The sequence below is a fragment of the Pontibacter rugosus genome (assembly GCF_042678745.1).
Taxonomy (GTDB): domain Bacteria; phylum Bacteroidota; class Bacteroidia; order Cytophagales; family Hymenobacteraceae; genus Pontibacter; species Pontibacter rugosus.
The window spans coordinates 1-48,142 of the sequence record NZ_JBHTLD010000007.1; the positions used below are offsets into that span (position 1 = coordinate 1).

Below are 48,142 nucleotides of genomic sequence, written 5' to 3' on the forward strand. Positions count from 1 at the left end.
GTTTGGCATTTTAATTTCTTGTACCTCCTCAACAAGTATAAAATATTTTTGAGCAAGACAGAAAAACAAATCTATACCACGACTACACAACCTTGAAACTATGTTAAAGAACTACCTCAAAATGGCCTACCGTAACCTGATGCGGCACAAAGTATTCTCACTGATAAATGTGCTTGGCCTGGCACTCGGCATGACGTGCAGCATTTTGATTTTGCTGTGGGTGCAGGATGAAGTGAGCTATGATAGATTTCATGAAAATATAGATCAAATTTATCAGGTAATGGAGACGCAAAGTTACCCAGGGGCAGATAAGTTTGAGACAGAAGCCACCCCCGGTAAACTTGCTGCGGCGATGGAACGGGAGTTACCAGAAGTAGAGAAGGCTGTGCGGTATGGATTGCCACGGCCCATGCTACTATCACACGGAGAGAAGGGGTTAAAAGGTAAAGCTACCTACGCAGATCCAGCCTTTCTTGAAGTGTTTTCTTTTAAACTTTTAGAAGGAGATAAGACACAGGTCCTGAAACAGCCAAACAGTGTGGTGCTTTCGGATAGTATGGCTTATAAGCTGTTGGGCAGCACAGATGTAGTGGGACAACTCATTAAGTTGAATAACTCTGAAAGCTATAAGATAACAGGTGTCATGGCCAGCGTTCCTGAGAACTCCACGATGCAATTCGATATTGTGCTCCCATTCATTAATTATGAGCGGCAACCGGGAAGCGAATGGATGGAGCACTGGGGGAATAATGGTGTAATGACGTACCTGCTGCTGAAGCCGGGGACGGATGCAGAAGCTTTAAGCGAAAAGATTAGTCCTTTTGTCAAACAGCGGTACGAGGAGTCGAATGTAGACTTGTTTCTGCATCCATATGCTGATTACCATCTCCACAATTTCCGCAAATTAGACGCTAACCCGGGCCAGATACTGTATGTGCGCCTGTTCATGGTAGTTGCACTTTTCCTGCTGCTTATAGCATGTATTAACTTCATGAATCTAGCCACGGCCCGTTCTGCAAAACGTGCGAAGGAAGTTGGAGTACGCAAAGCAGTTGGAGCAGACAAGAAAGCGCTGGTGTCGCAGTTCATGGTGGAATCTGTGCTAGTTGCTCTTATAGCGATGTTCTTAGCTATGAACTTTGCGGGCATACTGCTTCCTCACTTCAACGAATTAACAGGTAAAGCCATAGCGTTGAATCTACTGTCTCCTGTTGTGCTGTTAGGCTTGCTGGGAGTAGCGCTCTTTACAGGAATAGTGGCAGGAAGCTACCCTGCATTTTTTCTTTCTTCTTTTGAGCCTGTGCTTGTACTTAAAGGTACGGTAAGGCTAAATAGAGGTGTGGCGACTTTTCGTAAAGGGTTGGTTATCTTTCAGTTTGTACTGTCGGCTTTGCTGATTGTGTGTACGCTGGTGGTATACCTGCAAATGCGTTATATTCAGAACCGGAATATTGGAATTAACCGTGATAATTTGGTAATGCTGCCATTAGAGGGTAAGCTGCTGGAGAGGTATAGCATGGTTAAAGCAGAAATTCTGGAAATACCAGGTGTAGTAGGTGTGTCTGCCTCCAGCCAGAACCCTATCTCTACAGATTCAAATACAGGTGACGTAGATTGGAAGGGAAAGGAAGCCGATAAAAGTATACTCGTTGATGTAATGGATACTGATTACGACTTCATATCGCTAATGGGAATAAGCTTAAAGGAGGGACGTGATTTTTCTAAAGATTTTGGGACAGATACAGCAGCCTTTATTGTCAATGAAGAAGCAGTTCGGCAAATGAACATGAAAAACCCGGTAGGGCAATGGCTACACCTGTGGGAGGAGGGGCATATTGTTGGTGTTGTAAAAGACTTTCATACTACCTCCATGCATTTTAAGACCAAGCCTCTGGCAATGCGCTTACGTCCCGCCGAAACAAGCACTATGATTGTGCGTGTAGCCGCAGGCAAAACACAGGATGTAATGAAAAACCTGGAGCGCATAACCCGCAAACACAATCCAATTTATTCATTCAGTTATCGGTTTTTAGATGATATGTACAACCGTATGTACCGTAGCGAAGCCGTTATGACAAAACTAACCAGTGCATTTGCCGGTATTGCCATTTTTATTTCCTGCCTCGGCCTGTTTGGCTTGGCACTCTTTACAGCGGAGCAGCGCACCAAAGAGATAGGCGTGCGCAAAGTACTGGGAGCCTCTGTAGCAAGTATCGTGTTTATGCTAAGCAAAGACTTTCTGAAGCTGGTGCTGCTGGCTAATATAATAGCGTTGCCGCTGAGCTGGTACCTGATGAGCAACTGGTTGCAAGGTTACGCTTATCGCACAGAAGTTAGCTGGTGGATTTTTGCTGTGGCGCTGCTTGCAACGGTTGTGATAGCCATGTTCACGCTTAGTTTCCACGCCATTAAAACCGCTATCGCTAACCCAGTCAATTCACTCCGATCCGAATAAAGCAAAAGAAAATCTACTACTACAAAATAAAACTATAAACACATGATTCCTCAACTTAAAGCCTTGCCAATTGCCGCTATTATGCTGGTGGGTGGCGCAGCAATGGTACAGGCACAGCAGTTGCCAACCATCAAGTCTAACGTAGAGAGCATTAGCTATGTGCTCAACGTTACCGACAGGCACACTGGTTGGAAAATCTCACCGAACCTGAAACCAGACAGGCTGGAGGTGGAGTGCAAGCAGAAGAAGACCAAAGTCTCTTTTGTGACGGATGTTGACTCTATTGAATTTAACATCAAAGTAGGGGATACAGTGCAGTTTTATGTGCAGCAGGCAGGCCAGGAAAAAGCGCTGACAGAGATCGTCGGCATACCCAGAAATGTGAACTTCTCGAAGAAGTATATCCGTGAGAATGAAGGGAAGTTTGCTGTAGAGGTGCCGGAGGTGCATGAACTGGCCAACATACTGGTCGCTATTTCTACGGTAGGGCAGCAAGATTCTAACATGGTGGACATGACCACGCCCTACTACAAAGAGGTGATGGCACATTTCGCACCGTATAAAAACCACCCTGTAATGGAAGTGGTGAACAAGCACATCACCAAGCCCTTTGATAACAACAGCTACTGGTACTACTACGCCATGAAGATGAACGCCTGCGCGTACTCGTTCGACAAAAAGGGCAAGATCAAAAACGATGGTGTTATCCGAAAGATGGGGTTTGGCAACCAGGCTGATCCTATTGTAGTCAACCTCGCCTTGATCGAGGACTTTGCCAGGAAATCTAATTTTAGAGGGTTTTATCAGCAGCACCAGCCATACTATAAAGAACTTATGCAGACCTATCGCACACAAAACCCAATAGACCAGATGCAGGCCTGGCTGGAGAGCAAGTTTAAATTTAAGTATGGGAACTACCGGGTTACGTTCTCCCCGTTGATAGGTGGCGCGCACTCTACGAATCGCTTCGAAGACAACGGTTTTAGCCAGACGGTTATGTTTGTGCGCAGAGCAGATCTTGAGCCTACGTATAACGAGAAGGTAAACGAGATGCGCAACTCGCGGGTGGTGTTTACAGAGATCGACCACAACTTTGTAAACCCGGTTTCGGAAAAGTATTTAGCACAGATAGACGAGGTGTTTGCCGATAGGGCAAAGTGGGTGAACGAAGTACAGGGCACCAGCGCCTACAGCTCCCCTTACAGCGTGTTCAATGAGTACATGACCTGGGCTGTTTTCTCGCTCTACTGCCTGGATAAATTCTCTGTTGAGGACAATGCTACCTACATGCCTACCATGGAGCGCCAGATGGAAAAAAGCAGAGGATTTAAGCGGTTCGGGGACTTTAACCAGCAGCTCATCTCTCTTTACAAGGCAAACCCAAACATCAGCATGGATGAGCTGTACACCCAGATGCTGGACTGGAGCAGAAACCTGCAGGCAAAGCTATAGCTGATCAAAAGCAGATGCTCTTAACGTATCAAAGACTTAGGAGCATCTGCACCATCATACTTTACCAGGCAGCAAAAGAGCACATTTACTGCATCCCTGCTGCTCTTCAACAAATCGCAAATCTTGCAACCAATCAACAACCTGAAATGAAACTTATCCGAATTCCTTTCATTCTTCTGCTTCTCCTGTCCGCTAACTTCGCCTATGCCCAAACCTGCGACTGTGAGTCTAACTTTGAGTGGGTGAAAAAGACGTTTGAAGAGAATGATGCCGGGTTTCGTTATGCCCTGGAGCAGAAAGGAACACAAGCCTACGAAGACCATAACAAGCGGACGTTAGCCAAAGTAAAGGCTGCCAAATCCCTCTCCGACTGTACACCTGTTTTATACGAGTGGCTGAAGTTTTTTAGGTCAGGCCATATCTCCATCCGATTGAAAGAAAACAGCAGTAGCAACACTACTGCCTCACAAGCCAACTTTGATAACTGGGAAACCTTGAAGGTAGATGTGCCCAAGTTTGTAAAGTACCTGGAGAAAAAGAAGCAGCACGACTACGAAGGAATATGGGTATCAGAACCGTACAAAATTGGAATTAAAAAAGTGAAGGACGACTATGTTGGTTTTATCATAGAGTCAGGTGCCGATACATGGAAGAAAGACCAGGTAAAACTGAAAATCTCTACCAAAGATGGCAAAACAAAATCGACCTTCTACATGCGAGACCACAGTGCGGTGGAGTCAGACAAAGTTGAAATGCTTGGTAAAAATGTGTTGCAACTCGGAAACTCAACGCTGAAAAGGGTGCTTCCGAAACTGGAGGATGAGAAAGAAATAGCAGACTATTTAAAACTGGTAGCAGCAAAAAAGCCTTACCTGGAAAGCCTGAACAGCCAAACGCTGTACATCAGAATTCCTTCTTTCAGGATGGAAAATAAGAAAGCCATAGACAGCCTGCTGCTGGCAAGTAAGGACAAGATACTGCAAACCGAAAACCTTATTCTCGACATCAGAAGCGGAACCGGTGGCAGTGATGCCAGCTTTGCCGAAATCCTCCCATTTATTTATACTAACCCAATCAGAACAGTTGGCGTTGAGTTTCTATCCACGAAGCTAAATAACCAGCGCATGCTCGACTTTGCCAATGACCCTAAGTATGGCTTAAGCGAAGATACTATGAAGTGGGCAAAAGCGTCTTATGGAAAGCTGGCGGAACATCCTGGTGAGTTTGTTAATCTGAACGAGAACGTAGTTAGTGTAGAGAAGCTGGATACGGTGTATGAATACCCTAAAAATGTAGGGATCATCATTAACAACGGCAACGGCAGCACAGATGAACAGTTTTTGCTAGCCGCTAAACAAAGCCGTAAGGTAAAGCTCTTTGGCACCACTACTATCGGTGTGCTGGATATCTCAAACATGTATTTTATTGCGTCGTCTTGCAAGGAGTTTGAACTGGGCTACAGCCTTTCCAGAAGCAGGCGCATACCTGATTTTACAATTGACGGAAAAGGCATACAGCCGGATTATTATTTAGATAATTCGATCCCGAAGTATAAATGGGTGGAATTTGTAAGCAATGTGTTAAATGAAAAGTAGGAGTGTTGTTAGGCCGCTCTTATGAGCAGACGGTGAGGGATGTAGAGGAAAGCGGTAGTAAGTGAGGCAACCAAACGAAGGGAGAGAAGCTTTAGACTTCCAGTGAATTTATGATACACATGAAACCCACAGCGGCTGAAATCTGTTAAACTGATACCATACAGAAGGAAGTATGCTATAAAATTTGTATCTTTGTGGCATACTTCTTGAAGTATAAAAACAAGAACAACGCTCTTTTACTTATTGGGGATGACCGGAATTGACAGCTTGCGCAGATTGCGTGTAAGCATGCCGGGTGATGAACGTACCACCTGTTAAAAATTCGTTCGAACAATAACTGGCGAATCTAATTACGCCATGGCTGCTTAATCTAGGTATTAAGCAATTGCCATAGTCTCGTGCAGGTTTCGTGAAACTGCTTGCACATCAGAGGCTTCGACTCGTTTGACTAGCTTATGTAAGGGTGTGGTGCATAAGCGAAATAAAGCATCTAAGGAGTGCGCATAGGCTTGACCTAGGCCCGCAAACTCCCGACAATCCAACTAGTGTCTAAGCATGTAGAAAGCCCGATAATTTCCTTGTCTGGACCAGGGTTCGAATCCCTGCATCTCCACAACTACTCCTTAAAAGGGGCTTTTACATAGCGTAAAAGCCCCTTTTTATTTTTTCTGTGTAAACGCTACGTAAACACATGCGCTAAAACCCCTCAAAAGTCGTGTCAAGCAAAGCATCCTGCTCGGATCCTGACAGGTCGCGCAGGTAGTTCTCCGTCATGCGCACAGAGGTGTGCCCCAATGCTTGGCTCACTGCCTTGATGTCGCGGGAATTTGCCCAGGCCAGCGAGGCAAAGGAGTGGCGGGCGATGTGCGTGGTGATCTTCTTCTCGATCTCGGCCTTGGTCGCCACTTCGCGCAGCATACGGTTGATAAGCGCTGTCATGCTTTCGATGCGGTTCTGGTGCTTCTCCGGATTAAGGTCCTCTTTCAGGAACGGCAGTATGTAGCCTTTGTCCTTTCGCATCGGTTCGATGAGTGCCAGTGCTGCAGGCACCAGCTTCACAGACAAGAGGGTGCCGGTCTTCTGTGAGCGGTATTCCAGGCGGTCATCGTGCAGCATCTCCCAGCGCAGCTGCAGCAGGTCCCCAATGCGCATACCGGCCAGGAAGAACTGCAGCAGAAAAGCCACACGGGCGTGGTGGATGCGCTGGTCGGTTGGCAGCTCCAGATCCATGATGCGCTGTAGCTCGTCTTTTGTGAGCTTGGCTTTCTGCGGCTTCTCACCTTTCAGCTTGTAGTTCAGAAACGGGTTATCGGCATAGGGTATCAGGCCCTCGGCCACAGCCCGACGCACGATCGTCTTCACGAAGGACAGGTGCTTGGAGGCTGTGTTGCGCTTGTTGGTCTTGAGCACATGCTGCTCATACTGCTTCACCCATTCAACTGTGAGGCTGGCAAAGGGGAGCACTGGCGCATAATCCTTCAGGCGTGTATAGATGTAGTCGTATTTGGCATAGGTGCGTGGGTTGGCATCGGCCTTGATGCGCTCTAGCTCGCGTGCGTAGAATCCGATAAAGTCCAGGTCTTCCGTTTGCTCGCCCTCCAGCTTTGCCTTCAACTCCTTGGCTGAGGCCTGCGGATGCTCCAGCCCGAGCGCCTGCGCCTCCAGCAGCTTGTTCGCCAGCACCGTGTTGAAGGTGTTCTTCAGGGGGTGCTTCTTCACCCAATCGCGGTTATCGAGCGTGCCTTTTGGGTTCCAGTGGTTTTTATCTATGTATACGTCAGTGCCGACATAGGCTATCTTCCTGTGCTGCGTGATGCGCAGGTACACCAGGTAAAGGTCGTCGGTCTGGCGCTTATCGCGCAGCAGCAGGCGGTAGGTAGGCATCGTTCAGTAATTTTTGCAGGATTTATAGTGATAGTTTTTGGTGATGTAACCTTGCATCTTTTTAGTGCGCTTTTTCGGTTGCCGCCTAGATTGTGCGTTTTTATGGCGATGTAACCTTACAATTATTCTGTTAGCAGCTTATGTGCCTCCTCCAACTCCTGCCGGGCCAGCTCTATCTTAGCAAGCGCCTCATGTGGTACCACCGGCTTCTCGCGCTGTCCGTCCAGAATGTAGCCATAGGTCACGCCGTAGGTGCGGTAGCCCTGCACGAAGTTGGTCAGCGCCAGCAGCGTTACCTCGGAGCGGCCCCTGCGGATATCCGAGATGTTGTAAGGCTGCAGACTACAGCCTTCGGCTATCTTAGAGTAGCTCTTGGCCACGCCTTCCTTGATCAGGCGCTCCACCTCCTCCAGAAAGCGCTCCCGTACCTGCTCTTTTTCGTACATGCTAATGACAATAGTTTGTGATGCTAATTTTATTATCTTTGATCTGTAAATAAGACAGATATGCGTAGAATCAGATTGTTCTTTAGAAACCTCCGCCTCCTGGCCTCCACTGATTTGTCTGCTCAGCAATTCACCTCCAACAGCGAGGTGGGTTATTGGCTTGATAAAGAGAAAACCCTTGTCCGTGAGATAGAAGAAATACAGCATGCCAGGAAGGCCAGGGCTTATATGCCTGAACTGGAAGCCAGAAGAGAGAAGCTGCTAAACAAGTTCTTGTTAGAAGGAGGAGAGTAGGTTGTATACGCGCTGTGCCTCCTCAAATTCCAGTTCCAGCTTATCTCCGCTGTCAAAAGCAATGGTTAGTTTGGGCTCGTCTTCGTCAGAGTTAAACTTTGCATAGGCCACTGAATCAAGGTTGATACAGATAGGCTCGTTGAATTTTGACTTTGTTTGGATGAATTTTGCCATAAGATTTATATAGTTTGTTTTTGAATAATGTAAAGCCCCTGCTCCAACAGGGGCTTTTGTTGTTATTGGTAAGGCTGGTAACCGCCTTCTACCACTGGAATTTCAGAGGCTTGAAGAGCTTTAGAGATGGCTAATAAGGCTCTTTCATAATCTTGGTAGTTGGCGTACATAAATCGTTGATTGGTGTAGCCATTTATGGAGAAACGTGTTTGAATGACAATGGAATAGGCATTTTCTTTCTGAATGGTGGTGATACAGGAGATGTCCTGTATGTTGATAAAGAATGGAAGCCCTTTTTTGTTGTTACTTACCGCAGTCGCACACAGCTGTAGTGTAGACCACCGTTACTTGCGTTTGATGTAGGTCTTATTGCCGTTTTTATTAATGTAATATTTCCCTCCACGTGGACCAGTATGAATCGTGCGTGAAGGCGTGGTTGAATAGCCAGAGGTGTTAGAAGGAGAGCTTATTTCTGGTTTAGCAATAGCAGACTTATAAGTACGAGTCTGCTGTGTGTTGTTTATGTATATATCGCTAACATAACCCATATGAGCGCCATGTGAGGCTAACCAATATCCTTCATTGTACTCAATAAGTGTAAGAGAGTCTCCTTGGGCAAATTCTCCTACTACGGTAGAAATAGGATCTTTTTCTTTTCTAAGTTTTCCATTGATATAAGCTGTAACAGGTATTGCTACTTTGCCATCTACGTTTTTAAAGCTAGCCAGCAGTTGCCTGTTTTCAACCCCCCTTATTTGGGACTTTAACACTGTTAAGGAATCTGACTTTGACTTAATCTCCTGCTCAAGTCTTGTCTCAGCGACCTTCGCCTTAGCTAAGTCGAAGGCCTGATCAGTCGTTTGGCACAGGGCAGGAGAAATGGTAAAAAGTAAAGCGACTAAATACGCGTAAATCTGTTTCATATAAGAGTTTGTTTTATAGTTGGATAGAAAATTATTCTACTGTTGACTTGACTACTTCAATGACACGCCACATGCTTCTGATCTGGTCGGCTGGCACCACGAACTTTCCGCCGTTAGGATTGTCTGAGTGTAGGGTAAGGGTGCCATTTATCAGCATATCATTATCCTTGATGCGTTTCGTTACGAACTGGTTGGCGAAGGCTATAGCGTACACCTTTCCTGCCTGATAAACCCAATCTCCCTTTGGCACTTCCACAGCCAGCACCTTTGAGCCATGCTTGAGCTGCGGCTCCATGCTATCACCATTGATTTCCAATATGACCGCACGTTTGCCTTCAATCTCCTGAGGCGGGTAGTGTACCCGAAACACACCTAGGCTGCCGTAGCTCTTCTCATCTCCGGCCATTTCTATAAAGGTGGCTCTGGCAGGAATTGGAACGAAAGGCAAATCCACAAACTGCACCAAGCTGCCGTCGCTGGAAATGCTCGTGTTAGTCTCCAGCTCAGTAAAGTTTTTTGGCTGCTCCTTTACGACCTGTAAAGGAGCATTATCAAACATTGGCTCCTTACCTGTGTGCAGATAGGTGAGAGAAACACTAAATGATGTAATCAATTTGTTAATAGCTTGATTGCTTATTTTTCTAGTCCCGCTTCTGAATCCCCCGAAGTATTGATTAGGGAAACCTAATATTTCAGCCAGTTCCTTTTGGGAACTAATCTTTCCGCGTTTTTTTAACTCTTCATAAACTACTAAAAAGCGTTGAGTAGCAGGGTCTTGCATTTTATATAAACAAATTGTTTTTGTATTTGTAAACATTGTAAACAAAATATTTGCTTTGATATAAACAAATTGTTTACATTTGCTGTATACAATAAATATCAAAAGCAATATAACAATAAATAAGCAATGGCAAATATGGCAACAACAAAACCAACCCGCCTGCCGCACGGCTGGAACGCTGAGTTGCAGAAGCGCACAGGATACTCGCAGCCCCTTGTCACCAGCGTCATCCACAACGGTGAGGTGGACCACGAAGTGTGGAAGGCTTATGAGCAGCTGCTGGCGGAGAAACTGCAGGCAAAGAAATCATCCGAAAGTCAAAAGCAGCAGCGCCTGGCTAAGGCAGAGCAGATGAGAAGGGAGCTGGCAGCATGAAACAACCGATGGTTATCAACTTCCATAATTTAGACACGGCAGCCGATGTTAGCTGGGACCGCATCCACGTGATCCTGCTAACCTTTCCCGAGCTTGGCAACGAGGACGACTACGTTCGCGTGTCGCGCCTGCAACGGCAGCCCACCAACCCGCTGCACCTGATGCAAGCGTGGATGTATGACTGCATTGTGCTGACCAATAAGCGTCACCAGATCATAGACCTGCTAGTGCCGAAAACAGAGGTGTACTTCCTGTATGACGTGCCAGCGCCAATGTGTGAGACAGGCAGAGAAGAAGATCTGATATACCCCATGGCATTCAGGAGAGGGCAAGCGGACATAGTGAAAGCGTTTGGTTGAGGCACATATACGGCCACTATATAGATAGGTTAAAATATTATTGATAAAGTACCATGCAGCAAGTAGTCATAATACCAGAGCAGGAGTGGACGAGTTTCAAGCAGCAGCAGCAACAGCTAGTGCAGGAGTTGCAGTTGCTACGGTTCTGCCAGCAGCAGTGTGGCTGGGTGTCGCACATGGAGGCGCAGCGCATACTGGAGGTTGCCTCTGTCAGGACGCTGCATTCGATGGCGGAGCGAAAAGAGATAGAGGTGCGCCAGATAAGCCCGAAGAAGTTTGAGGTGAGCCTGCTCTCTATTGCGTGCTACCTGCAGAAGAAAGGCTTTACAAGCGAGCACATCAAAATGCGTGTCGCATAAGATACCAGCAAGCATAAAAAAAAGGGCGGTTACAGCCGCCCAATTCTTAAATAAATCAATTCACTAAGACAAAGTACGCAAATGGAAAGATTAAACCCAAGTCCGATTGCCAGATTCTACGACGCAAGGGGAATCCTGGTTTGGGAGTGTAAAAAGGATGCCAAGTATGAGCTGGCCAACGGCTCGAAGGCCATCAATAAAGGAGCCGCCAGCGGTGTGCTGCTCGTGGCAGGCCAGCAAATCGATTCTCTAACCTATAACACTTCTAAATAATGGAAACTCAGATTGAACTACAAGGCGCAGGTTGCCTGGTGCAGAAAGACAGCAACGCACACTACCACGCGCAGAAGCACTTCATCGGCTCGTCAGGGCTGAAGCTTATCAATAAAAAGTCAGTGTACCACTTCTTCAATCAGCCGGAGCAGAAAACCACGCCGACGCTTGTTTTCGGATCTGCCTACCACACCCTGGTGCTAGAGCCGGAACAGTTTGAGCAGGAGTACTACTGCCTGAACGATGCGGAGAAAGTGGCCGAGATCGGGGGAGTCAACCCAAGAGCCACCAAGCTATACAAGGAGTGGAAGGCGGAGCAGGAGGCGATGAACAGCGGCAAAACATGCCTTTCTACAGACGATTATCAGAAGCTGATGGATATGCGTGATGCGCTGCTGTCCAACAGCAACATCCGCCAGCTCTTCAGCAAAGGCACGGCAGAGGTGTCGCACTACGTGGACTTTGGGCGTGTGCACGTGAAGGTGCGCCCGGATTACCTGAAGCCGCACGCGATCATAGACCTTAAGACGTGCGAAGACGCAAGCCCCGAGGGGTTCAGCCGAGCCGCTGCCAATTACGGCTACCACCTACAGGCGGCGCTATACTGCGATGTGCTGGAGTATATAAGCGAAAAGGAGCGCCTGTTTGTGTTTGTGGCGCAGGAAAAGGAATACCCCTACGCGGCAGCCATCTATAAACCCACAGAAGGCTTTATGGCGCAAGGCAGGTATGAGTATCAGCTGGCACTGGATAAGTACACAGATGCCATGCAGACAGGCCAGCATAAAGGGTACGAAATGTTCGCACCGGCAGAGGCCAACGGTGTGATTGAATTAGAACTTCCAGCTTACGCATACAAGGAGAAACAATAGCCATGAGCAACTTAGCAAAACAACCCCGCGACATCGTGGCCTCTGCCAAAGCAAGATTTGAGGCTGTTGAAAACAATAAACTGGACTTCCAGCGCGAGGCAGGCTTCGCCTTGCAGATACTTCAGAAGAACCCCTTCCTGGCTAAGACCAACCCGGAGAGCATCAAAAACGCGATCATCAACTGCGCCTTGACCGGGCTGACGCTCAACCCAGTCTTGAAGATGGCCTACCTGGTGCCGCGCAAAGGCGAGTGTGTACTGGATCCATCTTATATGGGCTTAATTAAAGTGCTTACAGACGCTGGCAGCGTGAAGAACATCTATGCCGAGGTGGTGTATGAGGCGGATCAGTTCTATATCGAGCAGGGTACAAGCCCGAAGCTGGAGCACAAGCCGGAAATCATGGGAGACAGAGGCAACAAAATAGGAACGTACGCGGTGGCCTTCCTCCACAACGGGGGCTATCAGTTTGAGTTCATGCGCGCCGATCAGGTGTCTGCAATTAAGTCTCGGTCGGAGATGGGCAAAGATGGGAAAGGCAGCTGGAAAACAGACGAGGACGAGATGTGGAAAAAAACCGTGGTGAAGCGCCTTTATAAGTACCTGCCAAAAACGGAGGTGAGCGAAAGCGTTGCCAAGGCGCTGCAGCTGGATTACCAGAACAATGGCATAGACTTCGAGGCAGAGCGTGCAGCTAAGGCAAAATCCAATGCAGAGATGCTGTTCGATGAGCACGAGGATGTGACGGAGCAGGCAGCGAGCAAACTGGCTCCAGGTGTTCAGGCTGAGCCGGAGCTGGTGGAAGAGATAAAGAGCTTGCTTACAGCTGACGTCTTCAGCGAAAGCGACATGGGAGCCTATGAGCGAAGAATCTCTACCCTTACCAAGCTGCAGGCGCGTGAGCTGCTCGATGAGGTAAAGCAGGAAATAGCCAAACGCGGAAAGGGGGTGGCAGCATGAGCCTGTACTACCAGCCTGAAGTGCGCCATAGCCTGACACAGGATGAGGAGGACCACCTGGAAGCCTTTGCCCGGCTGCTCACCGGCCACATGCGCGAAGTGATGCTGCGCCGCATGAACCCATTCACCTCGCTTGATGAACTGTACCTGATCGCAAAGAAAGAGGAGATGGACGTGCACCTGGCGCGACTAGATACCAGCAAGCCCTTCGCAGTACTGAGAGAGCAGATCGACCATGTGGCAAAGCTGGGGCTGGGAGTGATCGACCTCTCGCAGGGCGTATTCGACTACTCCACGCAGGCCATCATCAAACAGGAGGTGTACGCATGAAGAGAATGATGCACCAACTGCTGCTGGCCCTCGCCACGGCAGGGAAAAAGGCAAACCCTTAAAATCCAATACCTACCATGAGTAAGACAAAACAAGCGCCTGAAAAGCAGGCGAACGGCCACTCCCTTGCCTTTTCGGAGCGGATCAAAGCAAAAAAAGAACCTATCGCCCTCTGCCTGATTGTAAGCGGTGTGATTTCGGTCATCTGCTGCATGCTGGTTCTGCTGTCCTGCGGGGCGGTGGATCAGGGCTACAGGTGGGGCGGTCCGCTGCTCCGCTTCCTGGGTGCCGGCTGCCCTCCGGGTGACATGGCGGCGCTATACGTGCTATTCGGATTGTTCGGCATCGTCTACGGTACGCAGCTGCTGGTGGACCTGGAGCTGGATCAGATCCGGCAGAGCATTGATAAGGAGGTTGAGCCATGGTAACAGGTAAAGTACCGCGCGGCAGCTGCTACTGCAAACTAAGCCAGCTAGTGATACACCTGGCAAATGTAAAACCGATTCATAAACCAATAAACAATTCAAGCCATGCTACAAAAGCAACTTTATGAAGGCGACCCGGCAGATCTGATCAGAGAGAACCTGCGCGCCAACTCTTACAAGATCCTGGCAGAGGAGAAATACATGAAGCCGCTCACGCCGGACGAAGTGGACGCACACCGGGCTAACGTCACGGAGAGCTACATCAAGATTCAGTCAATCACAGAGCAGATAAAGGAATACACTGATCTGAAAAAGGCAGAGCGCAAACCCTACGAAGAAGAGCTGAAGCAGTCAGCCTATGCGGTGAAGACAGGTCAGGTGGAAGTGCGGGGCGACCTGTACATGATCGATGACCAGGAGAATCGCATGATGGGCATGTATGATGCGACCGGCAGACTGGTCAACTCAAGGCCGCTGCTTCCGGAAGAGCGCCAGACCAACTTCATGAGCGTCACCCGCATGAACAGGGCTGCCAACGACACTGACTATTAATCACCAATTATTTAATCAGAAATGAAAAATCAAGAAGTAAACATCAACGTGTCAGGAGACACAAAAGAACTGGTAATCAGACACGGAGACGCAGAGGTATTGCGATACCCAAAAACAGTAGATATCGCAGGCGCCATCACGGCACCGAGAGAGTACCTGCAGGGGAAGAAGGACAGCTACTTGGAGTTTGGCAATTTGGTCTACATCTCCTCCGACTCCTCTCTGTATGTGGATCGCGAGAATAAGGAGCTCGTGCTTTTGCTCAACGAAAGATCAGAGTTTCGTGATAGGGTAATAGGACAGCTAACTGTGAGCGAGGAGCTGGAATTGCTGCAGGTAAACTCTGACAAGCGCTGGAGTGTGCAGGACCTGAAAAGAATGCTTAAGCAGGTACGCTTCATGTTTGCAGACCGCGATGAGAGCCTGGCTATCATCGCTGCACTGGAGAAGTTCAACGCCACTGTGACTACCAGCCTGACACAGCACTCCAGCAATAGAGGCGACAGCCATAACGCCATTGAGCGCACGGTGTCGGGCATTGAGTGGCGCAACTTCTTCACCCTGAACATTCCAATCTTCAAAGGTGGCGAGAAGAAGAAGTTTATGGTGGAGATCGCGGTGGATGCCACTGATGCCAACGTGCGCTTCTTCCTGGACTCTCCTGATCTGTATGACTTGCAGGCGCAGGTGCTGGATCAGGTGTTCGATGAGGAGGTGAAGTACTTCCGGGAGTGGGGCTGCTCTGTGGTAACTATCAGCTAAATCAAAACGGGGCCGCTCCTGCAGCGGCCCCTCACTTAACACGATTCAAAATTATGCAAACGCAAGAAGTAACTACCCCAGGCCGTCGCGGCTACCCTAATAGAATTAAGCCTGCCAAGAGCGAGTTGGCAGCAACTATAGATCATATCGAGTGCCGCTACTCAGAGCAGGATATCAGGAAGATGTACGGCTGTTTTCTGGCTGGCAAAGGCAGGAGCGCCAACTACTCGGACATGCCCACCAAGTGCAGAAACAAAGCCAATTCGGAAGACTTGGATAAGATCGTATCCAGCCTCGCAGGGGTGTGGTCAGTTTTTAAGAACAAGTAAAGTTAAAATGGATAAGAAAAGAGCAATAGAGCGCATCCGCTTCTTTGATGCGATGCCAACGCTAAAGCATGAATGGAAAGCAGAGCTTGAAGCGATACTTAAGCAGTATCCAGACCTCAAATATTTAAAGTAATGGATTTATGGTACTAGGTTTTAAAAGCCAGTTTCAGGACAAGATCCTGGCTGGCACTAAAATTCACACAGTTAGGCAAGATCCTAACAACCGCTGGAGGCGAGGTAATAAAATCAACTTTGCCACAGGAGTTCGCACCAAGAACTACAAAGAATTTAAAGTAGGAACGTGCATTTCAACACAGGAAGTTTTCATGACTTACTCTCATGTGCTCGAAATGTCAGTTGGCAGCAACTATCTTTTTGGATATCCTGAACGCCTAGAGTTTGCACAGAGGGATGGGTTTGACACATTAGAAGATTTTGAAGCTTGGTTTTATCCATTAATCAAAGCAGCTCCGGATGGCCTTTATAAGGCAAAACTTATTCACTGGACTGATTACAGATACTAATGCCAACCATGACCAGTGACCAGCACGCGCACTTCGTGGGCCTGAGCCAGGAGTGGTGCCAGCTTCGGGAGGAGTTCCACCGGGCTGGTACCTCCAAGGCCAGAAAGCAGGAGATCAGAAAGCGCAAGCGGGAGGTGGAGGCTGAGCAGGATCTAATGCTGCAGCAGGAAAAGGAGGAGAGCGATGAAGTACGAATGGAGCAACACACTGGAGGAGTTCCTGCTAAGGCTACAGCCGGCGCAGCAGACCTGCCACGGGCTTAACGGTGCAGAGGCCATACTCCTGCAGATGCATTTAAGAAGCGGCCCTGAGCAGGGCGCAGACAGTGAAGAAAGGAAAGCAGCTTAACACTATGAGATTTTTAGAAAAAGACTTAGAGGATATTATTTACAACCACAAGGAGGTGTGTAGCGAGAAGGGTTTATTGGAATGCTACCCAAGTGAGTATTCCCACCTTTTCCGCCAGGTAAATCTGGGTAAATACGGGGTGGCGGATCTCATTTCAGTGGATGTTATACAAAACAGGCCAACCAGAACCATAAAGGGGCGGCACTGCCATTATCACCGCACACTATCAATATACATCATAGAGTGCAAGCTTAATGAGGTGAACGTGGCTGCTTATCTACAGGCTAAACGTTACAAAACAGCCATACAGGAGTTGCTCCAACGCTACAATCTGAAGAATACTAAAGTAGATATTAAGGTAGTGTTAGTAGGCGGTAGCTTAGATGAAGGCTCTGATTTTGTTTTCCAGCTCAATGATGACCACAAGTGCACAGTCTACACCTATGCTTATGGCCCCAACGGAATTGAATTCACTGATCAGGATAAAGGCTGGCGCTACACCGCTGGCATGTCTTCACGGTGCCAGTCAGACGCCCCATACTATATTAGATCCGTCTTGAAGAAATCTATAATTGAATGGGAGAAGCAGCGAAAAGAAGAAGAGGAAAGCTTCCGAGAGTTCTGCAAGATGCGAGATATGGAAGAATTACAAGACAAGAAAAAGGATTAACCCTATGGCTACCACTAAGAAAGACCGCTACATCAAGGTAACTGAGCAGATAACCAAGCTGCCGGTTGCCCCTGGCCTACAGATGATGTACGCTGAGATACTTCATCTTAGTGAAGGCAAGGGGTACTGCTACGCCAACAATAAGCACTTCGAGAACCTATTCAAAAAGTCCGACTCATGCATCAGCAAATGGGTGAAGACGCTAGAGAAAAAGGAGCTTGTGTACCGACTGGTGATACGCTCCAGCATGGGCACAGAGCGCAGGCTTTACCTTAATAAACTAAAGTACCTGGAGGCTCAGAAGGAGCACACCGAACAAACCCTAACAGGCAGGCAAAATACACAACCGGGGTTGGCAGAAAGTGCAACGGGGGGGAGTACAAACATACAACCCGGGGTTGCACAAAATAACAACCCGGGTTGTCCAAACTTACTACCCGGGGTTGCCCAAACTTACAACCATAATATACCAGAGAATATTACAGGTAATAATACAGTAGAGATTATTTCTTCTTCTGAGGAAGAAGAACGTTTAGACGATCCCCAAATAAAAAATCGGTGGGAGGGGACAGGCCAAAAAGAAGAAGCAGTCACTTACGTCTCTGGGCAACCAAATGAAGAAAAAGAAAAAGGTTGCGCGCAAAAAGAAAAAGAAGCCGAGCAGATCAGTGCCCGTGCAAGAGAGGAAATGTATCAGGATGCCTGGTGGGAGTTCTACAAAGCCCAAAACAAAGGTGAAGAGCCCCCGCACAGCTGGCGCAACCATTACACGATCGGAGGCCCCCTACAAAAAATACAGCAGGATTTAGCTGCTGTATTTGATGGGAATGAGGAAAGGGCCTATCAGGAGTTTGTGTCCATCCTTTCGGGCTGGCAGCACCCTAAGAACTACCATCGTGGGAGGCTAAAGCCTCAGCAGATACACAAACACCTGGTTGAAATTCGAATGATTTTACGGGAGCAGCCCCAAAAGGTTAAAGAAAATATGGAGCAAGTACCAAAGTCAGAATTCGAGAAACGGGCAGACCTGGCACAGCGAGTAATGGCAGGCATTGAGTACGACGAAAACGGAAACAGAAAATGAGCACAGAACTGAAAATCATAAAGCATCCTAACTCTGCAAGCCTAGTGCGTTACGAGCAGGCAGGGGTAACCTACGAACCTACGGACTTCACTACGCCGTCAGACTTGGCAATACTTCAGGCTGTGAACGGCAGAAAGGTGTCAGAGTGCAAAGACGCTGAGCTGGATGCGGTCCTGATCAAGAGCATAAACACCGCTGTGCTGCTGCTGGGGCAAAAGAACCAGTGGAAGGATGAGCTAGATCAGCGGCCCCTCGTCAATGAGCTGTACCGCATGATTCGGCAGAAATACAGCTACTACACGCTGGAGGAGGTTGAGTTGATCTTCCGCCTCGGCAGCAGGGGTGAGCTGAAGGTAAAGCAGACGGATGTAGTCTTTCTGAACATCGAGCAGGTGAGTAGCTGGTTCCGTGTCTACAAGAATGATTGCAAGGCTAAGGCCATCAGCAACTGCAGGCGCATTGAGGAGTCAAAACCCAAAACTAACTACGACCCAAAGAACATGCTTCGTGAGGCGCTGGGCTTAATGGCAAACAAACAGGATCTACCACCTACCATGCTGACCTTGCTCCAGGCCTGCTATTACGACAAGTTCGAGAAGGCCGGGCTCATACAGCTGTCCCTGGAAGAGAAGAAGCAGATTCACCTGGAGGAGCGGGAGAAGGAGTTGGAGCGAACAAAGGCAGACGCTTCCAACAGAGGACCGGAAAAGAGATTTGCCTATAGGCTTTTCAAAGAAGCAGTTCAGAAGCTGGCCCCATTGTCCAATGACAACCCATTCGAGCGCAGGGTAAGGGGCAACTGTCGGGAGAGGGTATTTAAGCAGACTCTGCAAGAACTGGCTTGGACAGATACGGATGTTGAAACTTTGGAGCTGTAGCCATGGCACAAAGTAAAACAGAAGTCTGGACACCTGAAGAAGCCAGGCTGTACTTCTCCGGAGGCGGCAAGGCCAAAGCCAAGGTGAAGCGAAAGAAGACCGCTATTGAAAAGCAACTGGAGGAGGAGCTGCAACTGCACCGCATCCGGGAGCTGGAGAAGGCAACAGGTCAGCAGGTCGTGGCAGAGCACCGCTTCCACCCTGAGCGTGAGTGGCGTTTCGACTTCTACCTGCCAGCATGCAGAGTGGCTATCGAGGTGGAGGGAGGTGTGTGGACGCAGGGCCGGCACACTAGGGGGAATGGCTACACTGCTGACATGGAAAAATATAACGAGGCGCAGGCCATGGGCATCAAGGTGCTGCGCTTCACGCCGGATCAGCTGCTCAAGCCAAAGGCGTTGCGAGTTATCAATCAAGCACTGGATCAACAATGATAAATATCTACATCAACGGGCTAGGGTATCGAAACCCAGTCACCGAGGCGGATCAAATTATCTGGTTTTGGAATCAGCTGGCTAAAACCACTTACAGGAAGGTGCCGACGAGGTTCTGGAATAGCATAAAAGAGCAATACAAAAGGCGTCTGCTTGATCTGGAGGCTTACGAGGTACTGGCGTTCATCAACGACAAAACCACCTCAGCACAAGAGAAAAGAAGAATTGCAGCACGAGAAAAGGCTAAGGCCAAAGCTCAGATTGAAATGCGAAATTTTGATCGGGACTGGAAGGAGCAACGCTTTAAGCTGCACCTAATCAATTCGATCAACTACAACTAACTATAAAATGTATCACGAAAACCTAATGATTAATCAAGCACAAATTATACTCAGAAACGAGGATCGACTGCAGGTCATGCGCTCATACCCTGATAAGTACTTTGATCTGGCTATTCCTGATTTTGAGTACGGCATTGGAGAGGATGGAGAGAGCAACCACTCCAGAGGCGGTTTAGCGGAGGCAACAAAGTTTACTCCCAAAGCCTGGGATAGAGAGCCTCCGCCACAGGAGGTTTTTGATGAGCTATTCAGGATTAGCAAGCATCAAATCATTTGGGGAGGCAATTACTTTATTGACAAAATCAAAAAGCCATCAGCAGGCTGGATAATATGGGATAAAGTCAATGGGAACACTCATCAATCTGACTGCGAACTGGCCTGGACATCCTTTGATATGGGAGCCCGCATCTTTCGATTTATGTGGGCTGGCATGAGGCAGGGTAAAAACATTGATCAAGGCTACATCATGCAGGGGAATAAGAAGATGAATGAGAAAAGGCGACACCCATGCCAGAAGCCACGCGCACTTTACAGATGGCTCTACCAAAAATTTGCGGAGAAGCACTTTCGAGTTTTTGACCCTGGTTTCGGCAGCGGCAATTCTGCAATTGAAGCCTACTGCTTTGGAGTCGCAGAGTATGTCGGATGCGAGATTGATGAGGAATACTATTCTGATGCAGTGGCAGAACTTGAAGCCGCTAGAGAACCACTACCAGTTTTTAAACATTAATTAACCTAAAGAATTTATGACTAAGCACATGAAACACACATTGTTGAAAGTAACTCCCTTTATTGAGGTTGAGAAGCTGTCTTTCACTAAAACAGTGGCGGCTGAGCCTACTACAGAGAAGGTAACAGTTATGTATGGCGAGATGCTGCTTGGTGAACTGACAGAGCAGCAGGTTCAGCAGCTCAAAGCTATTCTGGTGCCGCCTGTGGATAAAAGCAGCTTATAAACATAGTTGCTAACAATTTTAGATATTAACTAAGTTATTTAGCAGCCGCTCTACTATAGGGCGGCTGTTTTTGTTTCAGCTCTTGCTAATTTATATAGTATATTTACTAAATTTACATCTGATTATTTAGTAATTTACTGTTATGGCAGCATCATCATCGAAGAAGGGAAAACCAGAGCACCACCATACTCCAGAGGAGCGCATGGAGGTGGCTTCTGCTATTTGCGAGATGTACGCCACAGACAAGTACACTATTGCCTCCTGCTGTAAGAAGCACGGTATCTCGGAGACGACATTCCGTGAATGGCGAAATGAAGTCGCGGAAGTCGCGGATTTATATAAAAAGGCGAAAAGCGATGCAATATCTTCTCGGAAGGACAGGATTCAGGAGAAGGCGCTAGTTGGGTTGGAAAAGCTGGTGACCGGCTTCAAAGCCACGGAAACTACCAGTGAGCCTATCATCAACAGGAAGGGAGAGCCAGTACTGGGTCCTGACGGTAAGCTGTTGGAGCGCGTGAAGAAGACGGTAAAGATATTTGCCCCTAACCCTACCGCTGTCATTTTCGCCCTGAAGAACACCGACTCCGAAAACTGGAAAGATAAGCAGGAGCTGGACCATACTACCAAAGGCAAGGAACTGGAGCAGCGGGTAGTGTTCTATTTACCTGACAATGGGCGAAGTAAAAAGGGTTAGTCCGCAGGAGGGCTTTCAGGAGGACTTCCTGAGCAGCGCTGCTGATATAGTGATAGGAGGCGGCGCAGCAGGCGTCGGCAAGACTTACGCGCTGCTGATGGAGGGCGGCAGGCACATAGACAATTCAGGTTTCGGTGCAGTGATCTTCAGAAGAACGAGCCCACAGATCAGAATGGAAGGCGGTCTCTGGGACACGTCACTAGAGCTGTATATCGGCATAGGGGGCAGCCCCAAAGAAACAACGCTTGATTGGAAGTTCCCAAGTGGCGCCAGTGTTGGCTTCAGCCATTTGCAGTATGAGAACGACAAGCTGAACTTTCAGGGCTCTCAGATAGCGATGATCGGATTCGATGAGCTGACACACTTCTCCGAGTCCACCTTCTTTTATATGCTTAGCCGGAACCGCTCGACCTGTGGCGTGGAGCCATACGTGAGAGCAACGTGCAACCCGGATCCCGACAGCTGGGTGGCATCTTTCATTGATTGGTGGATAGATCAGGAGGAGAAGCTTCCGGATGGTAGCCCTAACCCAACCTATGGCTTGCCTATAGTGGAGCGTGCCGGCAAGGTCAGGTACTTCACCAAGGACGGCGATAGTATTGTGTGGGGTGACACGGCAGAAGAGGTGGTGGCAAGATGCCCGCACATCTTCAAAGGGGAGCTGGCCAACGTGCGGCCTAAGTCAGTGACGTTCATACCTGGCTCTATCTATCAAAACAAAGAGCTGCTTAGCGTGGACCCCGGCTATTTGGCTAACCTGATGGCACAAGATGAAGCCACACGTGCCTCGCTGCTGGATGGTAACTGGAAGATAAAGCTGGATGGCTTCGGGCTGTTCGATTACCAGCGCATATACGACATGTATACCAATGAGCACGCAGAAGGCGGCAAAGGCTATATAACGATAGATGCAGCGCGCTTTGGTTCTGACCTGGCTGTGATCTGGGTTTGGGACGGGTGGCGCATAGTTGATTTGGCTTGGTTCCCTAAGAGCAGTACTAAAGACATTGCTGATAAGGTGAAGGAGTTTGAAAAGCAATACAAAGTGCCGCGCAGCCAGACGGTTTGCGATGCTGACGGAGTAGGCGGCGGTGTCATAGATCAGTGTCCGGGCATGCAGTCCTTTGTGAACAATGCGGCGCCTCTACCTAACCCGAACGGGCCAAAGGATAAGAAGGGGCAGCCGGTCAAAGAGAACTATGATAACCTGAAGACGCAGTGCTTCTACATGATTGCCGATAAGGTGAACGCTGCGGCGGTGTACGTGCCTGATGGTATAGCCGAGCGCAGAGTAGGCAAGAAGAAAGTGCGGGAGTATTTCAACGAAGAGCTTAGAGCGATTAAAAAGGCTAATACAGATTCTGACGGCAAGAAGGGCATAAACTCGAAGGAGCAGCAAAAAAACATCCTGCGGCGGTCTCCTGACTTTGCAGATGCCTTTGCGCTACGGTGCTTCTTTGAGCTGCACCAGGTAAAGAGAGTTAAATCCAAAACGATAAAGCGATGATCCGCTACACGATTAACCAAGAGCAGCGCTATGCCAGAACAGAGTGGGCCGAGCTGACGCTGGGCGAGTACCTGGCCATTGCAGCCAGCGACAGCACCAACGAGTCGCTTTGCCTGCTGAGCGGCCTCACGCCTGCAGAGATGGAGCACCCGCAGGCGGCACCCATCGTGCAGGCCTGCCACGCGCTGCTGGAGTCTGAGCCCTTTGGCATCAAGCCGGAGTGGCTGGGGCAGAAGCTGGGCGGTGACGCGATCGGAAAGATGGAGCTGAGCCGCAAGTACCTGCGGGAGCATGAGGAGCCTGAGCAGGCTTTCCCGTTTCTCTACGCGGTGTACAGGTGGCCGGAAGACTACGATGCGGTGTACGCCATGTCTGGAGCAGGCTTCCCGGCAGAGCTGCTGGAGAAGGCGAAGGCAGTGCCGCTGGTTGAAGTGCTAGGGGCGGTCTTCCATATCATGAGCGAGATGCAGGAGCTCGACAAGCGCTACGGGCCGCTGCTGGAGAAGGAGCCAACCGAGGAGCAGTATCGGGCAGGCATCGACAGGTTCGAGAAGTACGGCTTCTACGCCACGCTCACCAGCTACTGCTCCGGAGACATGACCAGGGCGAAGGAGTTGCTGCAGCTGCCTGCCAACGTGTTTTACACTATGCTCTGCATCGACACGGAGCGCAGTGACTATGAGGAGAAGTACCGGGAGATCATGAGCAAGCAGGGGTGATATGAGCGCAGAGGAGGAATACGAAGTGGAGCGCACCATCAAGCGGCTCTCGCAGGACACAGAGCACAGCATGCCCGTGCTCCGCCCCTTGGACTACGAGCCGCTGGGCGCCTGGGCAGATGAAGAGATAGAGGGAATAGCAGCCAATCAGACAACATGACTTACGCAGAACTGGAGGCGCTCATCGGGCGCATCGCACTTGACACACTAGCCGGAGTTGGACACTTCCACTGCGGTGGCTCTGACAGCCTGAAGCAGGCGGTGGAGAATCACGGCTATCCGGTAATTGACTTGGATCCAATCACTGGTACTCGCAATATTGAGACTGGTAACAAAGTGGCAACAATAACCATGGGCTTCTTTGAGAAGCATGAGAACTCACCATCAGCTAGTGAGCTGCAGGCAATCTACTCCAGGCAGGAGGCTATATCAGCTCGTTTTCTTGTCATGCTGGATGATGAGGATGATTTGGGCAATATCATGGTTAAAGACTCACTGGTGCCCCACCATACAGCACAGAACTTGGCAGGCATCGCTATTCAGTTCACACTTAAACTTCCGATCAGTCTATGCTTCTAGCCTCGCACCTTAGACTGGAGCACCTGGGCAAGCAACTGGTGGAGCAGCTGGCCTACAATATCGGCACGATGGACACAGGCCAGTATCTGCCGGCTTCTCACCGAGAGGCCATGGCAGCTACGGTGAAGTATGAGATTGACGAGGAGGAATTCCGCATCGTGGGCGGTGAATACATCTGGACTTATGAATTGGGCAGAGGGCCTACGGTAAACCCTGGTACCGGCGCTGTTCGCAGGTATGTGAAGGAGTACATTCAGGAGGAGGGCATTGCGCCACGTGGGCAGGACCGCCAAGGCATGCCCATTGACGAGGACACACTAGCCTACTTCATCTCCAGGCGCATACACGAGTCAGGATCTAAGCCTTGGCGCAACGCACAGCCCACGGGTGTGATCTCGGAGGTGATCAACGATAAGACGATTGAGAAGGTGGAGGCGCTCCTGAGTGAGGCCTTTACCATAGAGATAGCAGAGTTTTTACTAGCAGCAACGGAATAATGGAGATACAGGAAAGGCCGAAAGGCTACAGTGCGGTAGGAGGCAGGCTACCAAACCCAGTGGTATACCGCATCGGCACCCTGAGCGCCTACGTGAAGGCGACTATTCACAGGGCTGATGGCAATGTGATCAGCACGCTGAAGGTAGCATCGCGCAATGGAGTGGCACTGGTGGACGTGAGCAGCTTCCTGCGCTCGCAGATGCAGCTTTCTGTGCCTGTTGGCGCACTGACTGTGGAGCCTGCTGTAGGTTCGTCTGTGGCCTACTACTGCACCTTTGAGGATGCAGAAGGGCTAGTGCTGGATGACAGCCAAAACGAGCTGTACGCGGTGGCTGCGGCCCTGCCTGCGGGAACATCTGACTATAGCGGCTACACGATCTGATGCCTGCGCTGTTCGCCACCGGACTTGATCGGCCACTGCTGGCGCACGGTTACCCGCTCACGCTTACAGTGGCTGTAAGCCCTGACGTGCGGCAGCAGCTCTACTTCGAGCGGGTGTACCGTGGTAGTGCAGGGAAGCAGCTGGCTATACGCTCCACGCTGGTAGAGGCAAGGGGCTTGGTACTGCTGCATGATCAGGGGCCTTGGCCTGTTGGCACATCGAGTATCGAGGCAAGTGTCACCAACCGCAACAGGGCAAGCGAGGCAGATCCGGAAAGAGTGGTACCAGTAGCGCAGGTGCTGCCCTCTACTTTTGCCACATCGCTTGATAAGCCCGTGTTGCACGAAGGTAACCCGCTGCACCTGAGTATTGGCCTGAACGGCACACGGCAGGTGGTGTACCTGGAGCGGGTGTATCTGGATCAACAGCGCAGGCAGCTGGCAATCAGGAGCGACATTATCTATGACCGCAACATGCTGGTGGGCCTCAACCTGCACGAGCCTGCGCCGGTACCGGGCACGCGCTACATGGAGGTGAGCCTCACCAACCAGTACAGGGCAACAGAGTCTGCGATGACGCTGGAGTATGAATCGCTTGAATGGAATGAGTTAGAATACAACTAAATGCTACAGGAAGAACAAGTATTAGACGAGCTGCTCGATGCGGCAAAGCCCGGCTCGGTGGATGACACCATCAAGGTGTTTCCGGATGTCACGAGGCTGGATGAGAATAAGACCAGCGGCAGGAAGCACCGTGTGCTGCTGAAGGCGATCATCGGCAGAGTAAAGGCATGGGTGAAGGCGGAGCTTTTGGGAAAGTCAGACACCGACCACAGGCATGCCATCGGCGATGTGGAAGGTTTGGGGACAGCGCTTGATGATCACAACAGCAGGATTGCCTCCAACACGGAGGCGCTGGGCGACACGCTGCGGAAGGGTGATGTAGCTACTTCTACAGATGCAGCACAAAATGAGAAGTTAGCAAAAATTTCCCAGGTTCGGCAGGTCCCTATGGCTGGATTAGGACGCGCAACATGGGGCACAGGTACAAACGCAGGTGTGCAAGCAACAGATAGCTTGTTATTGTCAATCGGGAAGCTGAACACTCGGTCGCTTGTGTCTCTAACGGTAGACGACTTAGCAGCAGATAACAGCGCAGTAAATAACGCAAAACCTATTACCGTTCAAGCTGCTAATAACGCTTACCTTCCAAGAAATAGATATTTTGAATATTCTTCAGGTACAACCTACAAAGCAGGAGACAAGGTTTGGAGTGAAGATACAGATTATGAAGTAGTAAGCAATTATACTGCGAGTTCGATAGCAAATGATTTCATTGACGGGCGCATAAGGTTATCAGGCCAGTTTATAAGGGCTACAGGGTTCGCGAGATACTTTAAAAAGAATGGCGGCCCTTTTGAGTTTTACCCATACGAAAGGTTCATTCAACTAAAGATATTATCTGAAAACCTGTTTGATTTCAATTTTACTGTAGAAGAAGGAGGGCCACTTGAAGGTCACGAGTTGCGCTTTGAGGTTGAGCTAAACGGCACAACACCGACATTAATTTTTAATAATTTCTTTTCTGGAGATATGTCTATCTCTGGATTTGCAGCTACAGATACTGTTGTATTCGAGTTCTTATGTGAAACTACAGGGGTATACACACTACAGGCAAAGTATAAAAAAGGGGCAAACTTATCTGCTGCTTCTACAGGAGGAACAGGCACAGGCACCTCCGAAACAGCCGAAAGCATCAAGACCAAGCTGCAAAGCCTCACAGGCGAGGCAAGGCTGGATGCCTCTGCCATTAAGAACCTTCCGACAGGCGGGGGTACTGTGGATGAGACGTTTGAGAAGCACAACATCGTCTCGGGCACTGCCACAATCACGGTGACAAACAACAACGACGGGGCGATCTGGAATACCACTACGAATGCAGCAGGTACGCCAAGTATAATTACTTTTTCAGGTACGCATAAAGCTAATAAGTGTAAGTTCATTCGCGTGATGGGTGGCCCTACTCCTCCTTCTATTACGGGGGCTGTGGAGGAGTTTAACAGCGCTGGAATCTTCAACACCACGCCAGGCTATGTGAACGTGCTAGCAGTCACCTCCAGCTACGATGCTACGGGGTCTATAAAAATATATTATTACTGGAGATAATGGCGCAGAAAAAAGACTACAACTCAAATCTAGTGGAGTTTTTGCGCTCGTTCGGGGCCATAAACTTCAACAAAAGCAATGACTATGGGAAAATAACAGGTTCTGAGGCCCTGGCTTTCCCCTCTATGACCATCTCGATACAAACCAAGTTTACGACTACAAATAACTTGGTTGTCTTTGAAAAAGCTTCAGATAACACTTCTGTGCTATGTCAAACAGGTAATGATTTTACTAAGGGTGGCACTGCTTCTAACTCATTAGATTTAAGGGGTAGATTATTATTTAGTTTGGGTACATCAAGCGGCCAGGCGCTTCAATCCACACAAGTAGGGTACACAGCTGTAATCAATGATAACAATTGGCATGAGTCAGTCTATGTTGCAGATTCAGCAAGTTCTGTACAAAGAACTTTTACTGATGGAGATATTGCATCTTCTGTTCCTATGAACACAATTCCAGCTGCCAACTCAAACGAGTGGAATGTTGGGGCTAGAGCGACTGGTAGCATAGGCTATACAGGAGAGATGGCTGAGCTTGCGGTATATGATAGAGCGAAATCAGCTGGTTTCATCAAAAAACAGAAAAGCCTCCTTAAAAGATACCTGCAAAGTAGAGCGGAAAAACCAGAAGGGTTAGTAGCTTATTTTCCTAACACACCCATCGCAGTTAACGATAAAGACTGGACGCACGAGTGGACAGATGTGGTGTATGGCTACGTGATGCGCATTTACAACAACCCATCGATTACATCTTACAGCAGATAAAATGGAACAAATAGAAAGACACGACTACAAGAGGGAAGGCAGGCGCTTTGCCGATTTCTGGGGCACAAACGAGCACGGCGAGGTAATGCTTTGGACCGACCACATCGATCCGAGTCCGGGCATGGTGACAAAGGGGCAGCCTGTTAGGGAGCACCCCGATGAAGTGAGGATCAAGTTCAGGACCGACGATCAGGGCAGAGGTGTGCTGCACAGCATCGAGTCCACGTTTGGAATTGTGCTGTTAGGCAACGATGGTACGGTAGTCTCGGCCACTGCGTACGGCGGCTCAGGCTTCGCAAACGACCAGGACAAAAGAGAATTCATCAATAAGTTCAAGGCCATCATTGCCTCTATATTCAATTTCAGGTCTAGGATGCGGGAGGGTCACAACTACCTGCCGCCGTTTATGCTAGACGTAAACGATAATCCAACGCCTGTGCCGGAGGCATACTATGAGGCAGGCGTGGAGATAAACGGGGTGGTGTACAACACACTCTCAGCGCCTACAAACAACTATGCCACCCACAATACAGACGGCACGCCCATAAATCCTTCGACAGATGCAGAAGCGACAGTTTAAGTTTGTTTGCCTCCTTGCAGAGCACACCAAGTTTAGCCCTTTGCAGCCAGGTACAGTATTCAGCATCTCCATTAGGGTTCTATGCTGCAGCAGGTACAGCCACTACTCGATCCTGATGGTAGATGAGGTAGATGGCACATATCACGTGATCGAGAGCACATGGCCGGAGGTGAAGGTGAAGACCTACCTGGAGTGGTACGCTCACTCTGATCGGCTCGTGCTTCCGCAGTTTCTGGATCAAAGCATTTGGCCTTTCGACTTAGAAGCGGTGCTGGCCAAGGAAGGTGAGAAGTATCCTGTGCGTGATATCGTAGAACAACCGCTGGACATTATTCGCACCAATTGGGTTGCCATTGGACATCGTTGGAACGGCAGAAGCGGCATCGGCAGGGTAGGTACTTTCTGCACCGAGCTGGTGGCCACAGGCATGGGCAGGGCTGACTCCTTCCGCATTAGACCCAATGATCTGTACTCTCCTCTTGGTATCGTGGGCATCACCAATGGTGAGGAGTTTCGCACTTACAAAGGGCAGGAGGCGGTGCTGCCGCAGTTTCTTCTGTACGCATAAAAATTATAAGCAATGGCATTAATAGATATCTTCCTTGTAGATGTGCCTGATGGCTCAGGCATTTACTATCAATCTTATGTAGTGCGCTGGGACGACGTTGCACAGGATATCAGTGTATGGAATGTGGATACGTTTGAGCAAATCGGAAGCGGGTTTATGTTAGAGGAGGAGCCAGACCCGGAGCAATACACAATTCAGGAAAGCGACGGAGACATGAGGTATTTTACGCAGCAACGCTACTTCCCTTACGCGCAGCTCGCCGCCAACTCTCCTGATCCAGAACCAGAACCTGATCCGCAGCCAGAACCCGAGCCTGAACCGGAACCAGAGCCAGAGCCAATACCGGAGGTGCTGGGCTGCACCGACTCGACCGCCGACAACTACAACCCCGAAGCCACGCCCGGCAACGCAGACCAGAACGCCTGTACCTACTCACCTAAGGTATTTACAGAGGTGAAGTTGATTGAGGTGTTGCCCTGCTCGGACGGCGTGTGCCTGCGCTGGTTCAACTCTTTGGGCGGTATTGACACGTGGGTGTTTGACGGTAAGGTGGACCGACCGTTTGCATCTGAGGCAGCAGGTGAGTTCAGCTACAGCAACGGTTTGTTGGGTGCTGCCTCCAAGTCTGGCAGTCCGGCAATGGTGCTGCGCGCTGCAGGGCTGGACTACAACCGCTATCAGGCGCTTTGGCAGCTCTACACCTCACCGAAGGTATGGATACACACCGAGGCAGGTGAGGCGGAAGACGTGTATGTGCAGCCTGCGACATTGCCGGCCATGCCGCTTGGCAGAAGAAGCTATGACATTACGGTGGAAATCATCAAAGCACCGATCAACACGCTGAGAAGATAATGGAATTGTACATCGATAATCAGAAAGTGGACCTGGCACCGGATGCTGTTTTTGCAGTTACAGTTCAAAGCAATGATATTACGAAACCAGAGTCCGTGCAGAGCTCCTACTCCAACAGCCTGACGCTGCCTTACACGGAGCGCAACCACCAGGTGCTGAGCAATGCCGCCGATGTGGCCAGTCAGAGCCGTGCGCCTTATACTAAGCTGAATGCCTCCGTGCTACAGGATGGGGTGGAGGTGGTGCCGCTGCCGAAAGCTTTCCTGACCGAGGCGAATGAGGGTTATGAGCTGCAGGTGTTTAGCGGTGCGCTAGATCTGTTTGCCAGGCTGGGCGACAAAAGCATTCGTGACCTGGACCTCTCGCGCTTCAACCATACATGGGACTTTCAGAACGTGGTGACCGGGGCTAGGTACTTCCGCGACCACACCTTTGGCTATATCTACGATGCTATAAACAACGGTAAGCCTTTCACCTCCGGCAACCTATGGGCTGATGAGCGCCACCCTTCTGTGTTCGTGCGCACCGTGTTTGAGCAGATGCTGCTGGAGGCGGGGGTAGACTACACCGGCATAGACGACGAGCTGTGGGAGAAGCTGATACTGCCTTTCTCCAATGATAAGCCGCTGCACTCGCAGGCATGGCTGGATGCCAGGAAGCAGGTGCGTGACATGGCCGCGCTCACACCGATTGCGGTGACTGACCACGGTAAGCTGAAGGTGAAGGCCAGCATCTTCGCCACCTATATAGGTGAGAATGTAGCCTCTTCTATTGCTTTGATCCTGCGTCAGAACGGGGTGGAACTGAAGCGCGAGGAGATAACTGTCACCGCGTTAAACGAGACAGTGTTGGAGGCGACCTTCGACATCCTGCCGCCTTACAATCTGGCGGGGCTGGAGGTCTTAATACTTCGCAGCAACCTGTCTCCGGAGTCAGCGCCCGTTGCTGGAAACTCCCGCTACAGCTCCTTTGACGTGGAGAGCTCCTATGACGAGGAGGCCTACTTCAGAACGGAGTGGGATGTAGCGCTCAACCTGCCGGACATCAAGCAGAAAGACTTCTTCAAGGCTATACGCTCGCTGCTCGATCTGATGGTGACCTTTGACCCCTATAGCAATATGCTTTCTCTCACGCCATTCAACAGGCTGCTGGAGAATAGGGCGCAGGCGCTGGACTGGTCAGGTAAATTGGTGTATGTGGCATCGGAGCGCGTGCCGGTGCAGTACCGCTTCGGTGAGTTTGCGCAGAAGAGCTGGTGGCGCTATAAGGAAGATGAGTTAGGCGGTGAGGGTGATTACTTCCTAAGCATTGATGACAAGCAGCTGGAAGAGGAGAAGAACATCGTGGAGATGCCTTTCGCCGCCTCTGAGGACGTGGCAGGTTTTCTGCGTGTGCCGCTGTTTGAGTCAGACCAGAAATACCCACAAAACTACTCTCACACAGTGGACACGATTGCGCAGCGCAACTCCGGCAGCTTCTCCGATGGCAACCGGGTACATGTGAAGAACGCCACGGCAGACCCTTTTGTGAAGGAAGGCTGGGCGGTGTATGAGCGCAAGGCGGGCAGGTGGGAGCTCTCGGAGCAGATCACCTACAAGCGCAATAAGGTAGAGCCGCGCCTCGCTGTGTTGGGCGGTGAGTTGCCGCTGCTCATCCGCGAGAGCCGCAACTATGCGGTGAACGTGACAGGCAGAAGCAGCAGCTTTGAGCCGATCAGTTTCGCTGCCTTGCTTCCTACACGCTACACAGCGTTACAGGGCGTGCTGGAAAGCTGCAAGGGTATTACGCCATATTTCCTGCTCAGCGTGCAAGACGTGGCCGGCTATGACCCTGCCGTGCCGATCTGGCTCGACCAGTTCCAGGACTACTTCTACCTGAACAGCATCAACGAGTTCACGGGGGAGGGGCCGACTGAGTGCCAGCTGTGGAGGTTGTAGCACTACAACTTTGCAATGAAATTATATACAACTTTCATTGAAGATTATATAACAACAGCAAAGCCACCTGATGAGGGTGGCTTTCTGCTTAACGTGTGCGGCCTTTTCTTAGCGCCTCCACCTCTTTCTCCAGCTGCATGATACGCTTCATGAAGCCGGGCAGGGGCTTGCGGTTGAGCTCGTAGTCAGAGATGGTGGCGTCACGGCTAAACCCAACCTGCGCGGCGTACTGCGCCTGCGTGAGGCCTTGCTTCTCGCGGTGCCGCCTGAGCTTCTCGCCTTCCGTCAGCTCCTGCTCCAGTGGCTCCCACTCTTCCACGTCCCACACGCCCACTGGGTTGCCTGCGCCTTCCAGGCTGTCTACAAAGATGTTCTCCTCTTCGCCTATGAACACGCCCTCCTTCCAGTCAGATTCCCCTACTTTGCGAAACCTTACCTGCTGGTCGTTAGCAGGTAAGGTGGTTTTGTCTAGTTGTATTTGCATGGTTACTGCGCAATAACTTTTTTCGCCCAATCAGAGTAGCTGCCTTCAGCTCTTTCAAAGTTTACGAATTTATTCGGCTTGCTTATCCATAACGTGCCAAAGAGCAGCCCATGTTTTGAGCCTTCCTTTTTGCCATGATAGGGAAACACTGTGCTCTCTAGCTCTCCCACCTCCAAACTAAAACTTCCCTCGCTTCTTGGAAAACTGCTCCTAAACTCTTCTAGTTGAAGCTCTAGCGCTTGCTCTGCTGTTTCAGCTTTCTGCTTGTACAGCTTTGTGTTGCTTTGGTCTAAAGTGACCACAATCGCGAATTCTGACATTGTGTTCATAGTATTTAAGTTTATAAGTTGTGGTTTATTTGTTCATTACTGCAGCAAGAGCGCTATAGTCATTGTCTCTATTGTTGATAAAGTAGGTTGCTTTTGTTTGGTAAGCGATGATCTTGCTAGCTGCAACAGCTTTCTCAAAAGAAGCCTCGCCATACTGCACCAGGTACTCTACTGTTCTTCCATATCTGCGAAGTGCGTCAAGAGCATCGCAAAGAGCGTTATTAACTATTATGTATGCTATATTGGTAACCATTTTCTCGCGAAGTGATTCAGCCCATTTTACTTGCTTTTCAGAACCTTCCAGGGGTTTGAAAGAAGCTTTGCACATAGCCAGTATGTTCTGATAGTCTTCGCTGTTTGGGATAAGGCGATGCTTGTTTGGCTCACCTTTAGCGAGACTTACAAGTTCTGGAAATGTTAGTGCAGATTTCTTAGCTTTTGCCCAGGCTGCTTTAAGGGCTTCTGAAAGAGACTTACCTGCTGTCTTAACGAGTGACCAGGCGTTAGTGAAGATTTCGCTTTTGTTGAATTTGGCGGTGGTGTTCTGAGTTGTCATAATCTTGTGCTTTAGTGTTTAGCTGCTTGATTGATGTTGTAAATATATACCTTTATACTTTAATGCGCAAATAAAAGTTACGTAATGCGTAAATATATTTTAGTTCATTTACGCATGTTCCTTCTGATGCATAGTATCTATACTACACTTTGCCGCAACCCGTGACTTTGTATCAGCGTTTTGCTATACTTGCTAACGAAAAGCGCCACTTCGTAAGGCCGGTTAGCTGATGTAACAGGCTGTAGAGGTGACGCTCCGTTTAAGATGATTTACAAACAGCATTACGTTATTACTATATTATAAGTTGCTGTAACTGAAAGCCTACCCCCATGAAGAAACTTATACTCGCCCTGCTGATCTGCCTGCCTCTTGTGACCTTTGCGCAGTCTGAGCCGCCACGCGATGAGCAGGGGAAGATTGTGTACCAGGAAGTGGTGAACGTTGATGCTGACCAGGCAGAGCTTTACAAACGTGCGCTGAGGGCTATTCCTAGAGATGGCAAGGAAGTGCTGAAAGTAGATGCAACCGAGGTTAGCTGGCAGGATAAAAAGGATATGATTATAGATGGCATGGGGCAAAAGATTCCTGTAAGGCTCCATTATACTGCTACCTTGCAAGGGAAAGACGGGCGCTACAAATATTCCATCTCGAACTTACTGCTGGAGACGAAGCAGGGCCGTGGTGCTACCAAGACACCTGTTGAGGATGGAAGCGTTTATAAACCACTCCCTAAGAACTTATATTACAAATCAGGTGCGCTTAAGCCACAAGGTCAAACTATACTTGCAATTCAGGAGTCGTATCAAAGAGAAATAGATAAAGCCATAGTCTCTAGTATTGAATCAATAAAGAGAACTATGGCTTTGCCTATTGGTGAGAATTGGTAATTATTGATCTGAAACCTTTATCCTGCGATCAACCTTGCTTTGGGTTTTACTTAGCTCAGAGATATAAAGAGTAGAAGGCGGGAGTTTTGCCACTGCAGCAGCGATTTTATTGTAGTCGATTACTGGTGCACTACCTCCGCCGAGCCACTGCCGTGTTGGGGCTGGTAGCGTACCTCCTGCTGCAAGGTATGGGTTTCTTAAGAGTGGGCGGCCTCCTGCTGCTACGTTTATCGCTGAGGCTGCTGCTAAAAGTTTAGGATCTTGGCTAACTGCCTTTGTCAACACAGGCTCACCTCCTTCCACTTCAGCTACGTGCACCCCTTGCCTGTTGTATACCTGTATACCTCCTTGTTTATGTGATGGACCACGGAATATACCGCCGTCTGCAAAGTAATCAGGAGAGCTGCCGCTGGTGGCTTGGATAATGCCAGCTTTAAAAACTGAAAAAGCTGCTTTGATGAGACCACCTATCACGGCTGCACGAGCTAAACCAGTTGCCCCAAAGGTTGTGGCTGAATCAAATTGAGCAAGTGAGTTACCTGTTGCTGTCGCGACTGATGCAGCTATTTGAGCATTTACAACTTTTTCAATTGTATCTATTACAAGCAGCAGTACTCCTTGTGTAAACTTCTGCATGTCTGCTCCCTGCTGGGTTAACGAAGCTGCAAAGGTTTCTCCTATAGCTGCAACAAAGTCTCTGGTATCGTTTGCCTGCTGCTCAAGTTCTGCACGCCTTTTTTCTGTCAGGTCTCTTTCCTTATCCTCAACACGGTTAAGATTTTCAATTTGACCATCTGCAAGCAGGCTGCTAATTTGTAAACGCTTCTCAGCAATCTTTTCCTCAATGCCAGGAATCTTGCCTTTGAATTGTTCCAGCATCATAACCTCACCCTGCAACTGGGTAAGCTTAAGGTTGCTTAGCTCTTGTTGGTATCCTTTCTCAGTGAACAGTCCTTTAGCACGTTGTTGCTTTAGTATAAGCTCCTGCTTAGCGTTAGCAACCGACATTACCCGTTTGGCTGTCTCAAACGCCGCATTATTGGTGCGCTCCGCATCTTCGATCTCTTTCTGACGCTGCTGCTCCCTGAACTCATCACGCAGCTTGCCCTCTTCTGACAGCGCTTTGGCTTTGATCACCTTTACCTGGAGCTGCGTCAGGTTCTCCTGCTTCAGTTCCTGCTCTGTGCGCTTTTGCAGCAGTTGCAGGCGCAGGTTCAGCACGTCCTCTTCAGAGTTGAGCGCTGACTCAGTACGTATCTCCAGCAGCGCCGCCTCAGCCTCCAGTTGCTTTAGCACTGCCTCTCTGGCTTTGGCAGCACCTTCCTGTCGCAGGGCGTTCAGCTTGTTCTGCAGCTCGATTGACTTGCCCACCGATGCCGCCTCGATCTCCGCCAGCTTTGCCTTCTCCTCAGAGAGCTGCTTGTTATCTTCATACAGGTTGTTAGTGAGCGCCTGCTCTGCCTCAATGTTGGCGATCTTATCCTGCTGCAGCTTCAGTTCCTGCGTGCGGATACTCTCCTCCAACTGGAAAGCGTTGCGTGCTGCGTCTGCTCTCTCTTTCTCGGACTTGGTCACATCTTCGGCCACCAGCTTGTACTTCTCGATCTGCGCATTCGCCTTGGCTCTGGCCTCGTTCAGCTGTAGCTCAGAGTCACGTATGCGCTGGTTCTCCTTCTCGATGGCTTCAGCTGACTTTCTGGCTTCATTCAATTCTTTGGTGAGTGCCTTCGTCTTCTCGCTAGCGTTCTCAACGCCTGCAGTGAACTGCACAAAGGCATCACCTAGCTTGCTTGGATCACCATCACGGAAGGCCTCATACAGCGTGATGAAGCTTTTGAGCCGCACCAGCAGCTGGTCACCGATCAGGTTGGCAACTTTGCTCACCAAGTCACCAAAGTCCTCAATGCCATTGAACCAGTCTAGCGTTGCCTTGCCCACTGCAGAGAGCTTATCAGTCAGTACGCCAATGATGGTCGTGAAGCCTTTGGTTTTGCGGCTCACCATATCCACGCCCTCCTGTGTTCTGGTCAGGAAGGATATAAGGCCGCCTAGCAGCAGCAACACCGCACCGATGCCAGTGGCAGCCAACGCAAACTTCAATAGCTTGAGCGCCGCCACGTTGCCTATAATTGCAGCTTTGCTGATGTTCTGGGCTGCGCTACCAGCGTTGGTAGCGGTCGTATTAGCTGCTGTGGCTGTGGTGTTACCTGTGGTAGCCGCAGTATTGGCGGTAGTGGCTGCCGTATCTCCAGTAGTGGCCGCTGCACCTGAGGTGTCAGCTGCCGCTCCTGCCTCGGTGGCTGTGGTGTTGGCTGCTTCTGCAGCTGTGTTGGCAGTGGTAGCTGCCGTGTTAGCGGTTTCTGCCGCTGTCTCCGCTGCCGTGGCTGCTGCTGCCGCTTTCTTCTCAGCATTTGCCTTGATCTTCTCCGCCGCTTCGTTCATAACTGCCTGCTTGGCCGCATCAATGAAGGAGGTAAGGGTATCATAACCCTGCTTCAGCGCCTCGATCGTCCCGCCCAGCTGACCGGATCCGTCGATAGCCTCTAGTATGGAAGTGGTATAATTGCCTACGTTTCGGCTGAATACGCCGATGCTCTGCTCTGCCTTGGATATCTCCTTGTTCAGTTTCTCCAGGTCCTTCTGCATCTGCTGGCCCACCTTGCTCTTGCGTTCCGCCTCGCCTAGGGCATAGAACTGCTTCTGAAGCTCACCGTACTCCTCGCGCATGGCAAATACGGAGCCGGTGGCATACTCCTTTACCTCTTTGTTGTCCTTTAGTATGGCGGTTTCATTCTTGATCGCCACATTGACTTCATTGATTTTCTTAGCCAGCTTTCCACCAACATCTTCATTGGCCTTTGCTTCATCAGTCATATCGTGCCAAGCATTAGCCAATAGCAATGACTGCGCCCGGAGCCGATCCAATGAACTGAGACGGGCATTGTCAGCCTTTGCCTGCGCTTCCAGCACGGTGAGCTGCGTCTTTTGCTGGCGGCTTAGATCGGCATATTCTGCCTTTAGGGCCTGCTGGCGCTGGATCTGGTCATCAGTAGCCAAACCTCCGGCTTTCATTTCCTTGTTTAGCTCGGCTTGCTGGCGCTTATTGTTTTCCATCTGCTTGCCCAGATCCACTGCTTTCTTTTTTGCCTCTGCCTCATCTATCCTGATGCGCAGCAGCACCTCTTTCTTCTGGTCGCTCATTAGTTTGCAATATAAATTCCTGTTGGCCGCTCAAACCATTTTAATGACCCGCCTTCCGTTGAGTAGTCGGCAACAGGCTTGGTGTTAGGAGACTCCAGACATTTAGTGGCATAATGAATCTGGCACCCGGCAACAATAACGTGGTTATCATCGCTGCCTACTTTTGCGTACCAGTTTGTCGAGTTCCGGTTTGTCTTTAACCCAAGGAGCGAGTCCTCCAGTATTTCGACATCTCCCCAGACTGCACGGTACATTTTGCCATCAGGAGCATAGAACCATGCGTCCGTTGTAATAAGATATTTTCCTTTCATCTGCTAGTAAGTTTATCAATGTAGTGCGCAGTTGACCGCCATGCCTTCATTCTCTGTTTAAATTCATTCCGTTGCTCAAGCAACCACTCGGGTGTTTTAAGCCAGGCAGATTTCAACTTTAGTCTCTTGGGTCTTTTCACTTGGTGAAGTGGTTTTGATTTGGTCAGTAGTGGAGCAAAGCAGCTCAATGGCTTTGCTGTCGGCAGGGTTGTTCTTCAGGTAGCCAGCCAATGCTATAATCTCCTGGCACAGCTGGCGCACGGTCTTCTCTGCTGCGCTCATGGCTTTGGCGGCTTGGCTATCGGCATCAGTGCGGAGCCTTCCGGCACCACCAGGCAGAAGGAGACGTTACCGCGCCCCACTTCTGTCATGATCATCTGCAAGTAGCGGTAGAGTGAAATTCCGCGCAAATCGGCCTGCTCCTGCAGGTTGCGCTCGATGGGTTCCAGAACCCTCGTCTGTAATGCTTTTCCCATTAAATCCTTGGCTAAAAGTTTTGTATGCAGGGTGCATACTGAAAGTGTAAACATACTAAAAGTGTGATTATAAATATAGTAAGTTTACTAAAATATTTAGTCAATAGTGTAACCTTATGCCAAAGCACATAAATATATCCATCAACGGGCCTGTGGGGGAGTTCGAGGACGAGTGGGGTTACACCTGCTATGGCTTCATGGCGAACTACATCGACTGGATGGTTGGATTCAACTATGAAGACGGCAGCATCGGCTACTCAGACCTAGAGCAGGTTACCTTCCGCATCAACTCGGATGGCGGCAGCGTTACCGAAGGCTTTGAGATTCTCTCTAAAATGGAGATGCTGAAGGAAAAAAGCATCAAGGTAGAGGTGATCAATGACTCGCGTGCCTACTCCATTGCCTCGCTGTTGATGCAGGGTGCCAGTAAGGGCATGCGCAAGAGCAGAAGCTACGCTTTGTTCATGGCGCACAAGCCGTGGGCGCAGTGTACCGGCAACGCCGACGAGATGCGCAAGTACGCCGACTACCTCGACAAATACGAGATGCCGATGATCCGTGTGTACATGGCGGCATCTGGCAAAACAGAGGAGGAACTGCAGGCGCTGCTGCGCGAGGAGCGCTTCATGACAGCCGAGGAGGCAAAAGCGGAAGGATTCATTGATGAGGTGCTTCCGATCAATATCGAGGGCGCTGCGCCTGCTCAGGCAGAGAAGAAGGCAGTTGCTTCCTATAATCCCAAGAGCAATCAAGTTCAATCAAATAACATGGCAATTACAAAAGAAGAGAAAGAGGGCATCGTAGCCTCTGTGATCGAGGGCGTGAAGTCGCTTTTCACAAAGGATGCCGATAAGAACAAGCCAACGGCAACGGCCAAGCCTAAGCCAGCGGCAAGCACCAAACCGAAACCTAAGCCGAAAGCGCAGGAAGTAACTGAGCCGGTAGCGGCCAGCACGGAAACGTCTGACGGAGCCGACATCTTCTACGAAGGTGAGCTGGAGCAGGGCACGGAGGTGTTCGCTGATGCGGAATACACCGAAGCACTGGAAGACGGGCTGTACGACCTGGCTGATGGCCGTGAGATCGAAGTCGTGGATGGTGCTGTTGCCAACATCACTGAAGCCGAGGAAGAGGAGGAGGAAGAAACTGAAGCATCTGCATCAGCTAAAAAACCTACACCTAAAGCTAAAGCCGATCAGGTTGATAATGCACTGGAGAAAGAGGTAAAGGCGCTACAGGCGAAACTCGAAACGCTGTCTAAGCAGGTGCCGGGTTCAGGTAACGCAGGGCCAAAAGGCGCTCAGGAGTTCACCGACAAAAACAAAGGGAAGGCTCACCCCTTGGACAGTGTTGCCGCAAAAATCAGAAAGTAAAGGGAGACAATAGGAAATGGCATTTATCACAACAGAAATCACATTCAAAGGGCAGGGAGACGAGAACTTCCTAGACGCTGGCACGGTGTTCAAGCCGATGCTGCAGGCGAATGCCTTAAGCTCACTAGGCTTCGATATCCGCACGGACATCGTGACCTATAAAGATATGTACAAGGTCGTTCCTCAGCGCAAAGTGACTCGCAGCAAGTCAAACTGCGGCTGGAACCCATACGGCCAGTTGGCGGAGCTGATCGATGACCGCATTGAGGTGAAGAAGCTGGGCATTGAAATGGAGCAGTGCGCCGAGGATTTCGACGGATTGATTCTGCAGACAGCCAAGAAGCTGGGAGTGGAGCGCGCTGACCTCACCGGCACGCAGCTGCAGTCGGTGCTTTCCACCATGGCGCAAGAGGCGGCTTTCCACGATATGATGCGCATCATGTTCCTGGGCGACGAGGCTAGTGCTGATGAGGATTACAATCAAACCGACGGTATCTGGAAGCGCCTGTTCACAGGAGTGGCTAACAGCGAAGTAACCAAAGTGGGTGCTGGGCTTGGCTCTGACCCGCTTCCGGCAGGTGCCGCTGAAGGTATTCTAGATGGTTTGTACTACGGTGCGACTCCCGAAATGCAGGACTTGGATGACAGTGAGAAGCGCTTTTACGTGACCCGCTCCATCTATAATAACTGGAAGCAGACGCTTACTAAAAACAAGAACCTTGAAAGTTCTTGGGCGGAGTTGAAAAACGGAATAAAGACACTTACATATTTAGGCGTGCCTCTCATTCCGCTCGGTTTTATTGATCAGTCTCTGCGCAATGACTTTGTGGATGCAGGAACCGGCAAGGTTATCAACCCGCACCGCGCCCTCTATGCTAAGCCAGAGAATCTTACTATCGGCATGGACCAGGAGTCGGACTATCAGACCGCCAAGTTCTGGTATCAGGAGAAGGAGGAGATGAATTACATGCGCATCAAGTACAAGTTGGGCACAGCTTTAGGTTGGGGCGAGTACATCGCGGTTTCATACTAAGAAAGGAGGACTGACGAATGGCAGATAAATGCGCAAACATGGCAGGGGTGTCCAATCTGGACCCCTCCTGCGACGCACTCCGCAAGCGCGGCGGTGCTGACAAAACCTTCTACATATTGGCGATTTCTCAGCTTTTAGCCGCTGCGCCGATTGGTTTGGATGATATAACCAAGGAGCTGACCAGCATCGCTTTGAAACCAGGCGAGGTGCTAAAGTCCTTCAAGGGCAGAAAGCTTAAGAACTCTACTAAGACGGGCATGGAGCAGACCGATAACGGTCCAAGCTACACGCACGGCGGTAGTTTCGTAGCCTACTTCGACTCTCAGGCAGAGAAGGAGAGCATTGAGCAGCTGGCACTGAACGATGACCTGGTGATCATCGTGCCGTTGAACAGCGGCCACTTTGAGGCACACGGGCTGGTAGGTACAAAAGGCCTTTCAGATGGCCTGCTTATGACCATCGCAGAAGGTGGTTCAGGCGTGCAGTACGAGGATGCGACCACGCTCACGCTGAATTTTGACGGTAAGGCGGACAAGCTTCCGATTTACTGCAAGTTCGGCGCTGACCGAGCTGCCAGCATTGCCTTCCTGGAAGACCTGTTGACGGCAGTATAGATTCATAGTTTAGTTTGTATGGTTTAGGATGATGGGTAAAGGCCGCTGCTGCTTAGCGGTGGCCTTTCTCATTCCCACCCTTATGGAGCAACTCACACAAGATTTACTGGAGCGCGCGAAAGCAGTGGTCTCTTCTCAGAAGAAGGACTACACCGAAATGGGCAAGGTGCACAGGGCCATCACCGGCACGCACTACGGCTGCACCCCATGCAACGAGAGCCGCATCCTCTACACCTTAAATTCATTCATCAACCAACCAGAGCGTTTTGCCTTGCGCATCAAAGAGGCAGCCACAGAAATGGAAGAGCAAAAGCAAACATCGAACTATAGATTCTCTAAAAACGCCACCTCTAAGCTTATCGTGCTGGTAACAGCTGACAGCGTGATCAAGGTAACACCTGATAACCTGACAGACGAGAAAGCGGAGGCAGTGCTGGCACACAAGCAGTACGCCCACAACATTGAGCGCATCCCAGGCACTGAGCCTGAGCAGGAGCTGACTGATGATGAAGATGAAACTGAAACAGGCACTGACGAAGGCTCAGAAGATTCTTCTGAAGACGAGCAAGCCGATGTTCCAGCCACGGATTCTGAAGGTACCGAGCCTGAGCAGGAGCTGACGCTTGACCAGGCGCAGGCTAAGTACGAGGAGCTGACTGGGCAGAAGCCAGGTAGCCGCAACCTCAACACATTACTGAAAGCAATCGCGGAGCACGAGTCTAAATAATAAGGTAGATGGCAAAGAGCAAGGTAAGGGTGAAGTCCAAGGTGGTGAAGGCGCGGGCGGCTGCAAGGTCGTCTGCGCCCGCCGCTGAGGGCAAGCCGCAGGAAAAAGGGGCAGCGAAAGTGATCGAATACGGCAAAGGGAACAAGCTGCCGCAGGAGATCAACAAGGTGTTCCTTGCTTCGCCGACCGCGCGCCGCTGCTGGCTCAAGCTCAAGAAGTTCATACAGGCCGATGGCTTCGCAAACCGCACCGCTGCTGCTGTAAAGGTAAACCCACGCCAGAAGGCAGACGACGTGCTGCCGCTGCTGGCCTGGGATGCTGCTGTGTTCGGTATCGCTTTGCGGGTGAAGTATAACCGCGATCATGAAGTTAGTGAGGTGTACCATGTGCCCTTTCACACGGTGCGAAAGTTGGATGATGGCCGCTTTCTGGTGAACGCCACCCTGGGCACAGACAAGCATAAAGCCGACCAGGACGAGGTGCTGGAAGCTTATGACCCTGACGCTGATGCTGTAAACAGGTGCCTTGCTCAGATAGGTATCGATGGAGATACACAGCCCGGCCAGATCCTGTACCTGTTCGAGGAAACCAGCGCGCACCCGCACTACCCGGAGCCTGCCGCCTGGGCCGGCAAGGATGATATGGAGTCGGATGCTGAGATTCCGAAAGCAGACAAGCATGCCATTAAAAAGCGTGTCAAGCCGAATATGGGCCTGTTCATACCAGGCGATATCGATGACGAGCAAGAAGACGAAGACGGCAAAACCGACTGGGACAAAATCGAAGACACGGCCAAGCAGCTGACCGATCCGGAGGGGGAGGGCGATGTGGCGGTATTCAACGGAGCCACGAAAGACGATGCCCCGCAGCTGTTCTCGATCGACTCCATGAAGTCCGCGCTTTCCATGGACCCGAAGTCAGAGACGATTGCAAAACGCATCTGCAGGCATATGGGCCTGCACCCTTCGCTGATCGGCATGGACACTGCTGGCCAACTGGGCAACACGCAGCAGCTGCTCAACATCATTCAGCTCACACAGCAGGAGGTGCTTGACGTGCAAGGGATGATTCAAAGAGCATTCACGATGCTATGGCCTGCTTTCGACTGGACTGTGAGCAGCCTAAACCTGATCAAGGCGGTGCCGGAGCAGGTGTGGCAGATCATGACTGAGGAGCAGAAGTACAACTTCGCCGGTCTGGCCATGCCGGAAAAAGAGCAGAGCACCGAAGGCGAAAAGACATTGAACGCACTCAACTCGCTTTCTCCCTTAGTGGCCACGAAAGTGCTGGAGGCAATGACAAAGGAACAGATACTTGCCCTGGTTGGGCTGGATCAAAACAGTAAGACAGAGGAAACAACCAATGGCCAAGCAAATCACAAAGGACGACTTTCTAAAGTTCGTGCCTTTCTCAAAAAACATATCTGAGGCCACGCTGGCCCCGCACGTGCAGGATGCCCTGCTGATGAACGTGCGCCCGATGCTGGGTGATCTCTACGCAAAGGTAATGGCAGAGGAGGAGCAGCTCACTGATGTGGATGGTACCGATTTGGTCAAGGCCGTGTGGGTGCTAAACGCTTACGTGAAGTTCCTGCCTGTGCATGGGTTGGACCTCAATCCTGCTGGCATCACCAAAAGCCGAGATGAGCGAAACACCTACGAGCAGGTGTCACCGCAGGAGCGCCAGTCGATCATCACGACGCTGCGCACCAAGCTAAATTTCTATGAGTCCGAGCTAGGCAAGGCGCTGAAAGAAAAGAACGGTACCGGCAGGCCTGCTGGCAAAAAGAGGCGCATCGGTCTCAGAGTGGTGGGAGGTAGATCATGATGAAGGCCTACTATAACTCTGCTCTTGCGGCTATCACTGTGGTGAAAGGCGCTGAGCTGATGAACTGGATACCAGAGCCGGAAAGCTTCGCCAAGGCCGCCATACTGGCGCTGGTGACTGGCTTTCTAGGTGGCGCTGGTCGATGGCTCTGGCAATGGATATTCGGCAGGGCAAAACGAAAACTCAAACTTTAGCCAAAAATGAAAAAAGGATTTATCAAACGCATGCTGTCAGGCAAGGAGCTGGGCTTCTCGCTCTTCCTGCTGGCGCTTATCGTGGCTTGCCTCTTCTGGAGGAGCCAGAACTTCTACAGGGATGGTGGCTATGGTACCATGGCTGCCATCTTCTCTGGTTTGCTGGCTTTGGGCTGGCTGTTGTCTTACTTCAGATATAAGCCAAAGCCATGATCCTGTTGCTGATCATACTCTATGCAATCGCGCACGGGCTGACGAATGCCGTGTGCTACAGCCGCAAGGGCTCCTACGCCCTCACGATGAACGAGCATGTGCTGTTTGGTGTGGAGCGTGACCTGTTGCTGCTGACTGCCTTGGGCGCTACCTGCTATGCTTTCCTGCCGTGCCTCTTTGAGGTGTTGGCGGGGCTGTTCCTGTTTAGCTGGTTCCACAATGGCGGCTACTACATCATGCGCGACATGATCGCCAGGGGCGGCAGGCATTGGTGGGATTCCTGGCGCTACCAGTCAAAAACTGACACCAGCAAATACTCTTTTGACTATGAGGAGCGCACGCTGCTGCTGATCGTAGGGCTGGTGCTTCTAGTGGTATGTTACGCTGTATACTTCTGCCTGAGATGAAAAAGCTTTACGCATGGCTCATGCGCAATAAGTGGCGCAAGTGGGGCACGGTTGCCCTGCTCTGCCTGGCCATCAACTATACGCTGCTGGTGCTGGGCATGATTGAGGCGGCGGAGTTCGAGGTGATCACCTCTGCCATTTTAACGCTAGTTAAATTCTTTACGATCGGTATCTGATGAAGACGAATAAAAAAGGAATACAGCTGATTCACAGCTTTGAGAGCTGCGAGCTCAGCGCATACCTATGCCCTGCCAGAAAGTGGACTATCGGCTACGGCAATACTTTCTACGCTGATGGCTCTGCCGTGAAGGCGGGTGACAAGATCACGCAGGCGCAGGCGGATGAGCTATTTGTTAAAGTGCTGTCGGGATTTGAGAAGAAGGTAGACGCACTGGTGAAGCCTTCTATCAACGAGAACCAGTTCAGCGCTCTGGTGAGCTTCGCCTACAACTGCGGCGTGGCTAACCTACAAAGCAGTACACTGCTGAAGCGCGTGAATGCCAACCCAAATGATACTGATATCGAGCGCCAGTTCCTTCGCTGGAACAAAGGAGGCGGCAAAGTCCTGAACGGCCTCACCAGAAGAAGACAGGCAGAGGCAGACTTATACTTTAGCTGAGATGGAGGAGTGGGAAGAAACAACGGTTTGCCTGAATTGCGGTGAGCCAGTTACTACGGAAGAGTACTATGGGTGCTGCAGTCGCCAGTGCTACCATATTGAATTCGACGAGGCGCTATATGATGAATAGATTATACTTACTGCTGGTAGCGACACTGATGTCGTTACCAGCCTGCAAGACCTACCAGGTGAGCACGCAGCCGATAGAGGTTACCGCTCCGGACTCGCTTCCGGATCCACTGCAAACCAATGACTGGAACTTTGTGCGCACTTCTGCCAAGGCCGGTGTATATTTGCCGAAGCTTTCTGTTGCTGCCAAGGTGAAGAACTCCTACAACACGGACAACTCACAGAAGAAGTCCAACAATACAAAAGCCAAAGGCGAGGCTGTAGTGGGAAATGACAACGCACCGGTGAAGGCAAAGAAGCAGGCGGTGGTCGGTGATGGTAACAGGGTGGAGCAGGAGGAGAGCAGCTTGCCCGGGTGGGTGTGGCTGCCGGTCATACTGTTATTAATACTACTGTGTTTTCTCTGGCGAAGGTTTAGGTAAACAGATGTAAACATTACGTAAACATGGGGTGCTTTACATCGCTATTTTCAATGCAGCAACAAAAGCAAAAAGTGTATTAGAATACAGGATGCGCAGTAAACGTCTTAAGTTACTGCCTTGGTTGTACTCCCTGCATCTCCACTTACTAACTTATCAATTAGCATAAAAAGCCCTTATATCAGCGATTTAAGGGCTTTTTTGTTTTTAGCCCTACCTGAATTATACATTTTCCCTCCTTTCTGAGGCAGCAAATTCGGGTGCCCGAAGCCATTCCGATTCCGGGTACCCGAATTATGGTGTAAATATCTGGCTTTTAGTAAGATGTGCAGTTATTTTACATCTTGTGGAGCCTTCGTTTGATTGTTAGATTTAAGCATAAAAGGAGGAACGAAATGGACACCAAAATCAGTATCCTGTTCTACGGCAGGAAAGCTAAGACTACTAGAGACAATCTTGTGCCGATTTACCTGCGCGTAACCCTGCAGGGCCAACGGCTGGAACTGAGCACTCACCGCTACGTCTCGCCCGCCCGATGGTCAGCCGAGGCAGGCAAGGTGAAAGGTAGCTGGCGGAAGCCAGAAGCGTGAACGCCTACCTGGACACACTCAGGGCCAAGGCATACGCCCACCACCGGGAGTTGCTGGAGGAGGGCAGGAGAGTAACGGTGGAGACGTTCAAGGAGAAGTGGATAGGAATGGAAGAGAAGCAGGTGCTGCTGCTGGAGGTATTCCAGATGCACAATGATCAGGTGGGCAAACTGGTAGGCAAGGACTACGCCCCGCTAACGCTGACCCGTTACAAGACTTCCCTGCAGCATACCCAGGACTTTATCAAGTGGAAGTTCGGCTTGGAGGATATCGACGTGAAGAAGGTACAGGTAAAAGTGATGAAGGTAGTGCAGACATGATAGAGAACAGCGAATTCGATAAAAAGTCGTTACGTGTAGTACAGGGTATCTCTGCAGATTGGGCTGAATTAGCTAAAGACTGTTTTGCCTTTGCAAATGCTAAGGGTGGAGAAATATACATAGGCATTGAAGATGATACCGAAATGCCTCCTGCCGATCAGTAAATCAAGAAGGCCATAGTCGAGAAAATCAACCAGACCATACCGCAGCGTACCATCAATGTAGGCATTAATTCCACCATTGAAACCGCTTTCAACGGCGGAGAATTTATCGCAATTAAAATATTCAGAAGTACCCAGACCATTGCCTCTACCTCTGACGGCAAGTATTATGTGCGGGTAGCGGACGAATGTAGGCCGCTCATGCCGGAGGATATTTCTCGTTTGGCTGCCGAAAAGCAAGCTTTTGTGTGGGAGGAGAAAGTGACACGCAAAGTACATGTCGGTATGGCTGATGGCGCAAAGCTTAAAAAGTTTTTGGGTGATGTGCAGAGTTCAGAACGGGTAAGCGATTTTGTAAAAGTAATGTCACAAGACGAATTGCTGGAACACTATCTCCTCGCCAGAGACGAATACCTTACTAACCTGGGCATCTTGTGGGTTGGCCAGCGCAGACTGGGCTTTGTCGCATTATGTCCCTTCAGTACAGTTCATAAAGTATGACGAGAACGGCAACAAAGTAAACAAGCGTGTTTGGGATGATTTCATGCTAAACCCGAAAGAACTACTGAACGAAATAATCACGGGCATACCAGACTGGAAAGAATCCATCAAATCTCGGACGGCATCTTCCGCAAGACCATTCCAAACTATAACCTGGAGGTAATCAGTGAGTTAATAGCCAATGCTCTAGTGCGCCGGATGTATACCATGCGTGGCGATATCTTTATCAACCTCCACCACGATCGCCTCGAGATTCACTCACCTGGCCTGCTCCCGCTCGGGGTAACACCCAGCAACATCATCAGCAAGTCGATACACCGCAATACGCACCTAGCCAAGGTGTTCTACGACCTCAAACTCATGGAAATGGAAGGTAGCGGTTATGACAAGGTATATGAGGTACTGCTACTGAACGGCAAGCCTGAGCCTATTGTCGATGAGTGGGACGATCGTGTGGTAGTAACTGTTAAAAAAAATGTTATTAGCACAGAGGTCGCTAAGCTTATGTCTAGGGCCAATGACGAATTTGTTCTCACACAGAAGGAGATCATTACCTTAGGGCTTATCAGACTCTAAAGGAAATTAGACAAACTCCTAAGTACGTGCATTCTTGATCTGTATTCTCTGAGTTTACACATTCTTTGCTTAAGCAAGTCCAACATGAAATAAAAAGTAAAGCCTATGATTTCAAAT

At 50.0% G+C, this 48,142-nt stretch carries 70 protein-coding genes and 1 other RNA gene; 59 read left to right on the forward strand and 12 right to left on the reverse strand.

What is annotated here, in order from left to right; all coding sequences use genetic code 11:
• Positions 1–100: 100 nt before the first annotated feature.
• The 4 genes from ACFQ2O_RS01510 (at position 101) to ssrA (ending at position 6,118) form a co-directional block, all read left to right on the forward strand.
• Positions 101–2,455: an ABC transporter permease gene (locus ACFQ2O_RS01510; protein ID WP_377522354.1), complete on the forward strand. Its 2,355-nt coding sequence runs from the start codon at positions 101–103 to the stop codon at positions 2,453–2,455.
• A 42-nt stretch (positions 2,456–2,497) separates the two neighbouring features.
• Positions 2,498–3,907 carry a DUF4932 domain-containing protein gene (locus tag ACFQ2O_RS01515; protein WP_377522355.1) on the forward strand — a complete coding sequence of 470 codons (1,410 nt, stop codon included), beginning with the start codon at positions 2,498–2,500 and terminating at the stop codon, positions 3,905–3,907.
• A 146-nt stretch (positions 3,908–4,053) separates the two neighbouring features.
• Positions 4,054–5,502 (forward strand): S41 family peptidase, encoded by a 1,449-nt coding sequence (locus tag ACFQ2O_RS01520; RefSeq protein ID WP_377522356.1) that lies wholly within the window; start codon positions 4,054–4,056, stop codon positions 5,500–5,502.
• Positions 5,503–5,747: 245 nt separating this feature from the next.
• Positions 5,748–6,118, forward strand: a transfer-messenger RNA (tmRNA) gene (ssrA, locus tag ACFQ2O_RS01525).
• An 80-nt stretch (positions 6,119–6,198) separates the two neighbouring features.
• Here ssrA and ACFQ2O_RS01530 read toward each other — a convergent pair.
• A complete protein-coding gene (locus ACFQ2O_RS01530) occupies positions 6,199–7,386 on the reverse strand; it encodes a tyrosine-type recombinase/integrase (protein ID WP_377522358.1) in 1,188 nt (395 codons plus the stop codon).
• A 122-nt stretch (positions 7,387–7,508) separates the two neighbouring features.
• Entirely contained in the window at positions 7,509–7,832 is a 324-nt protein-coding gene (locus ACFQ2O_RS01535; protein WP_377522360.1) for a hypothetical protein, read from the reverse strand.
• Between the two features lie 60 nt (positions 7,833–7,892).
• Between ACFQ2O_RS01535 and ACFQ2O_RS01540 the strand changes: the two genes are divergently transcribed.
• Complete coding sequence (locus tag ACFQ2O_RS01540; RefSeq protein WP_377522362.1) at positions 7,893–8,126, forward strand: hypothetical protein; 234 nt, start codon at positions 7,893–7,895, stop codon at positions 8,124–8,126.
• Here ACFQ2O_RS01540 and ACFQ2O_RS01545 read toward each other — a convergent pair.
• The 3 genes from ACFQ2O_RS01545 to ACFQ2O_RS01555 form a co-directional block, all read right to left on the reverse strand.
• Positions 8,109–8,300, reverse strand: a complete 192-nt coding sequence (locus tag ACFQ2O_RS01545; protein ID WP_377522364.1) for a hypothetical protein — start codon at positions 8,298–8,300, stop codon at positions 8,109–8,111. The genes ACFQ2O_RS01540 and ACFQ2O_RS01545 overlap by 18 nt on opposite strands.
• A 344-nt stretch (positions 8,301–8,644) precedes the next feature.
• A complete protein-coding gene (locus tag ACFQ2O_RS01550) occupies positions 8,645–9,223 on the reverse strand; it encodes a hypothetical protein (protein ID WP_377522365.1) in 579 nt (192 codons plus the stop codon).
• A 31-nt stretch (positions 9,224–9,254) separates the two neighbouring features.
• Entirely contained in the window at positions 9,255–9,836 is a 582-nt protein-coding gene (locus tag ACFQ2O_RS01555; RefSeq protein ID WP_377522366.1) for a S24 family peptidase, read from the reverse strand.
• A gap of 303 nt (positions 9,837–10,139) precedes the next feature.
• Here ACFQ2O_RS01555 and ACFQ2O_RS01560 point away from each other — a divergent pair, with 303 nt between their 5' ends.
• From ACFQ2O_RS01560 to ACFQ2O_RS01730, 35 genes are all read left to right on the forward strand, one after another.
• Complete coding sequence (locus tag ACFQ2O_RS01560; protein ID WP_377522367.1) at positions 10,140–10,379, forward strand: hypothetical protein; 240 nt, start codon at positions 10,140–10,142, stop codon at positions 10,377–10,379.
• The gene (locus ACFQ2O_RS01565) at positions 10,376–10,738 is read left to right on the forward strand and encodes a hypothetical protein (RefSeq protein ID WP_377522368.1); all 363 of its coding nucleotides are present in this window, start codon (positions 10,376–10,378) and stop codon (positions 10,736–10,738) included. Before ACFQ2O_RS01560 ends, ACFQ2O_RS01565 begins: the two co-directional genes overlap by 4 nt.
• A gap of 53 nt (positions 10,739–10,791) precedes the next feature.
• Complete coding sequence (locus ACFQ2O_RS01570) at positions 10,792–11,097, forward strand: hypothetical protein (protein WP_377522371.1); 306 nt, start codon at positions 10,792–10,794, stop codon at positions 11,095–11,097.
• A gap of 81 nt (positions 11,098–11,178) precedes the next feature.
• Entirely contained in the window at positions 11,179–11,370 is a 192-nt protein-coding gene (locus ACFQ2O_RS01575) for a hypothetical protein (protein ID WP_377522372.1), read from the forward strand.
• On the forward strand, positions 11,370–12,242 hold the full coding sequence (locus tag ACFQ2O_RS01580; protein WP_377522373.1) for a PD-(D/E)XK nuclease-like domain-containing protein: 873 nt from the start codon (positions 11,370–11,372) through the stop codon (positions 12,240–12,242). Before ACFQ2O_RS01575 ends, ACFQ2O_RS01580 begins: the two co-directional genes overlap by 1 nt.
• 2 nt (positions 12,243–12,244) lie before the next feature.
• The gene (locus ACFQ2O_RS01585; RefSeq protein WP_377522375.1) at positions 12,245–13,201 is read left to right on the forward strand and encodes a recombinase RecT; all 957 of its coding nucleotides are present in this window, start codon (positions 12,245–12,247) and stop codon (positions 13,199–13,201) included.
• Positions 13,198–13,530, forward strand: a complete 333-nt coding sequence (locus ACFQ2O_RS01590) for a hypothetical protein (RefSeq protein ID WP_377522376.1) — start codon at positions 13,198–13,200, stop codon at positions 13,528–13,530. Before ACFQ2O_RS01585 ends, ACFQ2O_RS01590 begins: the two co-directional genes overlap by 4 nt.
• A 77-nt stretch (positions 13,531–13,607) precedes the next feature.
• Positions 13,608–13,958 (forward strand): hypothetical protein, encoded by a 351-nt coding sequence (locus ACFQ2O_RS01595; RefSeq protein ID WP_377522377.1) that lies wholly within the window; start codon positions 13,608–13,610, stop codon positions 13,956–13,958.
• A gap of 102 nt (positions 13,959–14,060) precedes the next feature.
• On the forward strand, positions 14,061–14,507 hold the full coding sequence (locus tag ACFQ2O_RS01600) for a hypothetical protein (protein ID WP_377522379.1): 447 nt from the start codon (positions 14,061–14,063) through the stop codon (positions 14,505–14,507).
• A gap of 21 nt (positions 14,508–14,528) precedes the next feature.
• Entirely contained in the window at positions 14,529–15,269 is a 741-nt protein-coding gene (locus ACFQ2O_RS01605) for a hypothetical protein (protein WP_377522380.1), read from the forward strand.
• A 53-nt stretch (positions 15,270–15,322) separates the two neighbouring features.
• Positions 15,323–15,598 carry a hypothetical protein gene (locus tag ACFQ2O_RS01610; protein ID WP_377522383.1) on the forward strand — a complete coding sequence of 92 codons (276 nt, stop codon included), beginning with the start codon at positions 15,323–15,325 and terminating at the stop codon, positions 15,596–15,598.
• Between the two features lie 7 nt (positions 15,599–15,605).
• The gene (locus ACFQ2O_RS01615) at positions 15,606–15,731 is read left to right on the forward strand and encodes a hypothetical protein (protein WP_377522386.1); all 126 of its coding nucleotides are present in this window, start codon (positions 15,606–15,608) and stop codon (positions 15,729–15,731) included.
• A gap of 7 nt (positions 15,732–15,738) precedes the next feature.
• Positions 15,739–16,122, forward strand: coding sequence for a hypothetical protein (locus tag ACFQ2O_RS01620; RefSeq protein ID WP_377522387.1), 384 nt, complete (start codon positions 15,739–15,741; stop codon positions 16,120–16,122).
• 8 nt (positions 16,123–16,130) lie between these two features.
• The gene (locus tag ACFQ2O_RS01625; RefSeq protein ID WP_377522388.1) at positions 16,131–16,385 is read left to right on the forward strand and encodes a hypothetical protein; all 255 of its coding nucleotides are present in this window, start codon (positions 16,131–16,133) and stop codon (positions 16,383–16,385) included.
• 89 nt (positions 16,386–16,474) lie between these two features.
• Positions 16,475–17,140 carry a hypothetical protein gene (locus ACFQ2O_RS01630; RefSeq protein WP_377522390.1) on the forward strand — a complete coding sequence of 222 codons (666 nt, stop codon included), beginning with the start codon at positions 16,475–16,477 and terminating at the stop codon, positions 17,138–17,140.
• Positions 17,141–17,144: 4 nt separating this feature from the next.
• Entirely contained in the window at positions 17,145–18,224 is a 1,080-nt protein-coding gene (locus tag ACFQ2O_RS01635; protein ID WP_377522391.1) for a hypothetical protein, read from the forward strand.
• Positions 18,221–19,102, forward strand: a complete 882-nt coding sequence (locus ACFQ2O_RS01640; RefSeq protein WP_377522393.1) for a hypothetical protein — start codon at positions 18,221–18,223, stop codon at positions 19,100–19,102. The genes ACFQ2O_RS01635 and ACFQ2O_RS01640 overlap by 4 nt, the downstream gene beginning before the upstream one ends.
• Before the next feature lie 2 nt (positions 19,103–19,104).
• Entirely contained in the window at positions 19,105–19,536 is a 432-nt protein-coding gene (locus ACFQ2O_RS01645) for a hypothetical protein (RefSeq protein ID WP_377522394.1), read from the forward strand.
• A complete protein-coding gene (locus tag ACFQ2O_RS01650) occupies positions 19,533–19,877 on the forward strand; it encodes a hypothetical protein (RefSeq protein ID WP_377522395.1) in 345 nt (114 codons plus the stop codon). Before ACFQ2O_RS01645 ends, ACFQ2O_RS01650 begins: the two co-directional genes overlap by 4 nt.
• A gap of 25 nt (positions 19,878–19,902) precedes the next feature.
• On the forward strand, positions 19,903–20,607 hold the full coding sequence (locus ACFQ2O_RS01655) for a DNA methyltransferase (RefSeq protein ID WP_377522398.1): 705 nt from the start codon (positions 19,903–19,905) through the stop codon (positions 20,605–20,607).
• Between the two features lie 28 nt (positions 20,608–20,635).
• On the forward strand, positions 20,636–20,833 hold the full coding sequence (locus ACFQ2O_RS01660) for a hypothetical protein (protein WP_377522401.1): 198 nt from the start codon (positions 20,636–20,638) through the stop codon (positions 20,831–20,833).
• 142 nt (positions 20,834–20,975) lie between these two features.
• Positions 20,976–21,527 (forward strand): transposase, encoded by a 552-nt coding sequence (locus ACFQ2O_RS01665; RefSeq protein ID WP_377522405.1) that lies wholly within the window; start codon positions 20,976–20,978, stop codon positions 21,525–21,527.
• On the forward strand, positions 21,505–23,034 hold the full coding sequence (locus ACFQ2O_RS01670) for a terminase large subunit domain-containing protein (protein WP_377522408.1): 1,530 nt from the start codon (positions 21,505–21,507) through the stop codon (positions 23,032–23,034). Before ACFQ2O_RS01665 ends, ACFQ2O_RS01670 begins: the two co-directional genes overlap by 23 nt.
• Positions 23,031–23,753: a hypothetical protein gene (locus ACFQ2O_RS01675; protein ID WP_377522411.1), complete on the forward strand. Its 723-nt coding sequence runs from the start codon at positions 23,031–23,033 to the stop codon at positions 23,751–23,753. Before ACFQ2O_RS01670 ends, ACFQ2O_RS01675 begins: the two co-directional genes overlap by 4 nt.
• Position 23,754: 1 nt before the next feature.
• On the forward strand, positions 23,755–23,913 hold the full coding sequence (locus ACFQ2O_RS01680; protein ID WP_377522412.1) for a hypothetical protein: 159 nt from the start codon (positions 23,755–23,757) through the stop codon (positions 23,911–23,913).
• Positions 23,910–24,332, forward strand: a complete 423-nt coding sequence (locus ACFQ2O_RS01685) for a hypothetical protein (protein ID WP_377522414.1) — start codon at positions 23,910–23,912, stop codon at positions 24,330–24,332. The genes ACFQ2O_RS01680 and ACFQ2O_RS01685 overlap by 4 nt, the downstream gene beginning before the upstream one ends.
• Positions 24,323–24,829, forward strand: a complete 507-nt coding sequence (locus tag ACFQ2O_RS01690) for a hypothetical protein (RefSeq protein WP_377522415.1) — start codon at positions 24,323–24,325, stop codon at positions 24,827–24,829. Before ACFQ2O_RS01685 ends, ACFQ2O_RS01690 begins: the two co-directional genes overlap by 10 nt.
• Positions 24,829–25,212 carry a hypothetical protein gene (locus tag ACFQ2O_RS01695; RefSeq protein WP_377522416.1) on the forward strand — a complete coding sequence of 128 codons (384 nt, stop codon included), beginning with the start codon at positions 24,829–24,831 and terminating at the stop codon, positions 25,210–25,212. The genes ACFQ2O_RS01690 and ACFQ2O_RS01695 overlap by 1 nt, the downstream gene beginning before the upstream one ends.
• A complete protein-coding gene (locus ACFQ2O_RS01700) occupies positions 25,212–25,835 on the forward strand; it encodes a hypothetical protein (protein ID WP_377522417.1) in 624 nt (207 codons plus the stop codon). The genes ACFQ2O_RS01695 and ACFQ2O_RS01700 overlap by 1 nt, the downstream gene beginning before the upstream one ends.
• A complete protein-coding gene (locus ACFQ2O_RS01705) occupies positions 25,836–27,377 on the forward strand; it encodes a hypothetical protein (protein WP_377522418.1) in 1,542 nt (513 codons plus the stop codon).
• Positions 27,377–28,141, forward strand: coding sequence for a LamG-like jellyroll fold domain-containing protein (locus tag ACFQ2O_RS01710; protein WP_377522419.1), 765 nt, complete (start codon positions 27,377–27,379; stop codon positions 28,139–28,141). The genes ACFQ2O_RS01705 and ACFQ2O_RS01710 overlap by 1 nt, the downstream gene beginning before the upstream one ends.
• 1 nt (position 28,142) lies before the next feature.
• A complete protein-coding gene (locus ACFQ2O_RS01715) occupies positions 28,143–28,721 on the forward strand; it encodes a hypothetical protein (RefSeq protein WP_377522420.1) in 579 nt (192 codons plus the stop codon).
• The gene (locus ACFQ2O_RS01720) at positions 28,702–29,289 is read left to right on the forward strand and encodes a hypothetical protein (protein WP_377522421.1); all 588 of its coding nucleotides are present in this window, start codon (positions 28,702–28,704) and stop codon (positions 29,287–29,289) included. The genes ACFQ2O_RS01715 and ACFQ2O_RS01720 overlap by 20 nt, the downstream gene beginning before the upstream one ends.
• Positions 29,290–29,301: 12 nt before the next feature.
• On the forward strand, positions 29,302–30,141 hold the full coding sequence (locus ACFQ2O_RS01725) for a hypothetical protein (protein WP_377522422.1): 840 nt from the start codon (positions 29,302–29,304) through the stop codon (positions 30,139–30,141).
• Positions 30,141–32,078: a hypothetical protein gene (locus ACFQ2O_RS01730; RefSeq protein WP_377522423.1), complete on the forward strand. Its 1,938-nt coding sequence runs from the start codon at positions 30,141–30,143 to the stop codon at positions 32,076–32,078. Before ACFQ2O_RS01725 ends, ACFQ2O_RS01730 begins: the two co-directional genes overlap by 1 nt.
• An 88-nt stretch (positions 32,079–32,166) precedes the next feature.
• Here the strand turns inward: ACFQ2O_RS01730 and ACFQ2O_RS01735 are convergent, their stop codons facing one another.
• Genes ACFQ2O_RS01735 through ACFQ2O_RS01745 form a run of 3 tightly spaced genes read right to left on the reverse strand, consistent with a single transcriptional unit; the run spans position 32,167 to position 33,447 of the window.
• Complete coding sequence (locus tag ACFQ2O_RS01735; protein WP_377522424.1) at positions 32,167–32,562, reverse strand: helix-turn-helix transcriptional regulator; 396 nt, start codon at positions 32,560–32,562, stop codon at positions 32,167–32,169.
• A gap of 2 nt (positions 32,563–32,564) precedes the next feature.
• A complete protein-coding gene (locus ACFQ2O_RS01740; protein WP_377522425.1) occupies positions 32,565–32,891 on the reverse strand; it encodes a hypothetical protein in 327 nt (108 codons plus the stop codon).
• A 25-nt stretch (positions 32,892–32,916) separates the two neighbouring features.
• Positions 32,917–33,447 (reverse strand): hypothetical protein, encoded by a 531-nt coding sequence (locus ACFQ2O_RS01745; protein WP_377522426.1) that lies wholly within the window; start codon positions 33,445–33,447, stop codon positions 32,917–32,919.
• 329 nt (positions 33,448–33,776) lie between these two features.
• On the opposite strand from ACFQ2O_RS01745, the gene ACFQ2O_RS01750 reads away from it, so the two are divergent.
• The gene (locus ACFQ2O_RS01750; protein WP_377522427.1) at positions 33,777–34,334 is read left to right on the forward strand and encodes a hypothetical protein; all 558 of its coding nucleotides are present in this window, start codon (positions 33,777–33,779) and stop codon (positions 34,332–34,334) included.
• Here the strand turns inward: ACFQ2O_RS01750 and ACFQ2O_RS01755 are convergent, their stop codons facing one another.
• From ACFQ2O_RS01755 to ACFQ2O_RS01770, 4 genes are all read right to left on the reverse strand, one after another.
• Positions 34,335–37,535: a hypothetical protein gene (locus ACFQ2O_RS01755; protein WP_377522428.1), complete on the reverse strand. Its 3,201-nt coding sequence runs from the start codon at positions 37,533–37,535 to the stop codon at positions 34,335–34,337.
• Complete coding sequence (locus tag ACFQ2O_RS01760) at positions 37,535–37,846, reverse strand: hypothetical protein (protein WP_377522429.1); 312 nt, start codon at positions 37,844–37,846, stop codon at positions 37,535–37,537. The genes ACFQ2O_RS01755 and ACFQ2O_RS01760 overlap by 1 nt, the downstream gene beginning before the upstream one ends.
• Before the next feature lie 96 nt (positions 37,847–37,942).
• On the reverse strand, positions 37,943–38,128 hold the full coding sequence (locus ACFQ2O_RS01765; protein WP_377522430.1) for a hypothetical protein: 186 nt from the start codon (positions 38,126–38,128) through the stop codon (positions 37,943–37,945).
• The gene (locus ACFQ2O_RS01770) at positions 38,125–38,376 is read right to left on the reverse strand and encodes a hypothetical protein (RefSeq protein WP_377522431.1); all 252 of its coding nucleotides are present in this window, start codon (positions 38,374–38,376) and stop codon (positions 38,125–38,127) included. Before ACFQ2O_RS01770 ends, ACFQ2O_RS01765 begins: the two co-directional genes overlap by 4 nt.
• A gap of 62 nt (positions 38,377–38,438) precedes the next feature.
• Here ACFQ2O_RS01770 and ACFQ2O_RS01775 point away from each other — a divergent pair, with 62 nt between their 5' ends.
• From ACFQ2O_RS01775 to ACFQ2O_RS01860, 18 genes are all read left to right on the forward strand, one after another.
• On the forward strand, positions 38,439–39,695 hold the full coding sequence (locus ACFQ2O_RS01775; protein ID WP_377522433.1) for a Clp protease ClpP: 1,257 nt from the start codon (positions 38,439–38,441) through the stop codon (positions 39,693–39,695).
• Between the two features lie 16 nt (positions 39,696–39,711).
• A complete protein-coding gene (locus tag ACFQ2O_RS01780; RefSeq protein WP_377522434.1) occupies positions 39,712–40,728 on the forward strand; it encodes a hypothetical protein in 1,017 nt (338 codons plus the stop codon).
• 17 nt (positions 40,729–40,745) lie between these two features.
• Positions 40,746–41,342 carry a hypothetical protein gene (locus tag ACFQ2O_RS01785; protein WP_377522435.1) on the forward strand — a complete coding sequence of 199 codons (597 nt, stop codon included), beginning with the start codon at positions 40,746–40,748 and terminating at the stop codon, positions 41,340–41,342.
• Between the two features lie 82 nt (positions 41,343–41,424).
• On the forward strand, positions 41,425–42,069 hold the full coding sequence (locus ACFQ2O_RS01790) for a hypothetical protein (RefSeq protein WP_377522436.1): 645 nt from the start codon (positions 41,425–41,427) through the stop codon (positions 42,067–42,069).
• Positions 42,070–42,077: 8 nt separating this feature from the next.
• Positions 42,078–43,496 (forward strand): hypothetical protein, encoded by a 1,419-nt coding sequence (locus ACFQ2O_RS01795; protein ID WP_377522438.1) that lies wholly within the window; start codon positions 42,078–42,080, stop codon positions 43,494–43,496.
• The gene (locus ACFQ2O_RS01800; protein WP_377522439.1) at positions 43,432–43,896 is read left to right on the forward strand and encodes a hypothetical protein; all 465 of its coding nucleotides are present in this window, start codon (positions 43,432–43,434) and stop codon (positions 43,894–43,896) included. Before ACFQ2O_RS01795 ends, ACFQ2O_RS01800 begins: the two co-directional genes overlap by 65 nt.
• The gene (locus ACFQ2O_RS01805) at positions 43,893–44,090 is read left to right on the forward strand and encodes a hypothetical protein (protein WP_377522440.1); all 198 of its coding nucleotides are present in this window, start codon (positions 43,893–43,895) and stop codon (positions 44,088–44,090) included. The genes ACFQ2O_RS01800 and ACFQ2O_RS01805 overlap by 4 nt, the downstream gene beginning before the upstream one ends.
• 6 nt (positions 44,091–44,096) lie before the next feature.
• Positions 44,097–44,303, forward strand: coding sequence for a hypothetical protein (locus ACFQ2O_RS01810; RefSeq protein WP_377522442.1), 207 nt, complete (start codon positions 44,097–44,099; stop codon positions 44,301–44,303).
• A complete protein-coding gene (locus ACFQ2O_RS01815) occupies positions 44,300–44,710 on the forward strand; it encodes a hypothetical protein (protein ID WP_377522443.1) in 411 nt (136 codons plus the stop codon). The genes ACFQ2O_RS01810 and ACFQ2O_RS01815 overlap by 4 nt, the downstream gene beginning before the upstream one ends.
• Positions 44,707–44,886: a hypothetical protein gene (locus ACFQ2O_RS01820; RefSeq protein WP_377522445.1), complete on the forward strand. Its 180-nt coding sequence runs from the start codon at positions 44,707–44,709 to the stop codon at positions 44,884–44,886. Before ACFQ2O_RS01815 ends, ACFQ2O_RS01820 begins: the two co-directional genes overlap by 4 nt.
• Positions 44,886–45,329: a lysozyme gene (locus ACFQ2O_RS01825; protein ID WP_377522447.1), complete on the forward strand. Its 444-nt coding sequence runs from the start codon at positions 44,886–44,888 to the stop codon at positions 45,327–45,329. The genes ACFQ2O_RS01820 and ACFQ2O_RS01825 overlap by 1 nt, the downstream gene beginning before the upstream one ends.
• 1 nt (position 45,330) lies before the next feature.
• The gene (locus ACFQ2O_RS01830) at positions 45,331–45,459 is read left to right on the forward strand and encodes a hypothetical protein (RefSeq protein WP_377522448.1); all 129 of its coding nucleotides are present in this window, start codon (positions 45,331–45,333) and stop codon (positions 45,457–45,459) included.
• The gene (locus ACFQ2O_RS01835) at positions 45,449–45,880 is read left to right on the forward strand and encodes a hypothetical protein (protein WP_377522449.1); all 432 of its coding nucleotides are present in this window, start codon (positions 45,449–45,451) and stop codon (positions 45,878–45,880) included. The genes ACFQ2O_RS01830 and ACFQ2O_RS01835 overlap by 11 nt, the downstream gene beginning before the upstream one ends.
• A 323-nt stretch (positions 45,881–46,203) precedes the next feature.
• Entirely contained in the window at positions 46,204–46,467 is a 264-nt protein-coding gene (locus ACFQ2O_RS01840; protein ID WP_377522451.1) for an Arm DNA-binding domain-containing protein, read from the forward strand.
• The gene (locus tag ACFQ2O_RS01845; RefSeq protein WP_377522454.1) at positions 46,464–46,787 is read left to right on the forward strand and encodes a hypothetical protein; all 324 of its coding nucleotides are present in this window, start codon (positions 46,464–46,466) and stop codon (positions 46,785–46,787) included. Before ACFQ2O_RS01840 ends, ACFQ2O_RS01845 begins: the two co-directional genes overlap by 4 nt.
• On the forward strand, positions 46,784–46,951 hold the full coding sequence (locus ACFQ2O_RS01850; RefSeq protein ID WP_377522456.1) for an AlbA family DNA-binding domain-containing protein: 168 nt from the start codon (positions 46,784–46,786) through the stop codon (positions 46,949–46,951). The genes ACFQ2O_RS01845 and ACFQ2O_RS01850 overlap by 4 nt, the downstream gene beginning before the upstream one ends.
• A 198-nt stretch (positions 46,952–47,149) precedes the next feature.
• Positions 47,150–47,449: a hypothetical protein gene (locus ACFQ2O_RS01855; protein WP_377522457.1), complete on the forward strand. Its 300-nt coding sequence runs from the start codon at positions 47,150–47,152 to the stop codon at positions 47,447–47,449.
• A 207-nt stretch (positions 47,450–47,656) separates the two neighbouring features.
• Entirely contained in the window at positions 47,657–48,025 is a 369-nt protein-coding gene (locus ACFQ2O_RS01860) for an ATP-binding protein (protein WP_377522458.1), read from the forward strand.
• Positions 48,026–48,142: the final 117 nt, after the last annotated feature.

Excerpts from the sequence above, each read along its gene's own strand:
- ACFQ2O_RS01750 (WP_377522427.1), top strand. The coding sequence starts at position 33,777 with ATGAAGAAACTTATACTCGCCCTGCTGATCTGCCTGCCTCTTGTGACC.
- ACFQ2O_RS01830 (WP_377522448.1), top strand. The coding sequence starts at position 45,331 with ATGGAGGAGTGGGAAGAAACAACGGTTTGCCTGAATTGCGGTGAGCCA.
- ACFQ2O_RS01560 (WP_377522367.1), top strand. The coding sequence starts at position 10,140 with ATGGCAACAACAAAACCAACCCGCCTGCCGCACGGCTGGAACGCTGAG.
- ACFQ2O_RS01860 (WP_377522458.1), top strand. The coding sequence starts at position 47,657 with ATGCGTGGCGATATCTTTATCAACCTCCACCACGATCGCCTCGAGATT.
- ACFQ2O_RS01770 (WP_377522431.1), bottom strand. The coding sequence starts at position 38,376 with ATGTTTACACTTTCAGTATGCACCCTGCATACAAAACTTTTAGCCAAG.
- ACFQ2O_RS01530 (WP_377522358.1), bottom strand. The coding sequence starts at position 7,386 with ATGCCTACCTACCGCCTGCTGCTGCGCGATAAGCGCCAGACCGACGAC.
- ACFQ2O_RS01520 (WP_377522356.1), top strand. The coding sequence starts at position 4,054 with ATGAAACTTATCCGAATTCCTTTCATTCTTCTGCTTCTCCTGTCCGCT.
- ACFQ2O_RS01680 (WP_377522412.1), top strand. The coding sequence starts at position 23,755 with ATGAGCGCAGAGGAGGAATACGAAGTGGAGCGCACCATCAAGCGGCTC.
- ACFQ2O_RS01515 (WP_377522355.1), top strand. The coding sequence starts at position 2,498 with ATGATTCCTCAACTTAAAGCCTTGCCAATTGCCGCTATTATGCTGGTG.
- ACFQ2O_RS01760 (WP_377522429.1), bottom strand. The coding sequence starts at position 37,846 with ATGAAAGGAAAATATCTTATTACAACGGACGCATGGTTCTATGCTCCT.
- ACFQ2O_RS01765 (WP_377522430.1), bottom strand. The coding sequence starts at position 38,128 with ATGAGCGCAGCAGAGAAGACCGTGCGCCAGCTGTGCCAGGAGATTATA.
- ACFQ2O_RS01725 (WP_377522422.1), top strand. The coding sequence starts at position 29,302 with ATGGCATTAATAGATATCTTCCTTGTAGATGTGCCTGATGGCTCAGGC.
- ACFQ2O_RS01685 (WP_377522414.1), top strand. The coding sequence starts at position 23,910 with ATGACTTACGCAGAACTGGAGGCGCTCATCGGGCGCATCGCACTTGAC.
- ACFQ2O_RS01535 (WP_377522360.1), bottom strand. The coding sequence starts at position 7,832 with ATGTACGAAAAAGAGCAGGTACGGGAGCGCTTTCTGGAGGAGGTGGAG.
- ACFQ2O_RS01785 (WP_377522435.1), top strand. The coding sequence starts at position 40,746 with ATGGCAGATAAATGCGCAAACATGGCAGGGGTGTCCAATCTGGACCCC.
- ACFQ2O_RS01715 (WP_377522420.1), top strand. The coding sequence starts at position 28,143 with ATGGAACAAATAGAAAGACACGACTACAAGAGGGAAGGCAGGCGCTTT.
- ACFQ2O_RS01755 (WP_377522428.1), bottom strand. The coding sequence starts at position 37,535 with ATGAGCGACCAGAAGAAAGAGGTGCTGCTGCGCATCAGGATAGATGAG.
- ACFQ2O_RS01810 (WP_377522442.1), top strand. The coding sequence starts at position 44,097 with ATGAAAAAAGGATTTATCAAACGCATGCTGTCAGGCAAGGAGCTGGGC.
- ACFQ2O_RS01710 (WP_377522419.1), top strand. The coding sequence starts at position 27,377 with ATGGCGCAGAAAAAAGACTACAACTCAAATCTAGTGGAGTTTTTGCGC.
- ACFQ2O_RS01790 (WP_377522436.1), top strand. The coding sequence starts at position 41,425 with ATGGAGCAACTCACACAAGATTTACTGGAGCGCGCGAAAGCAGTGGTC.
- ACFQ2O_RS01565 (WP_377522368.1), top strand. The coding sequence starts at position 10,376 with ATGAAACAACCGATGGTTATCAACTTCCATAATTTAGACACGGCAGCC.
- ACFQ2O_RS01720 (WP_377522421.1), top strand. The coding sequence starts at position 28,702 with ATGCAGAAGCGACAGTTTAAGTTTGTTTGCCTCCTTGCAGAGCACACC.
- ACFQ2O_RS01665 (WP_377522405.1), top strand. The coding sequence starts at position 20,976 with ATGGCAGCATCATCATCGAAGAAGGGAAAACCAGAGCACCACCATACT.
- ACFQ2O_RS01780 (WP_377522434.1), top strand. The coding sequence starts at position 39,712 with ATGGCATTTATCACAACAGAAATCACATTCAAAGGGCAGGGAGACGAG.
- ACFQ2O_RS01550 (WP_377522365.1), bottom strand. The coding sequence starts at position 9,223 with ATGAAACAGATTTACGCGTATTTAGTCGCTTTACTTTTTACCATTTCT.
- ACFQ2O_RS01805 (WP_377522440.1), top strand. The coding sequence starts at position 43,893 with ATGATGAAGGCCTACTATAACTCTGCTCTTGCGGCTATCACTGTGGTG.
- ACFQ2O_RS01670 (WP_377522408.1), top strand. The coding sequence starts at position 21,505 with ATGGGCGAAGTAAAAAGGGTTAGTCCGCAGGAGGGCTTTCAGGAGGAC.
- ACFQ2O_RS01635 (WP_377522391.1), top strand. The coding sequence starts at position 17,145 with ATGGCTACCACTAAGAAAGACCGCTACATCAAGGTAACTGAGCAGATA.
- ACFQ2O_RS01575 (WP_377522372.1), top strand. The coding sequence starts at position 11,179 with ATGGAAAGATTAAACCCAAGTCCGATTGCCAGATTCTACGACGCAAGG.
- ACFQ2O_RS01595 (WP_377522377.1), top strand. The coding sequence starts at position 13,608 with ATGAGTAAGACAAAACAAGCGCCTGAAAAGCAGGCGAACGGCCACTCC.
- ACFQ2O_RS01590 (WP_377522376.1), top strand. The coding sequence starts at position 13,198 with ATGAGCCTGTACTACCAGCCTGAAGTGCGCCATAGCCTGACACAGGAT.
- ACFQ2O_RS01545 (WP_377522364.1), bottom strand. The coding sequence starts at position 8,300 with ATGGCAAAATTCATCCAAACAAAGTCAAAATTCAACGAGCCTATCTGT.
- ACFQ2O_RS01825 (WP_377522447.1), top strand. The coding sequence starts at position 44,886 with ATGAAGACGAATAAAAAAGGAATACAGCTGATTCACAGCTTTGAGAGC.
- ACFQ2O_RS01705 (WP_377522418.1), top strand. The coding sequence starts at position 25,836 with ATGCTACAGGAAGAACAAGTATTAGACGAGCTGCTCGATGCGGCAAAG.
- ACFQ2O_RS01775 (WP_377522433.1), top strand. The coding sequence starts at position 38,439 with ATGCCAAAGCACATAAATATATCCATCAACGGGCCTGTGGGGGAGTTC.
- ACFQ2O_RS01660 (WP_377522401.1), top strand. The coding sequence starts at position 20,636 with ATGAAACACACATTGTTGAAAGTAACTCCCTTTATTGAGGTTGAGAAG.
- ACFQ2O_RS01730 (WP_377522423.1), top strand. The coding sequence starts at position 30,141 with ATGGAATTGTACATCGATAATCAGAAAGTGGACCTGGCACCGGATGCT.
- ACFQ2O_RS01640 (WP_377522393.1), top strand. The coding sequence starts at position 18,221 with ATGAGCACAGAACTGAAAATCATAAAGCATCCTAACTCTGCAAGCCTA.
- ACFQ2O_RS01645 (WP_377522394.1), top strand. The coding sequence starts at position 19,105 with ATGGCACAAAGTAAAACAGAAGTCTGGACACCTGAAGAAGCCAGGCTG.
- ACFQ2O_RS01630 (WP_377522390.1), top strand. The coding sequence starts at position 16,475 with ATGAGATTTTTAGAAAAAGACTTAGAGGATATTATTTACAACCACAAG.
- ACFQ2O_RS01700 (WP_377522417.1), top strand. The coding sequence starts at position 25,212 with ATGCCTGCGCTGTTCGCCACCGGACTTGATCGGCCACTGCTGGCGCAC.
- ACFQ2O_RS01855 (WP_377522457.1), top strand. The coding sequence starts at position 47,150 with ATGCCGGAGGATATTTCTCGTTTGGCTGCCGAAAAGCAAGCTTTTGTG.
- ACFQ2O_RS01835 (WP_377522449.1), top strand. The coding sequence starts at position 45,449 with ATGATGAATAGATTATACTTACTGCTGGTAGCGACACTGATGTCGTTA.
- ACFQ2O_RS01850 (WP_377522456.1), top strand. The coding sequence starts at position 46,784 with ATGATAGAGAACAGCGAATTCGATAAAAAGTCGTTACGTGTAGTACAG.
- ACFQ2O_RS01580 (WP_377522373.1), top strand. The coding sequence starts at position 11,370 with ATGGAAACTCAGATTGAACTACAAGGCGCAGGTTGCCTGGTGCAGAAA.
- ACFQ2O_RS01815 (WP_377522443.1), top strand. The coding sequence starts at position 44,300 with ATGATCCTGTTGCTGATCATACTCTATGCAATCGCGCACGGGCTGACG.
- ACFQ2O_RS01650 (WP_377522395.1), top strand. The coding sequence starts at position 19,533 with ATGATAAATATCTACATCAACGGGCTAGGGTATCGAAACCCAGTCACC.
- ACFQ2O_RS01820 (WP_377522445.1), top strand. The coding sequence starts at position 44,707 with ATGAAAAAGCTTTACGCATGGCTCATGCGCAATAAGTGGCGCAAGTGG.
- ACFQ2O_RS01745 (WP_377522426.1), bottom strand. The coding sequence starts at position 33,447 with ATGACAACTCAGAACACCACCGCCAAATTCAACAAAAGCGAAATCTTC.
- ACFQ2O_RS01605 (WP_377522380.1), top strand. The coding sequence starts at position 14,529 with ATGAAAAATCAAGAAGTAAACATCAACGTGTCAGGAGACACAAAAGAA.
- ACFQ2O_RS01615 (WP_377522386.1), top strand. The coding sequence starts at position 15,606 with ATGGATAAGAAAAGAGCAATAGAGCGCATCCGCTTCTTTGATGCGATG.
- ACFQ2O_RS01540 (WP_377522362.1), top strand. The coding sequence starts at position 7,893 with ATGCGTAGAATCAGATTGTTCTTTAGAAACCTCCGCCTCCTGGCCTCC.
- ACFQ2O_RS01570 (WP_377522371.1), top strand. The coding sequence starts at position 10,792 with ATGCAGCAAGTAGTCATAATACCAGAGCAGGAGTGGACGAGTTTCAAG.
- ACFQ2O_RS01675 (WP_377522411.1), top strand. The coding sequence starts at position 23,031 with ATGATCCGCTACACGATTAACCAAGAGCAGCGCTATGCCAGAACAGAG.
- ACFQ2O_RS01600 (WP_377522379.1), top strand. The coding sequence starts at position 14,061 with ATGCTACAAAAGCAACTTTATGAAGGCGACCCGGCAGATCTGATCAGA.
- ACFQ2O_RS01695 (WP_377522416.1), top strand. The coding sequence starts at position 24,829 with ATGGAGATACAGGAAAGGCCGAAAGGCTACAGTGCGGTAGGAGGCAGG.
- ACFQ2O_RS01655 (WP_377522398.1), top strand. The coding sequence starts at position 19,903 with ATGATTAATCAAGCACAAATTATACTCAGAAACGAGGATCGACTGCAG.
- ACFQ2O_RS01510 (WP_377522354.1), top strand. The coding sequence starts at position 101 with ATGTTAAAGAACTACCTCAAAATGGCCTACCGTAACCTGATGCGGCAC.
- ACFQ2O_RS01800 (WP_377522439.1), top strand. The coding sequence starts at position 43,432 with ATGGCCAAGCAAATCACAAAGGACGACTTTCTAAAGTTCGTGCCTTTC.
- ACFQ2O_RS01620 (WP_377522387.1), top strand. The coding sequence starts at position 15,739 with ATGGTACTAGGTTTTAAAAGCCAGTTTCAGGACAAGATCCTGGCTGGC.
- ACFQ2O_RS01585 (WP_377522375.1), top strand. The coding sequence starts at position 12,245 with ATGAGCAACTTAGCAAAACAACCCCGCGACATCGTGGCCTCTGCCAAA.
- ACFQ2O_RS01795 (WP_377522438.1), top strand. The coding sequence starts at position 42,078 with ATGGCAAAGAGCAAGGTAAGGGTGAAGTCCAAGGTGGTGAAGGCGCGG.
- ACFQ2O_RS01610 (WP_377522383.1), top strand. The coding sequence starts at position 15,323 with ATGCAAACGCAAGAAGTAACTACCCCAGGCCGTCGCGGCTACCCTAAT.
- ACFQ2O_RS01740 (WP_377522425.1), bottom strand. The coding sequence starts at position 32,891 with ATGAACACAATGTCAGAATTCGCGATTGTGGTCACTTTAGACCAAAGC.
- ACFQ2O_RS01625 (WP_377522388.1), top strand. The coding sequence starts at position 16,131 with ATGACCAGTGACCAGCACGCGCACTTCGTGGGCCTGAGCCAGGAGTGG.
- ACFQ2O_RS01735 (WP_377522424.1), bottom strand. The coding sequence starts at position 32,562 with ATGCAAATACAACTAGACAAAACCACCTTACCTGCTAACGACCAGCAG.
- ACFQ2O_RS01690 (WP_377522415.1), top strand. The coding sequence starts at position 24,323 with ATGCTTCTAGCCTCGCACCTTAGACTGGAGCACCTGGGCAAGCAACTG.